This window comes from Candidatus Paceibacterota bacterium, assembly GCA_041666545.1.
In the GTDB taxonomy this organism is placed as follows: Bacteria; Patescibacteriota; Minisyncoccia; order Phycocordibacterales; family JBAYGS01; genus JBAYGS01.
This window is the reverse complement of the sequence record JBAYGS010000002.1, coordinates 1-55976: the sequence shown is the minus strand read 5'-3', so window position 1 is coordinate 55976 and position 55976 is coordinate 1. Positions and strand designations below refer to the sequence as shown.

62 protein-coding genes and 3 tRNA genes (1 of these 65 running past the window's edge) are annotated in these 55976 nt (G+C 45.8%); 8 read left to right on the top strand and 57 right to left on the bottom strand.

Going from position 1 to position 55976, the window contains the following annotated elements; translation table 11 throughout:
- Positions 1-334, top strand: partial view of a hypothetical protein gene (locus WCT25_02155; protein MFA6536216.1) — the 3' portion only. 281 nt of this gene lie to the left of the window's left edge; 334 of the gene's 615 nt are visible here — the last part of the coding sequence; its start codon lies off the left edge, out of view; its stop codon occupies positions 332-334.
- A 40-nt stretch (positions 335-374) separates the two neighbouring features.
- On the opposite strand, the gene WCT25_02150 is transcribed toward WCT25_02155, so the two are convergent.
- The 15 genes from WCT25_02150 to WCT25_02080 all read right to left on the bottom strand — a co-directional run bounded on the left by WCT25_02150 (position 375) and on the right by WCT25_02080 (position 13897).
- On the bottom strand, positions 375-1013 hold the full coding sequence (locus WCT25_02150; protein ID MFA6536215.1) for a hypothetical protein: 639 nt from the start codon (positions 1011-1013) through the stop codon (positions 375-377).
- 5 nt (positions 1014-1018) lie between these two features.
- Positions 1019-2725 carry an FAD-binding oxidoreductase gene (locus WCT25_02145; protein MFA6536214.1) on the bottom strand — a complete coding sequence of 569 codons (1707 nt, stop codon included), beginning with the start codon at positions 2723-2725 and terminating at the stop codon, positions 1019-1021.
- A 49-nt stretch (positions 2726-2774) separates the two neighbouring features.
- Positions 2775-4172 (bottom strand): Nramp family divalent metal transporter, encoded by a 1398-nt coding sequence (locus WCT25_02140; GenBank protein ID MFA6536213.1) that lies wholly within the window; start codon positions 4170-4172, stop codon positions 2775-2777.
- A gap of 80 nt (positions 4173-4252) precedes the next feature.
- Positions 4253-4720, bottom strand: coding sequence for a GTP pyrophosphokinase (locus tag WCT25_02135; protein ID MFA6536212.1), 468 nt, complete (start codon positions 4718-4720; stop codon positions 4253-4255).
- Between the two features lie 247 nt (positions 4721-4967).
- Positions 4968-5300: a hypothetical protein gene (locus tag WCT25_02130; GenBank protein MFA6536211.1), complete on the bottom strand. Its 333-nt coding sequence runs from the start codon at positions 5298-5300 to the stop codon at positions 4968-4970.
- Positions 5301-5426: 126 nt separating this feature from the next.
- Positions 5427-5681, bottom strand: coding sequence for a GIY-YIG nuclease family protein (locus WCT25_02125; protein MFA6536210.1), 255 nt, complete (start codon positions 5679-5681; stop codon positions 5427-5429).
- A 6-nt stretch (positions 5682-5687) separates the two neighbouring features.
- The gene (locus WCT25_02120) at positions 5688-7640 is read right to left on the bottom strand and encodes a hypothetical protein (GenBank protein MFA6536209.1); all 1953 of its coding nucleotides are present in this window, start codon (positions 7638-7640) and stop codon (positions 5688-5690) included.
- A 21-nt stretch (positions 7641-7661) separates the two neighbouring features.
- A complete protein-coding gene (locus WCT25_02115) occupies positions 7662-9548 on the bottom strand; it encodes a hypothetical protein (protein ID MFA6536208.1) in 1887 nt (628 codons plus the stop codon).
- A gap of 9 nt (positions 9549-9557) precedes the next feature.
- A complete protein-coding gene (locus WCT25_02110; GenBank protein MFA6536207.1) occupies positions 9558-9899 on the bottom strand; it encodes a phosphomannose isomerase type II C-terminal cupin domain in 342 nt (113 codons plus the stop codon).
- Positions 9900-9975: 76 nt separating this feature from the next.
- Complete coding sequence (locus WCT25_02105; protein MFA6536206.1) at positions 9976-10728, bottom strand: HAD-IIB family hydrolase; 753 nt, start codon at positions 10726-10728, stop codon at positions 9976-9978.
- 43 nt (positions 10729-10771) lie between these two features.
- The gene (locus WCT25_02100; GenBank protein MFA6536205.1) at positions 10772-11398 is read right to left on the bottom strand and encodes a Type 1 glutamine amidotransferase-like domain-containing protein; all 627 of its coding nucleotides are present in this window, start codon (positions 11396-11398) and stop codon (positions 10772-10774) included.
- Positions 11399-11550: 152 nt separating this feature from the next.
- Positions 11551-11844: a hypothetical protein gene (locus WCT25_02095; GenBank protein ID MFA6536204.1), complete on the bottom strand. Its 294-nt coding sequence runs from the start codon at positions 11842-11844 to the stop codon at positions 11551-11553.
- Positions 11828-12208 (bottom strand): hypothetical protein, encoded by a 381-nt coding sequence (locus WCT25_02090; GenBank protein ID MFA6536203.1) that lies wholly within the window; start codon positions 12206-12208, stop codon positions 11828-11830. Before WCT25_02090 ends, WCT25_02095 begins: the two co-directional genes overlap by 17 nt.
- Before the next feature lie 83 nt (positions 12209-12291).
- On the bottom strand, positions 12292-12822 hold the full coding sequence (locus WCT25_02085) for a histidine phosphatase family protein (protein ID MFA6536202.1): 531 nt from the start codon (positions 12820-12822) through the stop codon (positions 12292-12294).
- A gap of 292 nt (positions 12823-13114) precedes the next feature.
- Entirely contained in the window at positions 13115-13897 is a 783-nt protein-coding gene (locus WCT25_02080; GenBank protein ID MFA6536201.1) for a helix-turn-helix domain-containing protein, read from the bottom strand.
- Positions 13898-14029: 132 nt separating this feature from the next.
- Between WCT25_02080 and WCT25_02075 the strand changes: the two genes are divergently transcribed.
- Positions 14030-14884, top strand: a complete 855-nt coding sequence (locus tag WCT25_02075; protein MFA6536200.1) for an MBL fold metallo-hydrolase — start codon at positions 14030-14032, stop codon at positions 14882-14884.
- 129 nt (positions 14885-15013) lie between these two features.
- Positions 15014-15865 (top strand): hypothetical protein, encoded by an 852-nt coding sequence (locus WCT25_02070; protein MFA6536199.1) that lies wholly within the window; start codon positions 15014-15016, stop codon positions 15863-15865.
- Positions 15866-15880: 15 nt separating this feature from the next.
- Here the strand turns inward: WCT25_02070 and WCT25_02065 are convergent, their stop codons facing one another.
- The 13 genes from WCT25_02065 to WCT25_02005 all read right to left on the bottom strand — a co-directional run bounded on the left by WCT25_02065 (position 15881) and on the right by WCT25_02005 (position 27605).
- Positions 15881-16756: a DMT family transporter gene (locus tag WCT25_02065; protein ID MFA6536198.1), complete on the bottom strand. Its 876-nt coding sequence runs from the start codon at positions 16754-16756 to the stop codon at positions 15881-15883.
- Positions 16757-16807: 51 nt separating this feature from the next.
- The gene (locus WCT25_02060) at positions 16808-18052 is read right to left on the bottom strand and encodes an MFS transporter (protein MFA6536197.1); all 1245 of its coding nucleotides are present in this window, start codon (positions 18050-18052) and stop codon (positions 16808-16810) included.
- 20 nt (positions 18053-18072) lie between these two features.
- Entirely contained in the window at positions 18073-18513 is a 441-nt protein-coding gene (locus WCT25_02055) for a hypothetical protein (protein ID MFA6536196.1), read from the bottom strand.
- A 44-nt stretch (positions 18514-18557) separates the two neighbouring features.
- Positions 18558-20201: a CTP synthase gene (locus WCT25_02050; GenBank protein MFA6536195.1), complete on the bottom strand. Its 1644-nt coding sequence runs from the start codon at positions 20199-20201 to the stop codon at positions 18558-18560.
- A gap of 43 nt (positions 20202-20244) precedes the next feature.
- Positions 20245-20613 (bottom strand): four helix bundle protein, encoded by a 369-nt coding sequence (locus WCT25_02045; protein MFA6536194.1) that lies wholly within the window; start codon positions 20611-20613, stop codon positions 20245-20247.
- 51 nt (positions 20614-20664) lie between these two features.
- The gene (locus WCT25_02040; protein ID MFA6536193.1) at positions 20665-21591 is read right to left on the bottom strand and encodes a permease-like cell division protein FtsX; all 927 of its coding nucleotides are present in this window, start codon (positions 21589-21591) and stop codon (positions 20665-20667) included.
- A 44-nt stretch (positions 21592-21635) separates the two neighbouring features.
- On the bottom strand, positions 21636-22316 hold the full coding sequence (gene ftsE / locus WCT25_02035; GenBank protein MFA6536192.1) for a cell division ATP-binding protein FtsE: 681 nt from the start codon (positions 22314-22316) through the stop codon (positions 21636-21638).
- Positions 22317-22448: 132 nt separating this feature from the next.
- A complete protein-coding gene (locus WCT25_02030; protein MFA6536191.1) occupies positions 22449-23096 on the bottom strand; it encodes a hypothetical protein in 648 nt (215 codons plus the stop codon).
- 145 nt (positions 23097-23241) lie between these two features.
- Entirely contained in the window at positions 23242-24381 is a 1140-nt protein-coding gene (locus WCT25_02025; GenBank protein ID MFA6536190.1) for an AAA family ATPase, read from the bottom strand.
- Positions 24382-24548: 167 nt separating this feature from the next.
- Positions 24549-25061, bottom strand: coding sequence for a dCTP deaminase (gene dcd, locus WCT25_02020; GenBank protein MFA6536189.1), 513 nt, complete (start codon positions 25059-25061; stop codon positions 24549-24551).
- Positions 25062-25134: 73 nt separating this feature from the next.
- Entirely contained in the window at positions 25135-25419 is a 285-nt protein-coding gene (locus WCT25_02015) for a hypothetical protein (protein MFA6536188.1), read from the bottom strand.
- Between the two features lie 665 nt (positions 25420-26084).
- Positions 26085-26678, bottom strand: coding sequence for a Maf family nucleotide pyrophosphatase (locus WCT25_02010; protein ID MFA6536187.1), 594 nt, complete (start codon positions 26676-26678; stop codon positions 26085-26087).
- Between the two features lie 57 nt (positions 26679-26735).
- The gene (locus WCT25_02005; GenBank protein ID MFA6536186.1) at positions 26736-27605 is read right to left on the bottom strand and encodes a PCRF domain-containing protein; all 870 of its coding nucleotides are present in this window, start codon (positions 27603-27605) and stop codon (positions 26736-26738) included.
- 256 nt (positions 27606-27861) lie between these two features.
- On the opposite strand from WCT25_02005, the gene WCT25_02000 reads away from it, so the two are divergent.
- Positions 27862-28449, top strand: coding sequence for a hypothetical protein (locus tag WCT25_02000; protein MFA6536185.1), 588 nt, complete (start codon positions 27862-27864; stop codon positions 28447-28449).
- A gap of 318 nt (positions 28450-28767) precedes the next feature.
- Positions 28768-28843, top strand: a tRNA-Thr gene (locus WCT25_01995).
- Positions 28844-28922: 79 nt separating this feature from the next.
- On the opposite strand, the gene WCT25_01990 is transcribed toward WCT25_01995, so the two are convergent.
- From WCT25_01990 to WCT25_01955, 8 genes are all read right to left on the bottom strand, one after another.
- A complete protein-coding gene (locus WCT25_01990; protein MFA6536184.1) occupies positions 28923-29135 on the bottom strand; it encodes a hypothetical protein in 213 nt (70 codons plus the stop codon).
- Between the two features lie 52 nt (positions 29136-29187).
- Positions 29188-31095: a cation-translocating P-type ATPase gene (locus tag WCT25_01985; protein ID MFA6536183.1), complete on the bottom strand. Its 1908-nt coding sequence runs from the start codon at positions 31093-31095 to the stop codon at positions 29188-29190.
- 140 nt (positions 31096-31235) lie between these two features.
- Positions 31236-31610, bottom strand: a complete 375-nt coding sequence (locus WCT25_01980; GenBank protein ID MFA6536182.1) for a hypothetical protein — start codon at positions 31608-31610, stop codon at positions 31236-31238.
- A gap of 139 nt (positions 31611-31749) precedes the next feature.
- Complete coding sequence (locus WCT25_01975; protein ID MFA6536181.1) at positions 31750-32412, bottom strand: histidine phosphatase family protein; 663 nt, start codon at positions 32410-32412, stop codon at positions 31750-31752.
- A gap of 316 nt (positions 32413-32728) precedes the next feature.
- Entirely contained in the window at positions 32729-32998 is a 270-nt protein-coding gene (locus tag WCT25_01970) for a hypothetical protein (protein MFA6536180.1), read from the bottom strand.
- A gap of 287 nt (positions 32999-33285) precedes the next feature.
- A tRNA-Asp gene (locus tag WCT25_01965) sits at positions 33286-33357 on the bottom strand.
- Positions 33358-33436: 79 nt separating this feature from the next.
- Complete coding sequence (locus tag WCT25_01960) at positions 33437-33910, bottom strand: hypothetical protein (GenBank protein MFA6536179.1); 474 nt, start codon at positions 33908-33910, stop codon at positions 33437-33439.
- A gap of 270 nt (positions 33911-34180) precedes the next feature.
- Positions 34181-34253, bottom strand: a tRNA-Met gene (locus WCT25_01955).
- 438 nt (positions 34254-34691) lie between these two features.
- Between WCT25_01955 and WCT25_01950 the strand changes: the two genes are divergently transcribed.
- The gene (locus WCT25_01950) at positions 34692-35381 is read left to right on the top strand and encodes a hypothetical protein (GenBank protein ID MFA6536178.1); all 690 of its coding nucleotides are present in this window, start codon (positions 34692-34694) and stop codon (positions 35379-35381) included.
- On the opposite strand, the gene WCT25_01945 is transcribed toward WCT25_01950, so the two are convergent.
- The 3 genes from WCT25_01945 to gatC all read right to left on the bottom strand — a co-directional run bounded on the left by WCT25_01945 (position 35382) and on the right by gatC (position 37824).
- On the bottom strand, positions 35382-35951 hold the full coding sequence (locus tag WCT25_01945) for a hypothetical protein (GenBank protein ID MFA6536177.1): 570 nt from the start codon (positions 35949-35951) through the stop codon (positions 35382-35384).
- Between the two features lie 2 nt (positions 35952-35953).
- The gene (gatA, locus tag WCT25_01940; GenBank protein ID MFA6536176.1) at positions 35954-37399 is read right to left on the bottom strand and encodes an Asp-tRNA(Asn)/Glu-tRNA(Gln) amidotransferase subunit GatA; all 1446 of its coding nucleotides are present in this window, start codon (positions 37397-37399) and stop codon (positions 35954-35956) included.
- A gap of 146 nt (positions 37400-37545) precedes the next feature.
- Positions 37546-37824 (bottom strand): Asp-tRNA(Asn)/Glu-tRNA(Gln) amidotransferase subunit GatC, encoded by a 279-nt coding sequence (gene gatC / locus WCT25_01935; protein MFA6536175.1) that lies wholly within the window; start codon positions 37822-37824, stop codon positions 37546-37548.
- A gap of 90 nt (positions 37825-37914) precedes the next feature.
- Between gatC and WCT25_01930 the strand changes: the two genes are divergently transcribed.
- Entirely contained in the window at positions 37915-38436 is a 522-nt protein-coding gene (locus WCT25_01930) for a hypothetical protein (GenBank protein MFA6536174.1), read from the top strand.
- 51 nt (positions 38437-38487) lie between these two features.
- Here the strand turns inward: WCT25_01930 and ligA are convergent, their stop codons facing one another.
- The 17 genes from ligA to pilM form a co-directional block, all read right to left on the bottom strand.
- Positions 38488-40509 carry an NAD-dependent DNA ligase LigA gene (ligA, locus tag WCT25_01925; protein MFA6536173.1) on the bottom strand — a complete coding sequence of 674 codons (2022 nt, stop codon included), beginning with the start codon at positions 40507-40509 and terminating at the stop codon, positions 38488-38490.
- Between the two features lie 45 nt (positions 40510-40554).
- The gene (locus tag WCT25_01920; GenBank protein ID MFA6536172.1) at positions 40555-41127 is read right to left on the bottom strand and encodes a hypothetical protein; all 573 of its coding nucleotides are present in this window, start codon (positions 41125-41127) and stop codon (positions 40555-40557) included.
- 9 nt (positions 41128-41136) lie between these two features.
- Positions 41137-41721: a prepilin-type N-terminal cleavage/methylation domain-containing protein gene (locus WCT25_01915; GenBank protein MFA6536171.1), complete on the bottom strand. Its 585-nt coding sequence runs from the start codon at positions 41719-41721 to the stop codon at positions 41137-41139.
- A 12-nt stretch (positions 41722-41733) separates the two neighbouring features.
- A complete protein-coding gene (locus tag WCT25_01910) occupies positions 41734-42279 on the bottom strand; it encodes a type II secretion system protein (GenBank protein ID MFA6536170.1) in 546 nt (181 codons plus the stop codon).
- Positions 42280-42316: 37 nt separating this feature from the next.
- A complete protein-coding gene (locus tag WCT25_01905) occupies positions 42317-42949 on the bottom strand; it encodes a prepilin-type N-terminal cleavage/methylation domain-containing protein (protein MFA6536169.1) in 633 nt (210 codons plus the stop codon).
- A gap of 9 nt (positions 42950-42958) precedes the next feature.
- Positions 42959-43765 carry a prepilin peptidase gene (locus WCT25_01900; protein ID MFA6536168.1) on the bottom strand — a complete coding sequence of 269 codons (807 nt, stop codon included), beginning with the start codon at positions 43763-43765 and terminating at the stop codon, positions 42959-42961.
- Between the two features lie 8 nt (positions 43766-43773).
- A complete protein-coding gene (locus WCT25_01895; protein ID MFA6536167.1) occupies positions 43774-44598 on the bottom strand; it encodes a prepilin-type N-terminal cleavage/methylation domain-containing protein in 825 nt (274 codons plus the stop codon).
- Between the two features lie 183 nt (positions 44599-44781).
- Positions 44782-45312, bottom strand: coding sequence for a type II secretion system protein (locus tag WCT25_01890; protein MFA6536166.1), 531 nt, complete (start codon positions 45310-45312; stop codon positions 44782-44784).
- Between the two features lie 124 nt (positions 45313-45436).
- A complete protein-coding gene (locus tag WCT25_01885) occupies positions 45437-45850 on the bottom strand; it encodes a type II secretion system protein (GenBank protein ID MFA6536165.1) in 414 nt (137 codons plus the stop codon).
- A gap of 202 nt (positions 45851-46052) precedes the next feature.
- Positions 46053-47267, bottom strand: a complete 1215-nt coding sequence (locus WCT25_01880; GenBank protein ID MFA6536164.1) for a type II secretion system F family protein — start codon at positions 47265-47267, stop codon at positions 46053-46055.
- 108 nt (positions 47268-47375) lie between these two features.
- Positions 47376-48440: a PilT/PilU family type 4a pilus ATPase gene (locus WCT25_01875; GenBank protein ID MFA6536163.1), complete on the bottom strand. Its 1065-nt coding sequence runs from the start codon at positions 48438-48440 to the stop codon at positions 47376-47378.
- 111 nt (positions 48441-48551) lie between these two features.
- Positions 48552-48944, bottom strand: coding sequence for a response regulator (locus WCT25_01870; GenBank protein ID MFA6536162.1), 393 nt, complete (start codon positions 48942-48944; stop codon positions 48552-48554).
- A gap of 35 nt (positions 48945-48979) precedes the next feature.
- A complete protein-coding gene (locus WCT25_01865; GenBank protein MFA6536161.1) occupies positions 48980-50737 on the bottom strand; it encodes an ATPase, T2SS/T4P/T4SS family in 1758 nt (585 codons plus the stop codon).
- A 51-nt stretch (positions 50738-50788) separates the two neighbouring features.
- Positions 50789-51145 (bottom strand): hypothetical protein, encoded by a 357-nt coding sequence (locus tag WCT25_01860; GenBank protein ID MFA6536160.1) that lies wholly within the window; start codon positions 51143-51145, stop codon positions 50789-50791.
- Positions 51146-51685, bottom strand: a complete 540-nt coding sequence (gene pilO / locus WCT25_01855; GenBank protein MFA6536159.1) for a type 4a pilus biogenesis protein PilO — start codon at positions 51683-51685, stop codon at positions 51146-51148.
- Between the two features lie 6 nt (positions 51686-51691).
- Positions 51692-52306, bottom strand: coding sequence for a hypothetical protein (locus WCT25_01850; GenBank protein ID MFA6536158.1), 615 nt, complete (start codon positions 52304-52306; stop codon positions 51692-51694).
- Positions 52307-52465: 159 nt separating this feature from the next.
- Positions 52466-53575: a type IV pilus assembly protein PilM gene (gene pilM / locus WCT25_01845; protein MFA6536157.1), complete on the bottom strand. Its 1110-nt coding sequence runs from the start codon at positions 53573-53575 to the stop codon at positions 52466-52468.
- Positions 53576-53787: 212 nt separating this feature from the next.
- On the opposite strand from pilM, the gene WCT25_01840 reads away from it, so the two are divergent.
- Positions 53788-54444 carry a phosphoribosyltransferase family protein gene (locus WCT25_01840; GenBank protein MFA6536156.1) on the top strand — a complete coding sequence of 219 codons (657 nt, stop codon included), beginning with the start codon at positions 53788-53790 and terminating at the stop codon, positions 54442-54444.
- A gap of 49 nt (positions 54445-54493) precedes the next feature.
- Here the strand turns inward: WCT25_01840 and WCT25_01835 are convergent, their stop codons facing one another.
- Positions 54494-55660, bottom strand: coding sequence for a nucleoside 2-deoxyribosyltransferase domain-containing protein (locus WCT25_01835; GenBank protein ID MFA6536155.1), 1167 nt, complete (start codon positions 55658-55660; stop codon positions 54494-54496).
- Between the last annotated feature and the right edge of the window lie 316 nt (positions 55661-55976).

Below are 55976 nucleotides of genomic sequence, written 5' to 3'. Positions count from 1 at the left end.
CGGCAGTATTCTGCACAGAGACACCTTTGATGGTATCGGTGAGACGATGGGACGCAGAGAAATTCCCATTGAAACTGCCAGACGCTGTCTAGCCGAGGAGCTCAATTTCCGAGATCCGAGCCTCTACCAGCTATCCGAAATCTTCAAGATTGAAACCCGGCCGGTAGTCCCCTCGGAAAAGTGGCCCAATCTCTTCGCAGCCTATCACCGGCACATCTTCGAGTGCTTCATCTCCCCACCTCTCTACAGACGGCGGGGTTATGCCGAAATTAAAGATGGTCGCACAATCCACTTTAGGTGGAAACGGCCGAACCAGATGCTTTTAAGCATCTAAAAAACTCAAACTCCGTCAGGTGACGGAGTTTTTTAATTTATTATTGATTCAATTTAAATGTCCCGACAATTTGAGACATCAGACTATCCGGATCAAAAGCATTTTCTTCATCCAGACATTCCCCTTGTCTAGGCTGGTCATAATTCAAACACTGTGGTTGCCTCATTGTCCAAGTAAAATAGGCCGTGCGATCGCCAAACTCCGTCGCGTACACATACTGGATATACATGGTCCCCGCCGCACCTTCGACTTCTTTGGTGATGCAATATTCTCGTCCGGCAATTAATTTCTTCACCGTCTCTCCGGCCCGAGCGATTTGTGAACCACCCTCGGTACAGGTAAATGGCCCGCTTATAAAATTAACTTTCGGCGGCCAATCAACTGTCGCCACATAATCGGTTGGCCAGTCGGCCGGATATTTAAAAGAATAGGCTCCGGCCGGATCAGTAAAAGTGGTCCAGCCTTTAGTTTCCTTATCCGCCGAAGAAGGACACGGGCTAAATTCACATTTAGGTCCAACCCGACCAACATATGAACCGTCCGGACAAAGCCTAGCCTCCATAGTGCAAGCAATTTGTCCCCTCTCGAAACTTATCTCGTTAAACCAAAGGGCTAGACCACCAGAAATGACAGCGACTACAACCAAGACAACAATAACTGTGTTTTCTTTTTTAAACATAATCATTAGGATGATTTCACGATGTGACTAAAAGCATATTCGAGTGTGCCTCCGACTTTTTTGCCGGGATTAAAAATACCTTTTGGGTCCCAGATTTTCTTGGTTTGTTCAAATAGCCGACAAATTTCTTCGCCGTACTGCATTTTAATGAAAGGGGTACGAATAATGCCGTCATTATGTTCCCCGGTAATAGAGCCACCGAACTCGTGGACCAATTCGTAAATCTTTACCGACAAATCTTTGATAATCTCCCGAGATCTCTCTTGGTTCAAATTCATTAAGGGAATAATATGAAAATTACCATCACCGACATGGCCGGCAATTGTGTAAGTGAGCTCGCCTTTGTAAACATCTAGGGCCTGATAGAGACGGGGCAAAAATTCTGACAACTCAGCCGGAGGCACCACAAAGTCATCAATGAAGGGTGCGGTCCGAACACCGTGAATATGTTTGCGCAACATATTGAAACTTTCGCGCCTAATTACCCAGTATTTGTTTTCGTCAGATGCGGTTTTGGTGACACGCGTCTTTTCGTGAAGCTCACGAATCGAGGCTTGGGCTTTCTGCGCCTTAGCCAAGGCCTCGGCATCAGAATCAGAAGTAAATTCGGCCATCAAAACCAACTTTGGCAGACCGCCGGTAAGGACCGAGAGCATTTCTGGGACAAATTCCAAACCCAGAGTCAGCAAATTACCCCCCATTTGTTTCAGTAATTGGGGCAAAAACTTGAAAGCCACTTTGAGCGTTTGGTCATCATAGGATTCGAAACTCTCCGGGCCCTCGACCAAGATTTTTGAGGCCGTTTGACCTAGCTGTTTTAAATCAGTAAGAAATACCACCAAAAGGTGCGAGTACTTTGGTAACTTCACGAGACCATATTCAATTTCAGTGATCAGACCAAGAGTCCCCTGCGAACCGACAATGAGCTTGGTCAAATCAAAAGTGTCAGCCGTTTTGTCCCGGACATTCCAAAGAAAATAGCCGCAAGAATTTTTAGAGACTGCCGGCTTGGCCGCTTGAAGCTTGGCAAAATTTGAATCAATCAGCTCTGACATTTTTCGATACAACTGACCTTCAAAATTCGATAATGACTTTTTGGCTGTTAATTCGCCAGTATTCAGAGGTTTAAATTCATATTCATTGCCATCGGCGCAAACCATTTTTAAACGACGGACATAGAGTTCTGTCTTGCCATAACGCAAGGTTTTCTCACCACCGGCATTGTTGGCCACCATGCCACCGACGGTACAGAGTTCCCTCGAAGCCGGATAACTCGGCATAATCCGGCCACCGGCCGAGAGAGTGGCTTTCTCGAAGTCACGATAATAGACTCCCGGCTCGGTCACGGCATAACCGGTAATTTCCACTTTGGAATAATCTCCGGAAAGGTGACCTTGAGACTCTTCTTTGACCTCTTTGATTTGATTGAAGTGGCGGAGAAACGACACCACGAGTGACTCCGTAAGCGGACCGCCGGACATGTCCGTGCCGGCCAAACGGCCGGTAAGCGTAAGTGCCGGCGGTCCGCCCGCTTTCGATTTTTCACTTACATAGTGAACCAACTTTTTCACATCCTCAACATCTTTCGGGTAAACCACGGCTTGCGGGCGGACTTCAAAAATACTGGCGTCGTGACTCGCCATTTCAATTTCAGAATCAGAGGTTTCAACTTCCCCCTTAATTAAAGCTTTTAGCTCGTCGACGTTAATCATTTCCAAATTATAGCATGGAGCGCTTGCGCCATTTGTGGTCTTACATCTTTTAGAACAAACTGGAAATAACGTTGTAAACAAAGTACCAATAGAAAATTGCGCTCAAAACTAAAACCAGATTTGTCCCCCAGCTCGGCCGGAGACTTTTGTGAAGTTTGCGGTTATTCAAATAAAGCAAGAGTGGAATATAGAGCGCTGTGACCAAACCTCCCAAAACCGAGGTAATCACTAAGAAAACAAATGGTTGCTGAAACGGCACCAAGATAGCACTCAAAAATACGAACACTACCATAAGACCGTAATATAAATGGTGAATCGAAAATCTTTCGGCTGATTTGAAAATTGCCACCAATTTGCCGGCCCGAGAGTTTGTGTGAATAATATCAGAAACAATTCTGGTCAAGGCATCGAGCACCGTCCACATCACCGAAAAAAGCATCAGGTAAGCCATCACCAGATAAAGCTTTTCCCCGATTGATCCCCAACTGTCAGAGAAAATCCGCGCCTGGGCTGAGACCAAATCGAGACCGGCCGGAACAATTCCTAAAGGCGAAAGCACGGCATAGGCGTTAACCGAAAGTAGAAATAAAGTTAAAAGGCCCAAAAACCAAAAGATTAGACCTTGATCAATCCGCACATAATTCATCCAACCCCTCCACCGAGAAAGATTTTCCTGACTATCGGTAAAATAGTGCCCAGTGACCGAAACCGCTTCCGGCAACCCCGAAATCGGATTAGCGATTCGGCCAATATAATGCGACATCCCAAGTTGCTTATCTCGATACCAAAGCGAAACGCAAAGATTCAACATTCCACCAGCACCAGCAAAAACAATCGCACCCAAAAGTACTGACCAATCAACATTGGCCGGTACATAACCAAAATTAAAGAGACCCCGTACCGCGTCCGAGATGATTTCTGAATTAAGATTTTTGAAGCTGATGATTACCAGCAAAACAAAAAATACCGGCACAGTAATCTTAAGGGACCGTTCAAGAACACGATAGGCGACTTTTCCAGAGAAAGTGATAATTAACACTAAAAGAAGCGAGGCCCAGGCCCAAAACAGATAACCACCGAAACCAAAAAGCTTGGCTAAAATCGTACCCAGAGCAGTCGCCCACGCCGGCCAAATGTAAAGCAAGACCGCCGCACCTAACCAGAAAATCGGCGAATAACGCAAAACTCGCGCTGAAGAGGTGAAGAAACTTTCACCGGTCGCCAATGTGTGCCTAGCCACTTCCTGATTAATAAAATATTGAATCGTGATACCGACGAGCGCAAACCAAAGAATTACCAAACCATAACGAGTGACCAAGTGGGGCCACATAATCAGTTCGCCGGTGCCCATTGCCATTCCAACCACTACAATACCAACACCGATCGCGTGCCTTAAGCCGGGCGGGCGGGGTAATTCTTTTTCCGAAGGAGCAGGAAAATCATTCATACCTTAATGATAGGGCCGGCAGGCTTATTCTGCAATTAAAAACTCGACACCTTTCGGCGTCGAGTTGTTTATTTACATCTTCAGAACTCACCCCTTAAAACGAGCTCGTGCTCCAAGACCTGGATAGCTTGACGGTACTTTTCCATCCTCGCCCGAGTCGCTTCACCATCGACTGTCCGACGATTCGGGTCAGTGTTGTCGGCCAAATCGGCCAACTTCACTTTGATAGCGAGAGTCGGGCCGTTTTTGATTCGACCAATAAAAACCGGATAATCGTCGAGCTCCTCGGGACGTTTGGTCACAAAACTGAGCGCTTCCAAAACCTCCTCGCTGTAGCCGAGCGCGCGGAGTTCTTCGATAGAAACTCCACAATCTTCGACCACATCGTGAAGGGCCGCAACAATACGTTCAGTTTCGGTCTTCATTCGCTGCATCACACTCAAAGGATGCAGGATGTATGGTTCTCCGATTCGATCCTTGGCGCCCTTGTGCTTCAGAGCCGCAAAAGCAATTGCGTCTTCAATGGTAGGAACTAGCTTGGTTTTCATTCTGAAACCAGACTAGCACACAATTAATAATATGTAAAGCACCTGGTGTAAGTACTGCCCGCAGTCCTTCATTTATAGATTAACCACTGTCTACCGAAAATCAGCCCGAAAAGATATTACGCCGAGTAGCATAAAAAGACTCGCCTCTAGCCAATTATTTTCTTGAATTGCTTCAACAAAGGCAACCCCAAAAAAAATTATAAATACCGCAAAATTGGCAAATTTGATTTTGGCCATGATTTCGCTCTTATGTTGTATACTTCCATTCTCCTGTCTCTGAATTAAAGTCGGCAATATTGTGACCACCAACCGCCGTGTCGCCTTCATAAAACACAACGTGAATTACAGTTCCTGTTGACTTATTACCGTCCGGGAAATGCCCTTTTCTACAGTATTCATATCGGGTGATTTCTCCCAATTTCTCACCTTTTACTTCTGCCTCAAGAAAATAGAGACCTTGCTCGTCAGACAACTCACGGACAACCACAGCTTTTTCGGCCTGTCGCATAATGACTCCTAAAACCTCCCCATTTGTGGGAATCTTTTCTTGTGCTTGCTCATGTGGATTGAATATATTCATTACTAAATTATAACAAAATTTGACCTTATCATCTATGACAAGATTTGATTAGCTCCAATTTACTTTTTCTGGGCCAACTTTTAATCTCTGACACGTTCAGCCTGCTGGCCTCAGTATTTAGCTGTATTAGTGATTTCGTTTTGCCAGTTTAGCCAATTCAAGCTTTTTGCTTCTTTTCCATCCCTTGACTTCCAATTCTCTTTTCGAGGCTGACGAACGGTCTTTATAGCTTTCAGTATACACAACTCGCAAGACTTTTCTGGCGCGGGTGTAATGCCCGCCTTGTTTATTTTGATGCTCTTTAAACCGGCGTTTTAGGTCAGTGGTTATCCCGGTGTAGAGAGAATGATCACCACATTCAAGAATATAAAGAAAATACATAGTCCCTTAATACCAGTGTCCGGTAAAAGATAGTTTAGAACCCCGCACCAAAGCATCAAGCAAAATTTTTAATTTCATTGTCGCCACTCCCACAACTTTGTCTCCCCCGCCGTAATAAACATAAAGCGTGCCACCTTTAATCGCCATTCCACAGGTGAAAACCACATTATTGACCAAGCCAAATTTTTCATACATTTCCACCGGCTCAAAAATCGGATCAGTCGAACGAGCCAAAACATCGGTCGGATCCTTCAAATCGAGCAGAACCGCGCCGATTCTATAAGTGTGGTGATTTTTTGAGACTGCATGGTAAAGCAGAAGCCAGCCTTTGGGCGTTTTAATCGGCGGACCGCCGATGCCGACTTTGGCACTATCCCAAGTGCCTACTCGCGGACCAAGGACCCGAATACACTTGTCGACTTTCTCGGTTTTAAAACTTAAAGAGTTTAAATAGTCGCCACAAATGTCACTGCCGACGCGATGCAAAATAAAATATTTACCGTCAACTTTATCCGGGAAAAGACAGGCGTCCTTGTCATCAATGTCTTTAGGGGTAATCAAAACCGGCATCTTCCAGTTCCACTTCTTATCAAGAAAATCCTTTTCGGAAATTGAAGTGACCGCGACCCGTGGCGGGCCGATACCATCGAAAGCGGTGTAGCACATATAGATTTCTTTGCCGATTTTAGTGAGGCGCGGATCTTCACAACCCGAGTTGGCATTCGCAATTTTTTTCATTTCAAAGGCTTCACGAGGCAAATAGGCCGGCGCGCTTAGTCTCTCTCTAATCGTAAATCCATCAACCGTCGAAGCGTAACCAATCGTCGAAGTATTATCATTGGAAAGGGCGCGATACAAAATATGGATTTTACCGTCCAAATCCAAAACTCCCGGATTGAAGACAGCCTTATCTTCCCAGACATTACCAGTATTAGAAGCTAGAATCGGATTATCTTGATAGCGCTTCAATCGCCAATCGTTCGTCGTCTCCGGCCGAATACTAGCCAAAAGATCGGGGAAACTCACCGAAGCTCGGCAAGCGGTTGTATCGGCGGCGCCGTAATAAATATTGAGGGTATCCTTCTCAATCATTGCCCCCGTTGGAAAGATTACATTGGCGACAAAACCCAAAAGCTCATAGGGCTCTTCCGGAACCAAGATTGGTCCGCTGGTGCGCCCAATAATTTTGTGCGGTTCATTGATATCAAGCAAAAGCGCCTCAATACCGAAAGCCCGATCAAAATGATCCGGGTTGGGGAAATAGTTTTGGATGTGAGAATAAATCAAGAGCCAGCCACATTTGGTTTCAAGGGGCGGAGCGCCGATCTCCACATGATCAAATTCATTGCGGCGTGGATCGAGATAATTTATGCCAGTGCTAAGCCTCCACTTCTCCCAAAATTCCGGTGACCAGAACTCCTCTATCGAATCAGCTTGAGCAATCGCTATTTTAGCCGGCGGTGCATCGGTGTTGATGCTGAAAATTACCGTGACCTTGCCGTTAATCCGCTTTGGAAAAAGCGTCATGGCCTTAGCGTTGAAAGGCGTCACCAAATGTCGCTCAGAGACCTTCTTCAAATCAGTCGAGACCGCCACCGCCACCTTAATGCCACTCGCCGAGAAAGGATAGGTTGAAAGGGCCGTATAAAAAATGTAATACTTGCCCTCAAAAAAAGTGACTCGTGGATCTTCACAGCCAAATTTTTCCCATTCAGCTTCCGGGGTGATAAATTGCGCCCGCTTGTCAAAATGATCGCCGTCAGTACTCTCGGCAATGCCAATCGTCGACATCTGGTGCGGCTCAACCAAATTGTCGATGCCGGAAATCGCCCGAAACAGGCCGAGTGTCTTACTGCCACATTTCACCGGACACATATTAAAAGCCGCCGTGGATTCCCAAAAGTGATCTCGGTCAGGAACTAAAATCGGATTGTGGTGCGATCGTTTAGCAACAAACATTGAAGTAGATTATTTTATTGATTACAAACTGATCGGCTTAATCTTAAACTCCGGCATTCGATCTTTCAACAGATCCGAAACCAAATCGGCTGTTTTGATGGTGGCCAGGCAACTAACTTTATCAGCGCCGCCATAATAGACATGGAGCATTCCATTGATCTCGACTGCCCCACCGGGATAAGCGACACCTGGCTTGCCATCATTTTCATACCAAAGATCCGGCGAAAGAATCGGACGACGGCTACGAGCAATAACCTTGGCCGGATTGAGCAAATCCAGAAGCATCGCCCCAATCTTATACTTGGAAGAATCGCGCCGATCAACCGCGTTGTAAATCGCCAGCCAACCTCTCGGAGTCTTGATTGGTGCCGCGCCCATCGATAACTTTTGACTATCCCAAAAAGACTTTCGCGGACGAATAAAATGCTTGCTCTGAAGCCACCTCTTATTGACGCCAAACTCAAGCTCGGGCACGGCATCGACGACAATGTTTGGCCAAACTCGATGAAAGACAATGTAGTTGCCGTTCACCTTCTCCGGCAAAATGACCACACTTTTACTGCCAACATTCGGGGCTGACATCAGCATCGGCCTCACCCAGCGCCAACGCTTGGCTTTGAAATCAGAAACTGAAATCGAAGTCAGCGCGGTTCTCGTCGGCCACGAACCGGTATGCGCCACAAAAGTTAAATAGATTCGATCACCAATCCGTGTGAGCTTCGGATCTTCGCAACCTCCCCAACTGCCCCCCGAGTGAAACAGCCCCTGATCAAAACCTTTCGACCTATCGATATTAAACTGGTCATGTAAATTATAAATCGGCTTTGCCAGACGCTCGGAAAAATTAACGCCGTCTTGGCTCGAAGCATAACCAATTCGCGACCAGCCATCATTGCCAACGGCTCGATATAACAAATAAACTTTATCATCCAAATGCAAAGCTGCCGGGTTAAAGGCGCCTTCGCTTTCCCAATTGTGGGCAGTCGGGCGCAAAATCGGATTTTTATGCGATTTCAAAAGGGCAGTCGGCTTGCGATTCAGGTGGTCACTGATTACATCTTCATCAAACTCGAAAAAGCCAATCTTCCCATCAGCTATAGCTGTATAAAATCGAAAGAAAACCTTGTGCTTGCTTTTAATCGGTACCACACTTATCACCGACATCTTGGCCCCAGACTCAAGTGGCAACTCGATTAAAGGCAGCTCAGTCTGCCACAACAGCTGAACGGGATCATGTTTGGCAAAAATCGCCATCCCAATTTTGAGATAACATTCCTCGCCCACCTTTTCGTCGCGCAAGCTTGAGTCATGAAAAATATCGGCTACGATTTGGGCCTCAAAAAATATGACTGTCCCGTCCTTAGCCGGATAACCGCCAATTATCCGAAAGGGCGCATTCTCAAAGAAATGCCAGCTCGGCACCCGGAAAGGTTCGGTGACCTTCCACTTCTTTTGATTGTCCAGAGTTGCCACCCGAACCCGCTCACTGCCAAAATAAATGGCCGGCAAGCTTTTTTGGATTGACTTCGGCACAAAAAGGGCCGAACTGTGCAAGCCGGAAGTCTCCCCAATTACCCGCCATTTTATAAAATCTTTGGAGGCCGCATAGTACGATTTAATACCTCGGGCATCAGTCTTGGTGTAAGTCAAGAAAGTTTCTGCGCCGTGACAAAACAAACGAAAATTATCACATTTTAGAACATTTACCTTTTGCCTCTTATGGGTGATGGAAACCGGCTTCGCGGCCCCCGAAAAATCAACTCCGTCCTTGCTTGTAATTTTTACCAATTCCGCTTTAGATTTTGAATGTTCGAGAGCCAGCATGAAGAACCCTTTGCCGTGATTGCCGACAACTAATGGCTTCCTTTGGGAATCACCATCAAATTTTTTTAAAATTGTTTTGAACATCGAATCCTCTTATGCCCGGCCATATTTGTCACTCAAGCGGACAATATCGTCCTCTTTGAATTCCCCACTTGAAATCTCCAACAACAAAACTTCGTCTTTAGGTGCCTCAATTTTGTGATTAGTCTTAATCCCCACGGTAAATTCGTCACCAGCTTTGGCTGAAAAGATTTTTTCACCGATAGTCACCTCGGGATGGCCAGAAATTATTTTCCAAAATTCGGTTCTTAGGTGATGGTTCTGCAAACTTAAAGCCTCACCCTTTTTAACCAAAATGGTTTTAACCGTCACCGGCTCATTTAATGTAAACTGTCGAAACTCGCCCCAAGGACGCTTTTCTGTAAAAGGTGTCATTGATAAATTTAGGCTCCTGCAAATCAAGTCTCAGGAGAAAATCCTTACCATTATACCTCTCTTGTTTTGTCAGTGTCTACAAGAGACTGGTGATTAACTGCTTGGTATCCTCAAGACCGGGCTCACCAACCGAAGCCACCTCTACCCCAAGACCTAAAACCGAAGCGTCGTTGCCACCCGGAAACAAGGCATCTCCAACATAAAGCAGATTTTCCGGCTTTAAATGAGCGTACCCGAGGAGTTGTTGTAAGCCGTAGGCCTTATCAATCCCCCTTTTTGTCACATCAATAGAAGTCGCCCCGCCGATACTCACGGCAAAATCCGGCAAGTATTTCTTCAAGGCTTCGGCCAACTTTTTCCGTCTTTCATGAGTTGGGTCCCAAGATGTCTTCAAAGTTAGTGGTGCCTCACTTCCCAAACCGGAGAAAGTCACCTGCGAACCACGATCCTCTACCAAGGCGCCATAAATCTTTTCCGGCATTTCAAAATTGGTGTCCTTGAAAACCTGATCGAAAGCGGAAAAAATCTTTTGCCTTTCTGCTTCGGAAAGATTGTGAGAATAAATTTGCTTCCATTCGCCATCATAGCCATAGAGACTGGCACCACTCGTCGGTAGAATCAGCAAATTTTTCAAATTTAGATCAACACAAGTCAGTCGCCCGATAAATTGCTTTTTGAATTGCTCGAAAGACGCGCCGGAAATCACCGCTACCTTCTTAATTGCCAAAAGCCGACACAAAAGCTCGGCCATCTCTTCATCAAGTGGTGCACGACTCAAGGTTAAGGTGTCATCCAAATCAAAAGCGACAATTTCCAGATTAGGCTTCATACCAGGTATTATAGCCCATCAGGTGACCGCATTGAATACTTGATCAAGCCGACAAAATTTCAACCTTACCGTCTTGGACCCAGGCCACTTGCTTATCATTTAACAAAATGAGAGCTTGAGGATATTCGGGCAAAGCCTTAACCATTTCTGCATTTGATTCGGCAAAACTGGCATTATCGGTATGTGGAATAACCATAAAATCTACAAGCCCCAGACCGGAATAATCCTTAACCCTGTCTAGATATGCCTTCTCATCCGAGTCGAGCTTAGACAAAATTAAATCTTTAGAAACAATCATTGAACCCGCACTGGTGCCAGAGTAAATAATCTTTTCCTTCTTCACTGCGTCGACTAACAAACCAACAAAATCTTTTTCCTTGAGCAAAGAAATCAGATATAAGACACTACCACCACAAAAGTGAATCGCAAAAGAGCCTTTTAGGTGCGCAAGAAAATCATCCCGACTTAGCGAGCGAAAATCTATATCAACGACTTCAGCACCAAGTTTAATAAAAGCTTCCCGATCTGCCCTAACCCACCATTTATCGGTTTTATAGTCATCGGCCGCATTGGCGCTAAACAAAACCTTCTTACCATTCAAGTCCAAATGTAAAACTTTGGGCAAGAGGACTGCACTTTCGTTTAACGATGAGGCGAGAAATAGTTTCATACCAAGTATTATAGCCCATTCTGTGGTGTCCTTAAAACAGCAGTGTAGCGACACAAAAAGCACGCGCTTCTCTATTGCAGTGTTTTGCAAAACACTGCAATAGAGATTAGTTGATATTTAGTAATTATGAGACCTGGCTAAAAGTTAATAATTTAAATTTTAACTATCTTCTTTGTCACCGAATCAACAAAAAGTCTGAAGGCTGGACGCTTTTCCTTGTCATAAATTATCTTTACTCCAAGCAGATGGCCTTTCTGGCAAGATAAATCCTTCCTTGAAAGAGAAACGGCCGGTTCGATTATGCGGTCCAGATACATCCGGCGGAGATTACCCGGCCCATCTTTTTGGTACAAGCAAATGACTTCGCCACATTTCTGGCAACCAATTTGCAAAAGGCGGGAGTACCCGCCCCTGACCTTTTTATATCTATCATTCTTCAGTTTCATTGATCGATTCAGTTTTCGGACGAGCAAAAATTAATCTCATCGGGACTCTCTTCACTTGAGAAAATATGACATAGGGCACCACATCAAGTAGCAGGTGGATCAAACCTAGCGGTAAAAACCGGGCCAGATTGCCGTTATCTCGATGAATAAAAACATGGTCGTCCTGAACAACAGCGTGAAGATGAAAAAATAAACCGCGAGACCGCTGGCTCTTGCCGTAATGCAAGAAATTAATATCTTTAGTGAAATGGTTCTCTACCGAACTGAAATCTTCTTTAGTGACCCAGATAAAATCTCTATCCAAGGGTCGTGAGTGAGAAACTTTTCTGTCCCAACAATATTGCCAAATTTCCTTTTCGCTCATGATTCCACAATGTTATCACTTTTTGTAAAACTCCGCGAGATTTAGGTCCCAGCTCGGCAAGGTTTAATCTCACTATTATAATTTTACCTTAGCACATACTTCCAGCCAGGCTGCCATTTAAAATCGGCGGCCACAAGTTTCTCAAGTGGGACATGGTTTATTAGATTTTCCAAACCATACTGTGTCGCCCTGTGACCGATAATCATGACTCTCTTTCCGGGATAATTCCTTGAGAGATCCTCAAGAAATGATTTCATTCGCGCCGTCGTTTGCTCGTAACTTTCGCCACCAGGGAAAGCAGTTTTAATTCTAAGGGGTTTCTCCTTACCAACCTCTTCACCGGGGTGTTGGGTTAAATCACCATAATTACACTCGCGGAGTCTAGCATCTTTTATAATTTGCCACTTGCTACCAAAACCAATCTCTGCACTTTTGTACGCCCGCTGCAAATCTGAACAAAATATCGCATCAAAATGATCGTCCTTGTACCTTTCCCCCATTTCTTTTGACTGCTGAATACCGAGTGGCGAAAGGGCCACATCATTATGCCCAGAAGCCAAATGGGCTTCATTATCAAAGGTTGTTCCGTGCGCTTCAAAAATTATCGTTGTCATAAATTAATGAGATTAATCACAATTTCCACCCAAAGCTGCGGGACTTGGACTCGAACCAAGATGACAACCTCCAGAGGGTCGCATCCTACCATTAGATGATCCCGCAGCTTTAGGCACAAACCCTTTTCAGATAATAGAAAGATACTTCAAAATTGGCTTTTATTCAACCCCGTTAGAGATAGGTCATCCAAGATGACCGTTGCCTCAAATGTGCTCACGAGCCTAAACAAAAAATAGGTTAGATATATTTGTAAAGTCTTAGCAAAATATCTCTAACGGGGTCAACCCACCCTTACTCTGGCTCGCCAAATTTATTATACGGATTAGGCAAAGTGCCCCAAAGCGCCTCGAAGAGGTTGCGGCGGGTTTCGGCAAAGTTCTCATTTTCGATCACAAAGAGAGTATTGTCCCAGCGCGGTGAGATAAAGGCCACGAAGTCGGCGGCGATGAGCTCGGTAAAGGGCACCTTGATCCGGCTCGGCAAAATCCTTGATTCCCTATTCTCCTGCGTGTCTTTGGCCACAATATCTCGGCCGTAAGGCGAGTCGGTAATAATCTGTCGGCTTTTAATGCCCAGTTTCTTTTTGTTTTTAATTATTTCATCCAAAATGTACTTCTCCTTGACGAAATCCAAAAAGCTATAACCTTCGGTGATAATCCGAAACTCCTTTTCTTCCGATTTAAAAATCATATCCCAGACATGCTTGAAACCGCTGGCGCCGTAGAGAAAATAAATTCTCGGCTTACGATAAATAGCGTGCTTTCTCTCCTCCAACTCTTCCAGACCATCTTCAAAGTCCAAAAGTTTCTCGCGAGTGTTCCGTAAAAGATTGCGTGGCATCTCCGGCAAGAAGAAAACTTTTTTATTACGCTTGGTCTCAAAGATTGCACCGGCTTCTTTGAGCTCTTGAAGCGTGTAATAGGCAGTGGTTCTTTCAACCTTGGCTTGTCTGGCCAAGTCCTGAACTGTGGCTTCGCCCAATTCGAGTGAAGCTAAATAAAGTTTGGCGGCTTTGGGCGAGAAGCCGAGCTTACTGATGAGTTCCACTAGCTCTTTATCAGTTGGTTTTTTCATGTTTACTAGTCTAGCACACCCTAAATTTTCTGTCGAACTTTTCGACAAAACCTATTGTTGGAGTCCAGTCAATCCTCTACACTTGAGCCAGAGACGCAATCCTGCGACTCCACACAAAGAAAGGATAGTTCTATGAAAACCGCATATCTCGCGCCTACGGAAAAGTTGTCCCTCACCAATGACGGTAATCTTGAAGTGTTTTTCATCGGCACCGGCTCGGCCTTTGCCAGAAAGCATTTCCAGACCAACCTCCTACTCATCAAAGGAAAAGAACACCTCATGGTGGACTTCGGGATGACCGGGCCTTTGGCCTTAGCCACGACCGCCCGTCTCGACCACGGGGAGATTAACAACCTCCTCATCAGCCACTCGCACGCCGACCACATCGGCGGTCTCGAGTGCCTCGCCCTCAATCGGCGCTATGTCGGTATCCCCTTCCAGAAGCGACCGAAGCTCAAGATGATAATCACCGAGGCCTATCAAGAAGTCTTGTGGGACCGGAGCCTGCGGGGCGGAATGGAGTGGAACGAGGAAGAAGAGAATTCGCACAAACGGTTGTGCTTCACCGACTTCTTTGATCCGATCCGACCCGGTTGGCTCAAGAAGCAACCGCGCGAAGTTTACGAAGTGAACTTCGGCGGCATGCACATTGAGATGTTCCGGACCAAGCACATTCCTGACAAGGCACCCGATTGGCAAGCCTCGTTCGTGAGCTTCGGACTCTTCATTGACGGTCATGTGTTCATCTCGATGGACACCCGTTTTGACGAAGACCTGATTCACGAATACGCTGACCGTTCGAGCGTCATGTTCCATGATGTGCAATTCTTCCCCGGCGCAGTTCACGCCCCTTTGGCCGAACTACGGACCTTGCCTCCTGAGGTCAAAGCGAAGATGCACTTGATGCACTATGCCGACAACTGGGAAACCCAGGATATCACTGGCTTCGCCGGTTGGGTCGAGCAAGGTGTTCGGTATATCTTCTAGACAAGTGCGGTAGCACACGCCCAGGTTTCGACCGTCGAAACTTGGGCGGTTTTTAATTTCTTCTCAGCCAAGCTTTAAAAGCGCTCGCATGATAGAATACCGTGGGAAAAACTTAAACAGTTCTTTATTATGGAAAAAAATATTCCACCCGAAAGACCATTTTCAGTTTGGCGCTTTGCCATCGTGGTCGGCACGACCCTGACCCTGTTCCTAACAGCCTTCAGTCTCACCTGCCCGACTACTTGGCAAAACCAACTCAGCGCAAGTCGGATTTCGTATTTGGGAATTTTCATTCTTGGACAAGTGACCTGTTGTTTTGCCGAGTGGTTCTTCCACCGGTACATTCTTCACGCCGCCCCGATTGGATTCCTGAAGCGACTTTGTAAACAGCACACTCTGCACCACGCCCTAACTACGGTGCGATTGGTCAACTCGCCAGACGGCAAAAGATGGGTATTCAACCGCTACCCGATTCTCGAGGAACGCCAGCACGAAGCATCGTACTTTCCTTGGTACACACTCTCGGGCTTCTTCCTCTTCTCCTTGCCGTTTATAATCCCGCTCCAAATTGCCTTCCCCACCTCGCCGGTAATCTTGATGGTTTGGGTGGCAATCACTTGGTCGATTATCTTCTACGAAATCGTCCACGCCACTGAGCACCTCTCATACGAGAAATTCTGGCAGAAGAAAATCGAGCACCGATTGTTCGGCTCACTCTGGCAGAAATTTTATGTCTTCCATTTGCGCCACCATGCCGATATCAAGGCCAACGAAGGCATCAGTGGTTTCCTCTGTGGAATCCCGCTTGCCGACTTGATATTGGGCACTTACGCGCCTTGGAGCGAGGTCTTCACTCATCGGAAGGAGACCACCGAAGCGGTGTTTGAAGCGCGGCCGCCGCGGCCGCGCCCAATCGTCCTTTGGCTCGACCGAATCGTCGAAAAAAGAATGGCGAAAGCCAGCAAGCAAACCGCCCCATAATTAGGGGCGGTTTTTTTAAACGGTCACGACGGCGAGAATAATCGCAGAAATCAAAGCAATCACTAAGCCAAATTTTTGATGCAAATCAATACGCTCCCTGTTTACTGCCAAGCCCAAAATCACGGCAACTAAAATATAACTCTCAGAAAGTGCAGTGGCGATCGCAATCGGCGCAAGACTCATTGCAAAAGCAAAAGCAATCCATGCCGCATTATCAAAAATCGACATTGGCAAAAGCACACTTCGATAGGAAATTGCATCTTTAAGAGTCTTGCCAAACTTCTTGGTGGCTACCAGATAGATTGTTGTCGCAACTGTCACAAAGACATTCACGAAAAAATTAATCATCAGAGGATCGGAGACCCGAGCGCCCCAGCCATAGAAAAAGTTAGCTGCACCCATTATAAATGCCGCAAAAAATGCGATTAGAACTCCTTTCTCAAGTAGGAATTTCTTAAGCGAATGCTCGGTGTGAATTGAGACCAAGATCAGACCGATAATTAATGCTGCAATCAGAAAGCCTTGAGTTAAAGTGATACTCTCGTCCAAAATCAGGAATGCTAAGATTGCGGCCGCCGGCACCTCAAGTGACCAGATTGGCTCAACTACCGCCAATTTACCCTTTTTCAACGCTTCAAAATCGAACAACGCCGCGATGAACAGAATTATGCCCGTACCAAGCAAAATCAGGAGTGACCTCCCGTCACCGGATAAAATCGCCGGCAAATCGCGCCAAACAAATGGCAGCAAAATTAATGCGCCGAAACCGCAAATCACAAAGAGAGTTTCCCAGTCCCCGACTTTCCGAGTAGATTTTTGAATCAGAAAGTCACCAAACCCCCAACAAAGCATCGCCACAAAAGCCAAGCCGATTCCTACTGAAACATCCATAATTTTTGATTATTTTATTAAAACCAAACTAATTATAACGTCAACTGCCCACTATCCCCTGTGTCTCGCGCGATGTGGCTTTACAGGAACACCCGAGGCTGTAACCTGAGAATAAACTTTATGCTTATGAATTAAAAGCTGATAAATAATCCAGAGAATGAAAATCGGAATCGCACTCAGAGCCAAGGTCCAGGTCGCCCCAATCGAACTATACAGGAAGCCTGCCATGATCGGGCCAATTGCCCAGCCGAAATCGTTAAACAAATTAATTACACCGGAAATCGCACCGTCGTTATCATGGTTTCTATCGAGGGAATGCAACCATGACCAGAGCGAGATACCGGCCATTTCATCGCCAGCGGTAGCCAAGAAACCGAAGAGCAGAAAGAGCCACCCAAAATTAAAACCAAGAAACATGGCTGCAATTGAAAAAATCATAAGCCCGAAGAAAACCAACGAACGGCGGTTTGCCTTATCGGCCAAATTACCAAGCAGAAATCCGAGCAAAACAATAGAAAAATCAAACATGCCGAGACCGATACCGAGCAACCCGTTATCTGCTTGGCCAGCCATAACCAAAGGCACCGTAAACCAAATAGCCCCGTAAAATATCGAGCCTGTCAGATTAAGCAGGAGTAACAGACCACTCGCTGGATTAAGCCGGCTTATTGCTTTTAAAGATGTAACTAAGGAGTGGCGACGAATATAGTGATGATGGGTCGGGATTTTGATCTCCGAATGCACTGAAACCGTATCCTTCGGACTGAAGAAAAGCATAATCAGCGACACAAACAAAAGGAAAAATAATAAGTAACCCATCCCTTTTGAAGAAATTAAAAGTACTAAAGGTAGCGCCGCGCTCGCCAAAACAATACCGACCGAACCAAACACGTCCCGAAGTGATATGAACCGGCCGGCACTTTCCTTAGGCGCGTGTGACAAAATATAGGCATTGACGCCAGGACCGAAAAAAAGCCAGCCAAACGTGCTGATTACCAGACTCAAAAGATAGGTTGTCTTAGTCAGGCCAAATGTAAAACACAACGCCGCGAACAAAAAGACGAAAGTTGTCAATTTTAAAAGACGGCGGTAACCGTAGCGATCCAAAATGTGTCCAGCGGGAACATCCAAAAGAAGCTGCACGATCGAACCACCACCCATAAGCAAACCGACTAACCACAAAGGAAACAATTTTTCACCAAGAGGAGAGACAAGTGAATAATGAAGGCCGCCGCCAAACTTAAAGAAAACCAGGAAAGCCCAGAACGGCAGAAATCTAAAGAAAATTTTACTCATCTTTGGGTCATGCTCATAGTCTAATTACCTATTGTCAAATCGGTGACTTTCTTTTTGGTGATTAAGACGCAGATTAAAATCAAAATGTAAAAAATTAGACCGAGTACGCAAGTCGGCAAGCCTAAAACATAAGCGGTAAAACCGCCGCTAAGAAGTCGAGGCATTTCAATCAAACTAAAATAACCGGCAAAAATAATTCCCAAGATTGAAACTCCGAGAATGGAATTAAGTCCTTTAGCCACATTCATTTTTCCGGTCCAAACCAAAACGGCCAAAATAGTCATGGCCGAATACATGGCAAAGCCATACCAACAAGCCGGATAGCCTAGAAAATAAGGGCAAGTTTCGTTAAAGGCACAGGTACTGGTAAATAATTTAACTCCGCTTAAATAACCGGCAAAAAGAAGTCCGGCAACCGAGAACATGAGAACCAACCTAAAGGCTACAGGTTTGTTGTTCATAATTTATGATTTAATTCTTGAATCCTAAATCCAGATTCTTGAATCTATCTTTTGTTCTTAGCAGCCTTAATAAATTCAGTGAAAAGCGGATGAGGTTTTAGAGGCTGGGCTAAAAACTCAGGATGGAATTGAGTCCCCAAAAAGAATGGGTGTTTGGATCTCGGCAACTCGGCAATTTCCATCAGCTTGCCGCTTGGCGAGACACCGGAGAAAACCAAACCGGCTTTCTCTAGCGCTTCAACATATTCAAAATTAACTTCAAAACGATGGCGGTGGCGCTCTTTGATTGTGGTCGCGCCATAAGCTTCATAGGCGACTGTCCCCTTTTTAATCGTAGCCGGATAAAGACCCAAGCGCATGGAGCCGCCATAATTACCTTCCGCCAACTTTTGCTTTTGATCAGGCATAATGTCGATTACCGGATTGGCAGTTTTTGGATTAATTTCAGTAGTATTGGCATCGACCAAGCCCAAGACATTTCGCGCGTATTCAACCACCGCAAGTTGCATGCCATAGCAAAGACCGAAGTAAGGAATTTGGTGTTCCCTGGCAAATTGGATAGCCTTAAGTTTGCCTTCAATACCGGACTCACCAAAACCACCCGGTACAATGATGCCTTGATATTTCTTCAGTTCAGAGGCATCGGATTTTTTGCCTTCAAAATTTTTAGCATTCAACCAAGAAATTTCCGCTTTCACCCCAACTTTTCCGGCCGAAAACTTAATCGCCTCGATGACCGAGATATAGGCATCGGAAAGAACGAAATCGCCGGTATCAAAATACTTTCCAACAATGGCAATCTTAACTTTCTCTTTAGCACCTTTTATTTTTGAGACCATTCGTCGCCACTCAACCAGGTCCTTGTGCTTCGGCTTCAAGTCAAAAATGTCCAAAACTCGATTGCCAAGACCGTCCTTCTCAAAATTTATAGGCACATCGTAAATGCTCTCAATATCGGGAGCCGAAATCACGTTGTCCATCGGCACACCGGTCGAAAGTGCAATTTTTTCTTTGCGCTTTTTATCGAGCGGCACTTCGCTTCTCGCAATAATCATGTCGGCGTTGATGCCATAAGAATTGAGCTGACGAACCGCATTTTGAGTCGGTTTAGTTTTCATCTCGCCAATATTGTTCGGCACCGGCAAATAACTTACCAAAACAAACATCACATCTTTGGGATGACGCAGTTTGAGAATTCGAGCGGCCTCCAAGAAAATCGCATTCTGATATTCGCCAACCGTGCCCCCGATTTCAACCACTGTGATATCAGCGTCAGTTTTGTGGACCGAGGTCTTAATCCGGCGCAAGATTTCTTCGGTAATATGATAGACCGGCTCGACACACTTACCTTTATAGCCTAGCGCCCGCTCCTTATCGATTACATATTTGAAAACCATGCCGTTCGTCATATAGTTGTCGGCCGGCATACTTTGACCCAAGAACCGCTCATAATTGCCCATATCCTGGTCAGTCTCAAGGCCCGAATCCAAGACGAAAACTTCCCCGTGTTCAGTCGGATTCATCGTGCCGGCATCCACATTGAGATACGGATCGGCTTTAATTAAACTGACTTTAAAACCTTTGGACTGCAAAATCGTGCCGATTGAAGCCGTCGTGACACCCTTCCCGACTCCAGACATCACCCCGCCCACTACGAACATGAACTTATGGGTTTTTTTATGAGACATAAAAAGTATAAGTATAAAGTATATGTATAAGTATGAAGAAATGTCACTTCCAATCTTGGGCTGATTTTATCAGCCCAGAAGCCAGTCTGTCTACTCTAGACAACTGCACCTCACAATTCTCAAAATCGTTCAGGGAAATGTATCCTAAATCTTTCGCAATCAGTAGTTGACTCTCAACTTCCGACACCGAGCCTTTGGCCGTTGAGTAAAAGTGAGATTTATCTTTTTTTGAATTTCTTGTAAAACCTTCGGCAATGTTCGAAGACACAGAAACCACGGCCCTTCTTAACTGACTGGTCAGCCCGAACATTTCATCCTTTGGAAATAACTTGGTAAGCTGATATACCTTGAGTACTAGCTTATGGGCTTCCTGCCAGGCAACTAAATCCTTAAATCTTTGTATCTTTTCCATCTTTATCTTTGGTCCATACCATATACCATATACCTGATACCATATACCTCTCTAGACCTTCAGGTATTTCGATACCGCGAGAACGCTTGAGATTGCGCCAAGGACAACCCCGACCCCCAAGATAATCAGGCTGACTTGCCAGAAATTACTGATGTAGTAGTTGAAGATATTGATGCCAGCAAAAAAATTCGCACTCACTTTACCGAGCGAATAGGTTAGCGGATAAAAGATTACGAGAGTGACTATTCCGGAAAACAGTCCGTACATAATGCCACTAATCATAAACGGCCCGCGAATATATTTGTTGCTCGCCCCCACCAACTTCATCACAGAAATTTCCTCTCGGGAAATATAAATGATGAGCCTGATGGTATTGAAAGTGATTAAAATTGATAGAATCGCTAAAATAACCGTGACGGCAACACCCAATCTTTCGGCCGAATCGATAATCTGGGTCAACTTGTCGATGGCAATCTTGTTTTGGTAGTAGTTAACCTTATCAATAATCGAGGCACCGTCTTTCGAGAGAACGGTCTTGCTTTCCAAAAACTTGGCAATACCCTCATACTGGGAAGTCTCTTTGGCCTTAACATTTAACACGGCGCCGAGAGGGTTATCGCCAAGTTCGGCAATCGCCTGTAGGGTTAAGGTGTCATTCTCGTGGCGCTTCTTGAAATTTTCGAGCGCCCGGTCTTTGGAAACATACTCCACGCCCAAAACCTCCGGCAGAGCCTCGAGCGACTTCTTGATGGTCAGAATACCGTCCTCGGGCGCGGAAGTGACAAAATAAACATTAACATCAACTTTCTGTTTCAGTTCGGTAAGTGAAGACCGCAAAATAACGCTCAAAAAAATAACTGAACCGATTACAAACAAAGTGACAGTCATAACCAGAACGGTCGAGAGCGAGATGAAGCCGTTGCGCCAAAAATTAACGAAACCGGTTTTGACTATTCTTTTGAGGTTGATCCAGAGCATTTTAATTAGTGAGTAGTTAGTAGTGGGTAGTGAGTAGTTTAAGACTAGAGGGCGTACTTTCCCTTTTTATCGTCACGGATAATTTTACCACGCTCCATGGTAATCACGCGGTGCCCTAGAGAATCAATAACGCCTTTATTGTGAGTAGTCAAAAGCACGGTTGTCCCCAGGTCATTGATTTTTTTTAAGATTTGGACAATCTCAAAGGTGTTGACCGGATCAAGATTTCCGGTCGGTTCATCGGCGATAATAATATCCGGCTGGTTTACAATCGCCCGCGCAATCGCCACTCGTTGCTTCTCGCCACCGGAGAGCTGGTGAGGGAAATTCCACATCTTAGGACCAAGATCAACGAGCTCCAGAACATGCGGAACATCGGACTCGATTTCTTCATCGGTCTTGCCGGCCGCTTCCATAGCGAATGCCACATTTTCATAAGCAGTTTTGTGAGGTAAGAGGCGAAAATCTTGAAAAACCGCCCCAACTCTCCGACGGTAGGTGTTCATATCGGCCTTGCGGAGATTGTGAATGTTCGTTGATTCAAAAAAAACGGAACCCTCGGTCGGCCGATCTTCAGCCAAAAGCATCTTGAGCAAAGTAGTTTTGCCGGCACCGGAATGGCCAACAATTGAGACAAATTCCTTCGGCTCGACCGAAAAAGAAACCTCGGAAAGGGCAATCGACTCGTCTGGATAAATTTTTGAAACTTTGTCGAAGTAAATCATGGGGAAGTATATGGTATTAAGTATATAGTATATGGTATAGGGAGCTGAGAAAATGCAAAAATTAGCGACTGATAGGAAAATTATAGCATAAAAATAAGAGACCCAGCGCATCTAATGCGTTGGGTCCAAAACTCAATCAGCTTGAAGAGGAGAAAAGAGGTAACTAGTCTGATGAAGGGTGTGAACACCCTTTAACTCTTTGGATTCGTGATCGGGGGCACTGAGAAGACCTTCCCCCACTTGGCCGTCAGAGATACCGAAAACTTTGGTAAGGTGAATCCTCCCTTTCAACCTATGCCGTGTACTCAAGACCGGGGACAGAGACTTCCCTGACGCGACTGGAATTTCTCTGCCGGAAAAAAGCTTCTCGTACCTTTCCAATTCCTCCCACGGAATACCGACCGGGGTTGCAAAGATATCTCCCTGACGAACGGTTTTTGTCCCGAAAAGTTTTTCCGCCAAGCGGGCTTGATCCGGGAACAGACTTTCAAAAAAGGCTTCCTCGCCGTCCTCAATAAAAACATCCATCGGCCGACGACTCAACTGAACCAAAAAAGGTTCTTCATCTGTGCCCCCGAAAAACACCACGTCGTTCGGGGCCCGATAAATAAATTGTCGTCCATCGAGTAAGGGATAAAACTCATCTTGAGCTCTTCCGACCAATCGGATTGTTTTCCCGTCTCGAAAGGCTACGAAATCAGCGTGGGTAGGATTTCCGAATCTCAACTCGGCTTTGCCGGCACGAGCTGGTAACTTACCTCGGAATTCAAACAACTTCATAATCTGCCTTTCTTTGGTTGTTAAAAGGAACTAGCTTGGCTTCATTTGTAGAATACTGCTGTGTAGCAATTTGTCAAGTGCCTGATGGCAAATTAAAACCGCCCGAGTTTGCTCTTGCAAACTTGGGCGGATGTAGTGAATTTGGTCAGTTCACGGAGCCGGCAGCAATCCGCTTGTTGGAATACCGCTTGTCCCCCGTGACGTTCTTGACCACCTTGATGAAGGGTGGCAGCTTCAATTCCGGCGCCCGGTCGGTTCTTTCGGCCTCCATCAAATAGAGACCCCTAGCCGACCCTTCGAAGATGTCGACTTCGAAGAATTGGTTTTTCCAGAAGAAACAGATCCGCCGTTTCCGAATCGTCTGCATCTTCGGGTCCTTGAGAGTAAGCAGAGATTGGTACTCCCGCTCGGTGATCATTTTCTCCTGTTCAACTCGCTCACCAGGCCGAAGCTCGCGCTTGACCGTGTAGTAGTAGGAGAAGTTTTTACCATCACCACGGGCCCGAACTCGTCTTTCCTCACCCTCGGCCGGAGACACCAAGTAATCTTGGACAATCTGACTCTCGGTCCAAGAGACTTTGAACTTCTTGAGGTCGACCGGTTTAATTAGGAATTTGTCTTCCTTTTCAATCGGTACCGGGTCGCCAAGCACTCCGCAGACTTCCGCGAGCAATCTTTTCATTTTGCCCTCGAAATCCGTGCTGTTATCAATCACCCGTGGATGAGCATGCCCTTGCCAGGCCTGAAGCGTCTTTGCGTCCAGCTTTCTCGCCTGCGCCGGAGTTTCGATCCTTGCGGCATTGTTTTCGAGGGTGTAGAACTGCTCGGCCCCGATTGCTGCCGTCTGCAAGTGCATCACCGCGTGATAGCGACCGTCGCGAACCGCGAGCCGATCCAGACTGAATCGTTCAAGCATCTGCCCAAAAGTTTTCTCGCCGACATAAGCCTCGCCATCCATCATCCCTCGGTCACAGAGCACCACCACTTTCTTGCCTTGCCTGAGATAGGAACTGGCAATCTGGAAGAATCGTGCCTCCTGATCCATCGTGTCCAAGAGGATGTGCTCCTGAAATTCCGGCCAGGATAACTCACCCGGGGTCATACCGCCACTGATTAATTTTGTCGCCGTCTCCGGAACAACCAGAACTTTGTAACCCCGGTCAGTAAGCTTCTGTTTGAGGTATGACAGGCCGGTGGTCTTGCCACTGCAGGGACCACCGGTAATCACAATCACCGTGATACCTTCCTCGAGTCCAAGAATCGACTGCGCTAGGTTTATCGTCATACTTTCGGATTTCCTTTCTTCAGGTTTAGGTTCAGGGACAAAAAAGACCGGCTTGTTGCCGATCCGAATTCACCATTTCAAGGTGCTTTCGATTTTACAAGCCGGTTTGCCGGTATTGCCTGGTTCCGACTTGACTGGCAGAAGTATAGCAAATTAACGACCACTTGTCAAGGAGTCGTTTGTCCGGAAAATTTCCCTTTATATTCTGCCCCGCCTTCGCAATATTCAAAAATAAATTGGCAAATTTTGGTGCCGGGAAAAATCGTAAGCGGAGTCGGTCCCAAGTTAGCAATCTCTAAAACCTGATGACTATCAATCCCAGGTTGCATAAATGGTGAAGAAATATGAACCATAAGACCTACTCGGGCAAAACGACTTCGCCCTTCCAGCCAGCCGGCAATGTTGGGTGCCAGAGTAATTTTCTCCTCAGTCACCCCGAGCACCGCTTCCCCAGGTTGCATCGTATAACCAGCTTCAGTCATCTCAATCAATTCTGTAATGTGAGCGAAATCGGCATCGTCGTGAACCGGATAAGCTTCTTTTTGTTTAGTAAAAATTCTCAAGCTTTTCCCCAAAGCCAAATCATAAGAGGCTGGTCCCAAAAGTTTTTCCTCAAAAGCTGAAATTTTAATATTTCCTTTTTCAATCTCTTTTAAAATTATGTCGCGGGTTAAAATCATATTTTAAATTATACCCCACTATCTGCCCAAAAGATAAGACTGGCAAACTTTCGTTTGCCAGTGTGACTAGATTTTAGTAAGGCCTCCAGTCTGGGTCATCCCGCGGGTCCCATTCGCGGCCGTGCTTAAACTTAAAATGCTCCTCCTCGTGTGCTCGCTGTACCTGTTCCATTCGAAGTTCTGCTTGCCATTTTTCTTCAGCTACTTCTTTAACTTTGAGTTCCGGCAGACAAGCCTCTAGCTGTTCACGTATTGTGGTACTATCCTTGGGTAAAATTTTAAGAAGATCCTCGAGAAGTTGTCGTGCTTTGGAACAGGCCGAGGTGTGATTAATCAATACTGTTATGATTTGGTTCATCAGTTTTTCCCTTCATTTTATTTTGTTGTCGAAGAACTTCTGTTTCGCTCTTTTGAGCTCATCAGCCGAGACACTCATCTCGGGACAGAAAGGGGTTCGGGATCGAACCGAACCCCTATTTTCTATTCCTCCCTTTCAGCCCTCTTGCGCTGCTTAGGCGTCTTCTCAAACCAGCGCCAACCGTTCGAATCCTGCCAAGGTAGTTGTCCGTGGATATTCAGACCGCCACGTGGACCTATTATCACCTGATAGGTACGCGCGTAGAACATTCCGACTGCACTATCCCCGGGATTAGCAAGTCCGTTTTGTTCGGCGAAACTCCGAGCCCAATTCTTTCTTTGCCCAAAGTATTGCTTCTTCATTTCCAACTGATCACACCAACGGTCTAGTCTTTCGAGGCCCATATGTTTTTTCGGTTATGCTCGTTGCCGAGCGGGTTTGGGTTTTAGGTTTGGGTACACAAAAGGCCTGAGCGGGGTGCTCAGGCCTCATTAAAGTCTTGAAGATTGGATGCGCACCCTTTTTCAAGGTGCTGGAGATTTTACAAGCCGATTCGCCGGTGTTTTTTGGCTCCGACTTGTCTAAAGCCCTATGATAGCATATTCAATTAGAAAGTCAAGCCCAAAAACGATTTCTTTCTGCTCGATACCAAAAAAATGGCCCCGTTAGGCCACTTTTACAGATGCGACCTGGGCCATGTCGAGAAGACGCTTTGTCAGTTGTTTAGGTAGACCGAACACGCTTTCAGGTTCACCTTGGACTTCCTTGATGTATTTTTGTAATAAAGGCTCGTCAATCATAAAGGCGCCCGACATTTCCATGATTTCCCCTTTCTCGATAAGTCGGTCAACAAGCTCATCTGGAATCCGGTCAAAAAATACTTTCGCGATATCCAACCCTTCGAATCTCTTGCCAGATTTCGTATCAGTCACGACCACGGTAGCAGTCGTCTCGGCCGGATGGTCTACATAACGACTTAGGAAATCCTTAGCCTGGGCGGGGCTTTCTGGTTTTTCTAAAATCTGACCATTACAGACAACCACCTGATCTGAGGTGATGAGGATTGCCGGACTTTTTATCCTTTCCAGCAAGGCGTCGGCCTTGGCATTGGCGAGTAGCGAAGTCAGCTTCTTGGGATCATCGTGGCGAATCGCCTTTTCATCTATACCCGGGCTCATTACAGAAAACTTGTACCCCAAATCCGCAAGGACTTTTTTCCTACCGGATGAGCTCGAGCCTAAAATAATATCCTGTTTCATTGTGGTATATGGTTTATAAAAGCTTTAGTTACCAAACTGTTTCTGCTCGGCCTCAGCCTATAACTGCTGTTCGGCTAAAATAAACTCGTCGAGCTCCCCGTTTAACACCTTATCAATCTGCGCGGTTTCGACATTAGTGCGGTGGTCTTTAACCATTTTGTAGGGATGAAATACGTAGGAGCGAATTTGGTTCCCCCACTCAATCGAAGTGGTTTTAGACAGATACATTCCCTTTTCTTTGGCCAACCTTTCGTCCTCGCGCATTTTGTAAATCTTACCCTTCAAAATATCCATAGCTTTTTCGCGATTCTGGTGTTGCGAACGCTCACTTGAGACATGGGCCGAGAGATTGGTTGGGATATGCACGATCCGAACAGCCGTCTCTCGTTTATTCACATTTTGACCACCTGCCCCGCCGGCGCGCGCAAATTCAATTCTCAACTCATCGTCAGGTATTACCACATCGGCAGTCTTTTCAAATTTTGGGATTATCTCAACCATTGAAAAAGAGGTGTGCCGAAGTTGTTTGGCGTTAAATGGCGAAATCCTCACTAAGCGATGAACGCCTGATTCGCCTTTCAGAGTACCGTAGACATTCTTACCTGAAACTTCGACGGTTAGATTACGATAACCACCATGGTCATTTTCATTATCATGAAGTAGTCGACAACTGAAACCCTGCTTAGCAAAATATTTCTGATACATTTCAAAAAGAATCCTGGAGAAGTCCTCAGCGTCATCACCACCGGCGCCGGAAAGAATCGTCATAATCGCGTCACCCTTGTCATACTTCCCTTCACCAGCCAAGTCAGCTTTTAAATCGGCAATTTCCTTGATGACTGACTGCGCCCGATTTTTGTCCGCCCAAAAATCGGGCGCCTGCATTTCCGCCACCAATTCCACCAATTTTTGATTTTTAGCTTCCATAGGCATTAGTCTATCAGAATTTTAATAATATAAAACGCCTGGCCCCCGAAAGGGTGGCCAGGCGCAACGGGAGAGGATGCGAACAAAACGCCTTTAAGTGCTCAAATGGCAAAGCGAGCTGTTCGGAGTAAAGACTCTCACACGACTCTCCACTCCAGAAATGGTATTACGAGACAAACAAAATGGCAAGGCAGTAAACCCACTTCCTCGATACACTTAATCATGATAGACTAAGTACATATGTATCTTATCTACCATGATTAAAAGAAGCGAATTAACTGAACTGTATCAGAATAGCAAACTCTCTGCAGCACAGATTGCTGAAAAGATTAATTGCTCAGAAGGTAAGGTGAATTACTGGCTGAGCAAATACGAAATAAGCAAAAGATCAATTTCTGAAGCTATATACCAAAAACATAATCCGCTTGGTGATCCTTTTATGGTGACATTCCCAAAAAATGTAGACGAGGGAGTTCTTTACGGATTAGGTCTTGGCCTTTATTGGGGAGAGGGAGCAAAGCGTGGCAACGGCGGAGTGCGACTTGGAAACACCGATGCCAATCTTATTAGAAAATTTATTGATTTTTTGGAAGTGTTTTATTCTATCAACAAAAAGAGCCTACACTTTGGGCTTCAAATTTTTGGCGATATTTCACCAGAGAAGGCACTGAGTTTTTGGACCAAAACTTTGAAAGTTAGCAAAAAACAATTTTATAAGATAATAATTTCTAAAGTCAGAGGAAGTGGAACCTATAAATATAAATCTGAGAATGGTGTGCTGATGGTATACTTCAACAATATCAAACTTAAAAGGCTACTGTGCGACAAGATTGATAATATCTAGAAAATATAATAGTCTATGTGGGTGCTAAGCCGTTGTAGCTCAGTCGGTAGAGCACGTCATTGGTGGGTCGTAACCCCCCTGCCCATTTGGAGAGTAATCTCCTTATGAATCCCGAATAACGGTTAAAGTCCCTCTGGGATAAGACCGTGGCGATAAAGTCGCCCGAACGACTGACAAGGGTTTCCGTCTATGATACGGAAAAAGATACAGTCTAGTCCTCCTGCAAAGAGAGGTGCAAACGAATGACGAGGTCTCCAGTTCAATCCTGGACAACGGCTCAAGACAAATGCCCGCCCCGTGGGCGGGCATTTGCAATAAGCCGAAGTAGCTCAGTTGGTAGAGCACCACTTTCGTAAAGTGGGGGCCGCCAGTTCAATCCTGGCCTTCGGCTCCAAATTTAGCCTAAATCTTTAAAAGATATCGAACAGTTTTGCAAAATTAAAAGCCGCTCCACTCGGAACGGCTGACACAAATCAAAGACCGGCGGCCCTGGCGTTTTTCATAAATTGGCGGACATTCGATGGTCGCCAGACCATAAAACCGCCTTGCGCATTCCATACAACTACGAGACAAAAGACCATGCCAATCATACACAGGTCGTAATTGGCATTATAGATGTTCCAAGCGGAAACGCCGATAAGAAACAGGTCAAACAGATTCAGAAAAATCTGGAGAACATAACGCATAATCGCCTTTCTTTTTCTACCAACAATATACTGCAAAAAATTTCTCTGTCAACTATAAAGGCTTTTTACCGGAAAAGAAGATTCTGACCGAATTGGCCAACGGGAAAAAGTCGGAAATAAAATTGTAGGCCGCGGCGCCAGCCGGTCCGATAAAACTACCGAAAACCAGAAACAAACCGAGAGCATTGCTTAATCCCCAAATCCAAAAATCCTGTTTAATCACGCTGCGGACTTTCCGTGACAGCTCCATCGTCTCAACCAGTTTTGACAAATCGTCATGCATTAAGACAATATCGGCCGACTCGATGGCAACATCAAAGCCGGTGTGCCCCATCGCAATCCCGACATCAGCCAAACTCAAGGCGGCGGCATCGTTAACGCCATCCCCCACCATCACAGTCGTGTAATCCTTCGAAAGATGTTTTTTAACTTCTGCCAATTTGTCCTCCGGCGAAACTTTGGCGCGGAAATCTTTGAGGCCGGCTGCTTTGGCAATTTTGAGCGCCACCCGTTCACTGTCGCCGGTAATCATAATCATTGTACTGACCCCCGCTAGACGCAAACGCTCGGTCGACTCTTTGGCATTGGCTTTGACTTCATCGGAGACTGCGAACAGAGTGGCCAACTGACCGTCGTAAGTAAAAAAGACTGCCGATTGACCGAGCTCTTCGATTTCTACAACCCGCTTCTCGACAGCTTCACTAATTTTAACTTCCAAATCACGCAAAAAGGCACGATTGCCGATTGCTATCGATTTACCTTCAAAAACACCCCGGGTCCCTTTGCCACTAGTTTCAGTAATGTCGCTAACATCAATCGGCTTGGCGCCATTTTTGTCGGCAAACTTATGGATTGCTTTGGAAACCGGGTGCGACGACTCACTCGCCAAATCGCCGACCGCCGAAATAATATTTTGCCGGTCAATTCCATCTAAGACCTCGAATGAATCGACTTTCAAAACGCCTTTAGTCAAAGTCCCGGTCTTGTCGAACAAAAATACTTTCGCACGACCCATCGACTCAAGATAAGTACTACCTTTGATAATAATTCCAACTCGTGAGGCCTTGCCGGCGGCAATAAGATATGCAAGTGGCACGGCCACCGCCACATCGTCGGCACAGACAACCAAAATTACCGACAACACCAGATTGAAATTGTGAGTGAAGTAGTAAATCACTACCGAGACCAGCATCACGGAAATAATATAAATCTTGCCAAATTTCTCCGCCAAAGTGGTCATACGGGACTTTTGAGCCTGAGCACCCTCTACCAACTTAACAATCTTTTCAAGGGTAGTATCCCGACCAACTTTTTCTGCTCTAATTTTCAAATGCCCTTCAGCGACTAGGGTCGAACTAAAAACTCGCGAATTCACCTCCTTTCGGACCGGCAAAGACTCGCCCGTAAGTGAAGACTCGTCCACTGCCGCCGCCCCATCAATGACCAGACCGTCAACGGCAATCCGTTTGCCGGACTCGGCAATCACGATGTCACCCGGCCTCAACTCGTGGACCGGCTTTTCAAAAATCTCATCTCTAATTTCAACCTTCACACTATGCGGACGCAGACGCAGCAGACTACGGACTCCTCGCCTGACCAAACGATCACTCCAATCCCCCAACATCCTTGAAGCCGTGAGCATCATGGCGATAAAAATTGCCGACACCAATTGTCCGGCAAGAATGGACGCCACCAGGGCCAGACCGGAAAGCAAATCCATTGAGAGTCGCCTTTGCAACGCTTCGCGAACCGCACTAATAATCACCGGTAAAGAACCGACTAAACAGGCCAAGTACAGCAGAATTTTTTTCGAGGACCAGGCAACTGGTTCAAAAGGATTCAAAATCAAGACAGCAATCAAAATCACCATAATGGCAATATCCCAAACCACCGCCCGATATGAGTAATCGAGGGTTTCTCTTTGTAAATTTATTTCTGGCCGGCCTTCGCTTTGAGTCATTGAAAGAGATTAGATATAGAGAAAGTATACCAAGTAGGTCAGGAAAAATCTCTTAGCTGATATTATCAGATGACGATACAAAAGGCCCCGCTTAATCGGGGCCGAGATAGGGAGACAAATCGGTATTATTAAATACAGATTCAAGTAGCCACTTCCAACCAATCGTGAAGTCGCGCCACAGCAGCGAGATGTGTCCAAAACAGCTGTATTTCCGCCCCATTAACTCTATGGACATCGCATTTGGCATAGGCTACCCGATGAGACCCAGTAAAGCGGAGGTACGGACTGCCGTCAGATAGATTTAACTTATATTCAGGAAGAAAAGACGGATCGACAAATGTTGACAGCATGGTGGTAAGACTGACAAAAACTTTGGCCTTGGCCATATACAACCCAACAAAGTCTTCGGGAACTGACCCACCAATCTCAATTTTAGCCAGATCTTGCCAATCTTCCTTCTGATCTCTTGATCTGATAGGTAAACGGCTAATTCTAACGGCAAATGATTTTTTCATAGCAACCTTTCTTCTATTTATTAAAATAGCACAATCTAAAATACTTTCAAGAAAAAAGTACACAAACCCAAGACACACCGACATCCATCTCTCACGAAATAATTAAAAGCCGCCCGAAAATCAGGCGGCTGACCGATGACTATTTACCGGCCCAAGGAACAACATTCTGACCAACGAGAATCAATCGAGACTGACCTCTGATGATTCGACTTTCGTACCAAGTGACAGAAGCGTTATCGAAGGTGGCATTCTTATATCTCCTAACAGCCTCCTTGATTGAGAAATGGTGAATCAGGCGCTGAAAAAGAATGAGCCAGTTGCCGTGAACCACCATGATCACTTTCTTATCGTCGCAATCGCGATTTAAAGTCCCGAGAAAGCTGTGAATTCTCAACTCCACATCCGGCCAGTTCTCACCACCGGGTGGCCGGTAATGATAGAGGCCTTCCAGTTTCTTGCGTCGAACCTCCTCCGGGTACCTCTGTGCCACTTCTTCGTTTGTCAGAGTGTGAAAAATTCCTCTCTGCGCTTCGGCCAAGCGGGGGTCCTCATAGACTTTGCCGTGGGGAAACATGATCCGCATCGTCTGCCTTGACCGTTCGTAGTAGGAAACATACCGAACATCAAATTGGCCGAACTCCCTCTTAACAAAGTCACCGGCCCAACCAGACTGCCACTCGCCATGAGGCGTAAGCGGATACTCCCAAGTACTCACTGGGTACTTGGCCCGCTCGGCTGAAGTTCTCACATTACCTTCCGACTCTGCGTGTCTCACCAAAACTAACAATTTCGGCCATGCCATAACACACTACCTTTCTGTTTAGGTTTTCTCTACTTTGATATTACTCACTTCGAGGCAAAAATCAAACGGACGTCCTCCCCGCGCTTCCTCGAAGACTCGGTCATGCGGGGTTTCCTTTGGGTCGCGCTTCGCGTTTAGACCGATGCATTCACCCCGCCCTCCGCGGGGCGGAGGGAGTCGGGCGGGGTTCTCTGCAAAAAAGAACAGCAAAAACGCCCGGAGGCGTTTTTGTTTGCGCGGACTAGTGGACGAGATAGGAACTACTATTCAAGACCACAACGAGTATGCCTATAATAATACCCAATTTGGGATAAAATTATCCTCGGATTGCTTGTCTTACTGCAGTTACTTGATCCTGCACTCTAGTCAAGTCTACCCCCTTATCATTCAGTTCTTGTACTAATAAGTCTAAGGAGGCATTGGCTTTCGGTCTGTCTGAGGAACTTGGATCACGCATTGCCAGACGAACATCATTAATAGCTAATTCAAGACCTGGTAGATTGGCCCCACTTGAAGCTAGACTGGAGACAATAACATCCAAGCCTTGATTTCCTTCAATTTTAGGATCTTTTTTAATTTGTTCCATATGACTATTTGTATGTAATTAATAATGAATGAATAAGGAAATTATAACATGGTCCAAGTCCATTGCACCCATGAATTCTTCGTGGCTTAAAATAGCAACGAAATCAGTGCGCGGTTGACGGGTGCTGGTTCCAACTAAAGTTTTGCCGTCGCAAAACTTTGTTTAACCGCCAGCTCGCGCCCGGCTCTGGTGAGCCGGTGCCCGCTCCGCTGGTCAGCACCCGACGAAATGTCTCCCAGACATTTCTTCAACCGCGCAAGCAAAAACCCCTTGCGGGGTTTTGTTTGCGCGGTTGACGGGTGCTGACCCCGCGACCTCTCCCGTGACAGGGGAGTGCTCTACCGTTGAGCTACAACCGCATTTCTAACTACCAAAATCTAACAGATTTTTCATTTTAGGGCAACAAAAAGCGACCCGGTTGGGTCGCTTTGAATGAAACTAGAACTTGAGATTAAGCAGGAAAAAGGCACCGTCATTGCCGCCTCGGCTCGAAGATTCGAAGATCAAGGTCGGATAGCAAACGGAAACTCGGGGCGAAAGATTTGACTCGAAGACATCAACCCGGTCGTAAAAAGTCTCGGCATTGCCGCGACCAAAGCTCACCGTCTCGATGTTGATCATCTCAGGGCCCTCACCTTCAGGCAGATCGAGGTCAATACCATTCAAAATCTTCTGAAAACTGCCGGCTGGCTCAGGTTTCTGCTGAAGCTGGGGCAAGCCGAGTTTGGCAACGCGTTTTTCAAAAGCGGACTGGTCAAGCTTTTTGATCCTGGCCTCAATAATCCGGCCTTCCGGAGATACGAGTGGTAAACTCGGCTTGTCGGAAAGTTTAGCAAAGGCAAATGGTGCGTTAGTCTGGGCCTGCGCCGTAATTGAGACAAACAAAACAACCGCGAACTTAATAACTTTCATAACCGAATCCTTTGGTTGAGGTTCTGACAATAATGATACTCCTAGTCGGAAATTTAAGTAGTCAGTCTGTGGATACAGCAAAACAACTCGCTTTTTATAAGCAAGCCGGTTGTGCACAGAGAAAAATTTGTGTCGAGGGTGGGGGTCGAAGCTTGCAGCTTCAGTACAGCTTTCCCGTTTTTTCAGATTAGGAAATCCTCAAAAATATGGGAGAAGCTTTTCGACCCCATCCCCCGCCGACACTACTCGTGTCGGCCTAACCACTTCGTGTGTCGGGGGTGGGGATCGAACCCACGACCCCAGGCTTATGAGTCCTGTGCTCTACCAACTGAGCTACCCCGACAATGAAATTAAGATAACATAAAATTTTTACAAAGAAAAATCGCCACCGTTCTGGGCGATTTTTCTTAAATTGTTGCGGGGGTTGGATTTGAACCAACGACCTTCAGGTTATGCTTACCACTACAACTTTCGTTGCCTTTTCGGTTTGTGGTCTGGACTATACCTTCACCCTTTATCCTAAAGGGGTCTACCGTCTAGTCTCTACACCTTCCCTGATATTTCAGGGCTTGGCTCGGTATTGCTAGCTGCCACAGGCAGGTAAAGTTTCACCGAGTTTGATAGATATTCCACATAGCATTACTACATATGTGAGCCCAATTGAGCCTGACGAGCTACCGCTGCTCTACCCCGCGATATTCTCTGCAAGGTAAAGGATAACCCAAAAGACGGCCGCTAGCAAGCACTGTAATTACGAGTACGGTACAATTGCCTAAGCACCATGGCACAAATTAAGAAAAAAGAAGAAGCAAGATCTCTAAGAAAAGCTGGAAAAACAATAACCGAGATATCATTATTGCTATCGGCAAACAAGACGACGGTCAGTTATTGGTGTAGAGATATTACACTTACACAAAAACAAAAAACCGAGATAAAGAACAGGCTTAAAATAAGTGGCTTAAGAGGCCTGTCCGCCCACACTGAAAGACTTAGAAGAAATCGGCTGCAAAAAATTGCCAGTCTTACGAAAACTGGGTTCAACAAGATCGGTCAGATAACTAAGCGTGACTTAAACATGATAGGTTTGGCACTATATTGGGCGGAAGGATATAAAAAAGGCAACGAGGAATTTGGGATCACCAACAGCGATCCCGACATAATTAAAATTATACTCGTTTGGCTACAGACGACACACTCAATCGACAAGCACAGACTGATATTGCGTATCAGCATAAACAGAGTACACGAAAAAAGGCTCGAGCAGATAACTTCGAAATGGTCGAGGATTTTAGGCATACCAGAAACACAATTTACCAAGCCGAGCCTAATTAAAACCCCCATAAAAAAGGTATATGGAAACAACGAAAACTACCTTGGGACTTTGAGAGTCAAAGTCAGACTGGGCACAGATTTAAGAAGAGAAGTGTTGGGTTCTATCTCGGCCTTTCGGAAACATGTTGAAAAATTTTAGCTACACAAACTTAAACTCTTTGAAGACTGCTTCGAAAAGACTGACTACCCTCTTGGCCTCGCGTTCACTCAACTGGAATTCCGAGCCTTCGTGCGCAATCTGATTCCTGACCTTATGTGCCTCCCAAGCCTGATCAATTGAGGTAAAATCACTCTTCTCAACACTCTTTAATTTCTCGCCAATCCCATCACCTTGATAGCCCAATTTTTCCAAAAGTTCATCAAGCATAATGTCAGCTTCCATAATCGCCAAACGCCAATCCCCCGGATTGGCCGAACCGATGTGTTCCAAAACTCTTTGCCATTTCTTATTGACCATTTCCGACTTGGCCTCAGCCGCCGCCTCCTTGTTTTGAGCAAACTGTTCTTCCTCGGCCTCACGCAACTGTTTGATTCGCATTAAGCAGTAAACAATCCCGACCAGAAGCAGGACTGAAATCATAATCGAGTAAGGTGTAATAATCGCCAAAATATTCGAGAGGTAATCCAAAATTCCGGTAAAAGTCAGATGGCGCAGAGCGTCATAAATGGCCCGGAAAAAATATTCAAGATTTAAAAATCTGGCGTCCATAATTATTTTTCACTCAAGAACTCCCTACTTGCTTTAAATATTACTCCCTCACCGCCCTTTGGAGCAATGAGCTGAATCCCCACCGGCAACTTTTTGCCATCTGCCTCCGCGAAACCGGCCGGAATGGAAATCGCCGGTAGACCAACCAGATTGGCTGGAACCGTGAAGACATCCTCCAGATAAAGCTCTAGAGGATTGGCAGCCTTCTCCCCGATTTTGAAGGCTGGTGATGGGGCCGTTGGCATCAAAATCAAATCGACATCCTTAAAGGCGTTGGCAAAATCATCCGCGATAAAACCACGAACCACATTGGCTTTGTGATAATAAGCGTCATAATAGCCGGAAGAAAGCACATAGGTGCCGATAATAATTCGCCTTCGAACTTCCGGACCCAAAAGCTCTCCCCGAGTTTTAAGATAGTCCTCCAGAAGATCAGCGCCCGGGACTTTGGCTCCGTATTTCACGCCGTCAAAACGCGCCATGTTGGAAGAAACTTCGGCCGGCACAATAATGTAATAGGCCGAAAGCGAATATTTTATTTTTGGCAAAGAAACCGGTTTGATTTTGAAACCCAGTGACTCGAATTTAGCTTTGGCAGAATCAAGAACTTCTCTCACAGACTGAGACAAACCCTCAATTTTTAAAATCTCTTCCGGAATCCCGATAGTTAGTTTAGAAGTTGAGAAGTTAGGAAGTTGAGAAGTTGAGAAATTAGAAGAAGTGCTGTCGAGCGGATCTTTTCCTTTGATAACATTAAAAATTATTTCCGCATCCTCGGCGGTTTTGGCAACCGGACCGATGACATCAAGCGATGAGGCCATGGCCATGAGTCCTGATCGAGAAACTGAGCCGTAGGTGGGTTTCAAACCCACTACCCCGCAGAAGCTTGCTGGCTGTCGTACCGAGCCACCCGTGTCAGATCCAAGCGCGCCAAGGGCCAGATTGGCCGCTACCGCCGCCGCTGAACCACCGGAAGAGCCACCGGCCACCCTTCCCGAATCGTGAGGATTTCTGGTCGGACCGTAAGCTGAATTTTCAGTCGAACCACCCATGGCAAACTCGTCCATGTTTACTCGGCCTAAGAAAATCGCTCCCGCCTCTTTCAATTTTTTAATTGCAGTCGCGTCATAGGTTGCGACATAACCTTCAAGAATCTTTGAAGCTGAACCGGCCTTTCTGCCTTTGATTAAAATATTATCCTTAATCGCAAGAGGAATACCGAGCAGAGCCGGAGTTTCAAGTTTTGAAGTTTTGAAGTTTTGAAGTTGTCGGTCAGCTTCTGTGGCTTGCTCCAAAACATCAGAAAACACTTCCAAGTAAACATTGAGCTCTTTGTTTTTAGCTTCAATTTCTTTCAAATAAGCTTTGGCCAAATCAACCGCAGTGAAATCACCATCGTCTAAATGCTTTCTAGCCTTCTTGATTGTTAGTTCTTTTAGGTTAATCATGTTCAAACCGACAGTTATTTAAAATTTCAAATTCTAATATTCAAGTTCCAAATAATAATCAAATTATAAATTCAAAATTACAAGGTAACTTATTATTGATTTGATGCTTGGAATTTATTTGGAACTTGTAATTTGTCATTTGGTGCTTAGAGAATTTTTTTCACTTTAATGTACTGCCCTTCTCTCTCCGGCGCTGAATTAAGCAGGTCTTCGGTATGAATTCCGCTTTCGTGAGATGCATCATCGGCCCTCATGACATTTCTCAAATCAGGAATTTTCCTTTCGGCCGTTTCTGCCCCAGCCTCCTTGATCTGGCCGACATATTCCAAAATCGCGCCAATTTCCTTGGCGAATTTCTTCTTCTCTTCGGTCGAAAGCTTCAACCGGGCCAATTTGGCCAATTTCTCTATTCCCGCTTCATCCATAGGCTTAAATAATACCCTAAAATCAGCCTTTTTTGAAGCGATTTACTTTGTAAGTGAAGATGATAGCATTAGCATTAAATAATCAATCAAATGAAAGAAGCAGACAAAGAAAATTATTTAGCAAAAATTAATGAGTTCCTCGGTAAATGGGGACCATTTATTGCCGCATTTGGAGTTATGATTGCCGTAATGCAATATTACAACCAAGATTTATCTGCCAATAAAACTGTTAAGATTACTTCCTGCTTAAACTGGAGAACCGCAAAACACTTTTCACTTGGACCGGCAGAAAATGAGAATGTACTGGCAAGATACTTGACTGAAGTATATACAAACGATATGGATAGGGCTGTAAATTATTTATCAAGACACGGGGACAAAAGTTCCGTTCTAACAATGATACACAATATGTCCTTTGTGAATAAACAACTAGACCAGGGCCAATTTTATAAACCATTTGTAGTAACCATCAGCGGCAACAGTGAAGCTACTCGTTACGAAAAAGAATACCTTGCAAACATAGCCTCAACTTCAAGGACAATATTTTCAAACTTAGAACAATTTGGAATCAATAAATACAGTTGTACAGACTTAACACCGATTAATTTCTGACTTATGCTTTCGGTGCGCCCTACAAACTATCTCCTTATACAATTTGAGAAATTATTTTAAAAGAGTCAAAAATTCCGACTCAGAGAGTATTTTTATACCCAATTCGTTGGCCTTATCGAGTTTCGAACCGGCATTCTCCCCCGCGACGACATAATCAGTCGCTTTGGAGACGGAGCTTGAGACATCGCCACCTGCCCGGCGGATTCGTGAGGAAGCTTCATCACGGGAAAGGTTTGGCATGGTACCGGTGAGCACGAAAGTTTTGCCGGCGAGAGGGCGGGCGGTGGCAGAAACGGTCTCGACTTTTTTAATTTTCACTTGTTTGAGCAGACGGTCAAGCAGTTTCAAATTGTCTTTATCCTGAAACCAATCAAAAAGCGCCTTGGCGACAACCGGGCCAACTCCGTCGAGATTATCAAAATCTTCAAACTTGGCATTACGAATTTTTTCAATCGTTTTAAAATGCTCAGCCACGTCATAAGCTGTTTCTTCACCGACCTGAGGGATTGAGAGTGAGACGAGGAAACGCGCGAGCTCCGGCGAGCGCGCTTTTTCAATGGCAGAAATAAGATTATCAGCCGACTTTTCAGCAAAACGAGGCAAAGCCAACAAATCGCCTCTCGTCACAGTAAAAATGTCATCAAAAGTTGAAATCAAATTATTCTCCAGAAGCAAGTCGATAATCTTCGGACCCAAATCTGCCACATCAAAAGCTTTTTTAGAAACAAAATGATAAAACCTGCGCTTCTCTTGAGCAAAAGAATTTTTATTAACACAACGCCAAGCGGCCTGCCCCGGGATTCGCTCAATCTTACCATCTCCTCCACAGGCCGAAATTTGAGTCGGCCATTTGAAAGGTTTTTCTTTACCTGTCCTCAATTCAGTCAGAACTTTCACAATATCGGGAATTACATCACCAGCCTTTTGCAAAATAACGGTATCCCCAATCCTGATATCCAAGCGTTTGATTTCATCTTCGTTGTGAAGTGTGGCCCGGGAGACCGTTGAGCCTGCGACCAGTACCGGCTTCAAATGAGCGACCGGAGTCACCACACCGGTCCTGCCAACTTGGAAGACAATATCCTCGACGATTGTGGTCACCTGCTCAGCCGGAAATTTGAAGGCGATGGCGAAACGGGGCGACTTGCCGGTATAACCGAGCTTTTCTTGATATTCTCTTTCACTGACTTTGACCACGATGCCGTCAACCAAGTGATTCTCTTTTGGCGCTTTCTTTTGCCATTCCTGCCAATAGGCCACAACTTCTTCGATGGTCGCGCACTTTCGAAAATTCTTATTAACTTTGAATCCTAGGTCTTGAAGCAATTTTAATTCTTCAATCTGAGTTTTGGGTAAATCTACGCTGATTCGGTCAATATCGTAAACAAAAGTATCAAGTCTGCGAGAAGCGGCAATCTTGGGATCAAGCTGACGGATTGAACCGGCAGTGACATTGCGTGGGTTGGCGAAAAGTTCTTCGCCGGCCTTCTTGCGGGCTTCGTTTAGCTTCTTAAAATTAGTTTTACTCATCCAGACCTCACCTTCGACTATCAAATCAATCGGTCGGTGAAGTTTCAGAGGCAATGACTCAATCGTCCTCACATTCTGCGTCACATCTTCGCCCACTACCCCGTCGCCCCGAGTCACACCGCGGACCAAACTGCCATTTTCGTAATGGAAAACCACTTTCAGTCCATCGATCTTCAGTTCACAGGTATAGCCAGGAATTATCTCTTTGCCATATTCGGCCTTCAAAAATCTTTTGACTCGCGCGTCAAAATCTTTAATATCCTCAATCGTAAAAGCATCGCCCAAAGACCACTGCGGTACGATATGAGTAAACTTTTTAAATTCTGGCAAGGGCTTGCCGGCCACTCTTTGCGAAGGTGAATCGGGAGTCAAAAGTTCCGGATATTTGGCCTCAAGCTCAACCAATTCACGCTTTAAAGAATCCAAAGCGGCCTCGGAAATCTCTTCCTTGTCCAGGACATGATAATTGTAGCGATGTCTCTCAATCGCCTCTTTAAGCTTATTTAAGCGGTCTTTTATCTCCTTAGGAATTTTGTCTGCCATTAGCTTCTATCATAACCGAAAAAAATCTGGTTGGCACCCGGTCGACTACTGGGAATAATTGGCTTCTGTGCCTCGCTCGATTATTACCGGATTGGTCAAATCACAGGTGTTGTGGCCTTGGGCGGAGATATTGGTATCAAAAGTGTCAGTATCATAATTTTTGACCTTAGTGACGGCCACATCAGCACAGTAAGGCAGATCGAAATCACCCCCAAGCTGAATTGTAAATTTGGTGGTCGCCTTATCACTGGTCCGAACAGTAATCTGAAAATCTTTAATTTGGCCACCGCAACTAAACTGGTCCGCAGAAATAATCGCCACGCTATTGTCGGTGGAAGTGGCAAAACCGTAGGCGTCAGTGCCGTTCAGTTTCTTCTTGGCGGCCATATCCCAGTAAATAGCGCACTCTCGGCCAGTGTCAGAAGCGTAAAAAGCCAGATTGGAATCGCGCGCCGTCGACGACAAGCGAACTTCTTTGATTGAGATATTGAAAATTGAAATTCCGATCGCCATCAAAACACCTGAAATCAAAACAGCAAAGAGCATGGTAAAACCGGAACGACGCGAGGCGCGTGTTATTAGTTTTGAAGTTTGGAAGTTTGAAAGTTTGGAGGTCATAAGACAAATTTAAATTTCCTTGAACAGGTTGAAAAGGCTGGTGCGTAAAATGATACTCCTTCTGGTAATACCCTGATCCCACAAGACCTTCACAAGTATTTGGGCTTCCCGATCGTTAATCGAAGATAAGGCAAAAGTTCGGACGAAAGACGACTTGTTAATGCCGTTACCCGGCATCGACAAGTCGTGACCATAAGTGCCACTCGTCGAGCTGAAAGTCAGACGGCAACTTTCAAAATCCGGCGCTGAGCACTGGACCATACCTTGAGAATTGCCACTGACATCAAAACCTTTAAGAGTGTCGAGACCACAGGGGTCAGCTTCGGTACACTGACTCAAATTGCCCAACCAGGCCGTGTCGGATTTTCCGGCATTAGCACCCCGCCCAGCCACCACATACTCGGCCAAGTCTTGGGCCAGAAGCGAAGCTGTCAATTGTTGCTTAGCAAAGATTGATGAGCTAAGGGAGCGATTGGCCAGAGTTAGCGGACCGGCGACCGCAATCATCAAAATCGACACGGCCGCCAAGGTCTCAATCAGAGTGAAGCCTGTAGAGTGCGTAGTGAGTAGTGAGTAGTGAGTAGTTTTTAGCATGTTTAGTTTATGTTAAATAGTGCGGTGAGTGACCGTCGTTTGAATATCAAAAGATGACAGGACCACCCCTTTACTTACCACTTCCCCTTTGCCGACAAATAGAACTCTGGGGATCAAGCCGGTCGCATCGGTCAGATAGAAATCCATCCTCTCCAGAAGAACCTCCTTGGCCGTCACCACAGAAGTATTGACCGCACCGGAGACTGTGGTTTTTTTAAAAAGTTGCTTATTATCCGAATAATAAGAAGTCTCCGCACCGTCTTTGTTGACGAATCGAATCTCCTGACAAATCGAATCGACACAGCGGTTGCCGACATATTCGGTACCGAATCTGATATCGCGAGACATCGTATCAATCGCCAAATTCAGATTATTGATTACCGAGCTTAGCGACTGGGCTTTCCGACTGACACTGATGATATTCAGGATCGCGCCGGCCGCCACAGTCATCACAATTGTAAAAATGAAAACTGCCACGATAGTTTCGACGAGGGTAAACCCGGAAGAGTGATTAGTGGGTAGTGAGTAGTGAGTAGTTTTTGATTTTGGAAGTTTCATTTTCTTTTTTCTATACCATATACCTTATACTCTATACCTATTCAATGGATATTTGGCCGGTTGATTCAATTTTTAAAACTCTGGTTCCCAAGCCATCAGCCGAGGTTAGATAAATCGAGGCGTTTTGATAAGTACCTAGACCATTTTTAATAACCGCATCCGGATTGGGTCTTTTGAAAGTAATGCTCAAATCATTGAATGAGCCGTTAGTGTCGCTACAAAATTCGGTGGCCGAAACGCCGGTTGAAATGGCACAAATCTTGCCGAGATGATTACCGCGACTCATTTTAAGAATATCCAAGCATTCACTACTTCCTCCGCCACAGGCATTGTCGCCAGAATCGTAGACTTGATTATCATTCCGGTCCGCAAACGAGGTAATCGACTTATCATCAAGAGTGTTGAGATACACTCCGTAGGCATGCTGGAACGCCAGTGCTGAAGCGCTGGTTTCACCCTTAACACTGATACCGTACACTTGGGCCTCACGGACAGTAAGCGCCGTCTCGTAAGCCAAATTAGTTAACAAAATCGAGCTATCAAAACGGTTGCCTTGTACCAACACCACGGCAGTAATGACAGAAAAAATGGCCAAGACCACTAAAAGCTCGATGAGACTGAACCCGGAAGAGTGATTAGTGGGTAGTGAGTAGTGAGTAGTTTTTCGCATATCCATATTTCAAAGTCCGATTGCAAATAGGTTAAATCCGGTTAGAAAGACAATCAAAATTCCAAGAATTAGAAAGGGCGCAAACGGGACTTCACTTTTAATTGTAAGCGGTTTACCACCCAAAGACAAACCGAGTTTGGAGAGAATGAGCAAAATGATGCTTACTACTGCTCCAACCCAAAAACCCAAAATAATTGCTGTGCCACCCTTGGCAAGTCCCAGCATCCAGCCGATACCCAAGGCCAATTTACCATCTCCCAAACCCATCAGTCGGCCACGCGACAGCGACCAAACCAAAAAGAAAGGCAGGAACAAAATCGGACCGGCCAAAAGCTCCCAAAGTCCGGAAGACTGTGATAGCTGTTCAAATGGTGTAATGGCCAGAAAATTAACCAACGCCAAAATCGCAAAAGTGTAAACGAAACCGTCGGGAATAATTTTATGCCTTAGATCGTAGACCAAAATTACAATCAACAGGCTCCAAATGATTAGGTAATAAATCAGATAGAACAGCGACTCCAAACCAAACCTAAGACCAACCTGCCAAAACACTGCCAAAAAAATTAAGCCGGTCAGGAACTCGACTAGTGGATACTGGATTGAAATTTTGCTACCGCAACTTCGACACTTACCCCCAATTGCTAAAAAACTGAAAACCGGAACCAGATCTTGCCAAATGAGAGTCGTCCCACAGGAGAAACAGGCGGACCGACCAAGCACGGTCCGGCCGGTGCGATATCGCAAAATCAGGACATTGAGAAAACTGCCAATGATTAGACCAAGCAGGAAAAAAGCTGTGCCAACTAGATAATTCATTGTGTCGGTTAATTATTACTACTGTAATTATCACTGCCGAAAGGCGGATCGCCTTGAGGGTAACTGTTCGGATCAAGCGGATCGGTGCCGAAAGTTAAGACCTCGACCCCGTCATAAAAACCGTCGCCGTCGGTATCCATGAGAGTAGGGTCGGTGTGATAAGTATTCACCTCGGCGCCATCGGACAGATTGTCGCCGTCGGTATCGCTCAAATTTGGGTTAGTGTTATGGATAGTGGTTTCGGCGGTATTGGTGAGACCGTCGCCATCAGAATCAGTGGTATCACCTCCACCGCCCGGATCGGTCGCCACACATTTGATTGCCGTTGAGGTTGTGTCAGCATAACCCTGACCGGCAAAACCCGCGGAATCGGTACACCAGGACTTGGTAGCATCGGTCGCAAGTGGCACAGACGCGACCCACTTACTGCGGTCAGAAGCACAAATTGCTGACCCGCCAGAAGCGTTTTGGACTGAGGCCAAGAGCTCCGCGATCTTCGTGCTCACAAATACCGACCCGGAAGCGGAACAACTGGCGCCACCTCCGGTGTTATTGGCCGTGCCATAATTGCCATTATCAATTTGATAAAGAGAGACCTGGGTTCGAACACTGTGAAATTGTTCCTTAATGGCCGAGTCGCGCCCCTTCAGACGCGCTGAATTGATAGTACCCAGAACGATAGTCGAAAAAATTCCAATGATGGTAATCGAAATCAAAAGTTCAATAAAAGTAAAACCTCCACCCTGTTTTTCGTGAACATGGGCATCAAAGCGGGCGACATGGCTTCTGATCTTCGCTCGCTCTCTTTCCAATTGGAGTAAATACACCGACATAAGGTTGAAATAATTTTAACCTTTTTAAGCTCAAAAACCTAATCGAACAAGAACAAAGCCCGAGGTCGCGCCGCGCGACCTCGGGCTCTTAAATCTTATCTTTAACTACTCACTACCCCATCCCGACGCCAGAAGTCGGGACCCCAACCTTTGTGAGACAAAGCGTCGGGGCTACTAACTTCTTCAGGGTGTCACATCATAACAATTCTCCGGATTAGCCTCTGCCGCCCCAGCGACACATTTGTTGGAATTACCGGCAAAATCAGTCTTGGTTGAATCACAACTACTCCTGGAAGTGGCGTCTCGGTCAACTTTTAAGTAGCTACTACCGGCCTTCTCTAAGTAAGTGCCGAGATGATACGAACCGCATTGTGGAGTAATGCCGGCAGAGCTACCAATCGGCACATAAATATAACTTTGTTTATCAGGATCAACTGGGACTTCAGGCAAGAAACTGTTATTTGGTGGGATCAATTTGTCCAAAGTCACCGGATAAGTTCGATAAACATCGTGATAGAGCTCCAAAGCGAGTTGAATCTGCTTGAGGTCAGCCAGCCTTTTCCCGTCGCGCGCTTTAATCTTAGAATCGCCAAGAAATCCCATCGCGACCGACGAAAGAATTCCGATAATAGCGATGACCACGATAAGCTCGATGAGCGTAAAGCCAGAATAGTGGGTAGTGGGTAGTGGGTAGTGGGTGGTTTTGTTTTTCATAGGTCCATCTTAGCGCATATCTAGAATGAGACCAAACAACTTGTCCCCAAATCAAAAACCACCCTGGCCGAACTTTTCAGTTTTAGGCCGGGTGGTTTTTGATTGTTTTCCTTAAATTAGAAAACTAGTCACACAACGGAGTGGCAGCTGCGAGTCCTGATGTTGCGGCGGTAGTGGTACTCTTACCGGTGCTATCCACGCAATAAAAGTTGGTACTGGCCTTCAACTGAGCTTCAGCTCCCCAGCTATTACCATCAGTAGCAACGACGCAGGTCGCATCGTTACCTCCAGAGGTTCTGGCGGCATTAATTGCGCCCAAAATCGGATCGGCCTCACACATCCCCGTATAGCTGTTGGTGTGATCATCGTACCACAATTCAGCTTGGGTTCGGACGGTGGTCAAGTTTGATTTGACCGCAGCATCATTACCCTTATCTCGAGCGGTGTTAAGAGAAGCCAAGACAACCGACGAAAGAATACCGATAATCGCAATAACAACCAAAAGTTCAATCAATGTAAAACCTTTATTTTTCTTCATAATTTAAATTAATTAATAACTAACTATTTTTAATAATTACTTTCCCTGACAACTGCGAAAATCTGAAATTCGCGCAGATTTCAGGGAACTTCGACCTGTTTAGCCTCGCAATCGAGGTTTTATTCCACATTCAGTATTATAGCAAGCTTGTCAGCTAGAGAGAACACCCTTGTGGATAACGCGACGAACCGCAGACGGTGGCCTAGAAGCTGGAAGAAATATTGTAGATTGGAATCAAAACGGAGGATAGCAATACGCCGACCCCAAGACCGAGCGCCACCACCATAGTCGGCTCAATGAGCCCTACTAAAGTATCCACCGCGTTATTGACTTCGCGAATGTAGAAAGTGGCCAAAGTCTTCAAGATTGAACCTAATTCGCCGGTTTCCTCGCCAATTTTAATCATCGCCACCATAATACCCGGGATTTCCTCATGTTTGCTCAACGCATCTGAAACCGAACTGCCACCTTTCACCGCGACCGAGGCCTCATTTAAAATTTGCCGATAAACTTCATTATCGACAACCGCCCCAGTCAATTCGAGGGCGCGAATCATGGAAATACCGCTGGTAAGCATAGTGTTCATGTTGTCGGCAATCCTGGAGAGATACAGCTTGATGTAAAGATTTTTTAAAGCCGGAATGGAAATTTTTACGCTGGCAAAAGCCAGCTTGCCGGCCGGAGTTCGGCCGTAACGCCATAAGAAAATACCGCCGATAGCCAACAGAATGAGAAGTAAAAAGCCATAGTCAACAAAGAAATTGCTGATGCCAAGAACGATTTGAGTATAAATCGGCAAAGCTTGGCCGGATTCTTTCAAAATCGCGCTTACCTTCGGAATCACCATCGTGAGCATCAAAATCATAACAACAATAAAGGTCACCACGACGAAGGCCGGGTAAATCAGGGCGTTCCGAGCCTTGGAGCTGATCTCATAACTGCGATCCAAGTATTCGGCCAAGTATAAAAAGGTCTGATCGAGTTTGCCCGACTCTTCACCCGACTTGACCATGTTCACATAAAATTCAGAGAAAATTTTTGGGTGTTTTCCCAAGGCCCGAGAGATAGTGCTACCACCTTGAATATCGTTGGCCACATCAGAAAGCGCTTCTGACAAAACATGATTTTCAACTTCAGCCGACAAAAGTTTAAAAACTCGGAGGGCTGAAATCTGGGCGCCGAAAAGTGTGGCAATTTGTCTGGAGAGAATGACTATGTCGCGATTATTGACCCGCTCGAAAAACTTCATACTCCCCATGGCCAATAGCGAGCCTTTTTCCTCGGCTGGATGGATTTCGGAAATGGTTAGGCCACGATTTTGGAGCGAAGAAATGGCAACATCCACGGTCACGGCGTCGATTCCACCAGTCGATTCCTGCCCCGTCTTATTGTCTAAAGCTTTGTAATTAAATAACATAGTATTTTAATACTAATCTACAAATCTCATTCCAATCTACAGATAACAAATAATTAGGACTTTCATTCGGATATTAGTTGATTGGTGTAAAATTCGTAGATTGGTATTTTATGAAACAAGCTTACTCAAAATCTTAGGATTCGGCGAATATTGATAAGCATTCTCAACAGTAATCTCGCCGGCTCTCACCAATTCCATGAGCGAGCGGTTCATGTCAATCATTCCCTCCCCTAAACTGGTCTCAATGACAGTATTGATTTCGTGGACTCGAGACTCACGGATTAAGTTGGCAATCGCGCTGTTGTTGATGAGCAATTCATAGGCCGGAATCAACCCGCCAGAAATTCTTGGAATTAGGCGCTGGGAAAAGATACCAATCAAACTACCGGCCAGTTGGTTTTTGATTTGATTTTGTTGCTCGGCCGGAAAAGAGTCGATGATGCGGTCAACAGTCTGCGCAGCGGTATTGGTGTGCAAGGTTGAAAGCACCAAGTGGCCGGTCTCGGCCGCCGTCACAGCCGTGGAAATTGTCTCGGCATTGCGCATTTCTCCAATCAAAAGCACATTCACATCTTCGCGGAAAACGCTTCGGAGTGCCGTGCCAAAGTCGGCCGTATCACTACGCACTTCTCGTTGGTCAACGATTGATTTCTTCGGCTCATAAACATATTCAATGGGGTCTTCAATGGTGATGATGTGCTCGGCTCGGTCTTGATTAATCTTTTCAATCAAAGCGGCTAGCGTGGTTGATTTACCTTGACCAACCGGGCCAACTACTAAGAAAAAGCCTTGTTGCTTTTGAGAAAATGTCTCGAGAATTGGCGGCAAATTCAATTCTTGAAAAGTCCTGATTTGCTTTGGGATTAGACGCAGAACGATACTCACCGCGCCCTGCTGAAAAAAGCAGTTGCCACGAAAACGGGCTTTGCCTTCAAAGTCATAGGAGAAGTCAATTTCCTTCTCGGCAAAAAATTTCTCGAAATTTTCCGGCAACAAAAGCTCTTTAACCAAACCCTTCACATCGGCTTTGGCTAGCTTTTCTTTACGCAGAAGCGGAATTAGAGCACCAGAAACACGAATTGTTGGCTGGCGATTTTCCGACAAATGCAAATCCGACCCGCCTTCCGACATTACTGTCCCCAAAAGTTCTGCCAATTCTTTTTTGTAATCCATATGACAATGCGACACTAATCCACGAATGCATGCGAATTACACGAATGGAACTTGGAATCTGTTTTCTTCATTAGTGTCATTCGAGCTAATTCGTAATTCGTGTCGTGTTAATTACCCCCGATTCGCCTTATAAATCTTGAGCGCCTCGTCCAAAACTTCTGAAGGAATCGTGGTGGCTTTAACGATGTATCCCTCGATGCCCAAGTCTTGAGCCTTCTTGATGTCGGTTGGTTGACCCTGATTGGTAAGCATGATGATCACAGCGTTCGGCGCCAATTTCTGCTCTTTGATATTTTTCAACAGCTCCAAACCATCCATCACCGGCATCACGATGTCCAAAAGAATAATATCCGGCATGAAGCCGTCTTTAATTATCCGCATAGCCTCATTGCCACCGGTCGCCACATTAACTTCAAGCCCCGATTTCTTGAATTTCAGGGCATACATATTAAGGAGAAACTTGTCGTCGTCGATGATTAAAACTTTTAAGCTACGGTTGGTCATAGGGAAATTATAGCACTTATAGTTAAGTAAAAAAACTAGAGGTCGAGATTATCAATAGTAAGTGAATTGATCTCGGAAAATGGCACTTCCCGTTTAAAGGCCTTTAGAATGGCGTCGCCTCGCATTGTCACCATGCCTTTGGCCCTAACAGCTTTAAAAATCTCCGATTCTACCGGGCTTTTTAGAATCATGTTTTCCACCTCCTTGCTCATTTCGAAAGCCTCAAAGACTGCGGTCCGGCCACGAGTGCCGTTTGGACACTCTGGAGACGGTTCCATCTCGTAGACTTTGTCCCCAATCGGCAGTTTGGCCCTGAATTCTGGTGGCAAATCGGCAAACTCCTTATCGACAATCATTCTCACACTACCCTCAACCGGAATCGGCTTACCCGAACCTGGACAGAGAGTGCGGACCAATCTTTGGGCCATACCCAAAATCAAAGTCGGGGGGATGAGGTACGGGTCCACTCCCATATCAATGAGGCGCGGAACAATGCCGGTCGCATTGTTGGCATGAATTGTTGAGAGCACCAAGTGACCAGTAAGTGCGGCCTGGACTGCAAGTTGGGCGGTTTCACTATCACGAATTTCACCCACCATGATTACATCTGGATCTTGACGCAGAGTGGTACGCAAGCCGTTAGCAAAAGTGTAGCCGATATCCGGTCTGACCTGTGATTGACTGACCCCCGAGATATTGTATTCAACCGGGTCTTCGAGTGAGAGGACATTTTTCTCCTCGCGATTGATTTCATTTAGCATCGAATAAAGTGTAGTCGATTTACCGGATCCGGTCGGACCGGAGATTAAAATAATCCCATAAGGTTTTTTCAGGGCGCGCTTCAGCATCGCCAAGTTGGTTTCGGTCAGGCCCATTTCATCGAGCTTCTGAACACCTTTTTGCTGGTCTAGAATTCGCATCACCAATTTCTCGCCGTAATAAGTCGGAAAGGTTGAAACACGAAAATCAATCTTCCGCCCATCGATTCGCGCCTCGAAACTACCGTCCTGTGGCTTTCGCTTTTCATCGAGCTTCATCGTCTTGGTCAAAACTTTGATGCGCGCCACCACAGCATTATGAACTTTAATCGGCAAAACCAAGCTGGTATTTAAGACGCCATCGACTCGGAAACGCACTCTCACCCGCTCGCCTTCCGGCTCGATGTGAATATCAGAAGCGTTGCCCTCGGTTGCATAACGCAAAATTGTAGCCACAATCTTGGTCACCGGCGCATCCTCGATAATCCTAGTCTCGGCTTTCGGCGCATCTGAAATATCCTCGGGTTTTTTGGAATTAAGCAGTTCTTCAAGATCATCGCCGGAAAGCTCGGTCTCGAGTTCCGAAAGAGCTTTGGTCACCTCACCGGAAAGACCTTTGTACATCGAAACCACCGACTTAAAATCGTCTTCGGAAATCAAGAAAACTTTGTATGGCAAGTTGGCCTTAGATGAAATGAAATTCAAAGCATCGCGCGCCTCAATATTGTCCGGGTCAACTACGCCAATTTCCAAAACATTATCCTTGATTCCAAGTGGCGCCAAACGATAGTGAATAGCGGATTCTTCCGGCACCACCTTGAGCACAGCGAATGGCACAGTAGCACCGGCCAGATCGCGAATCGGAACATTATAGTATTCACCCTTGGCTTCCAAAATCCTCTCGGCGCTCACCCCGCGCTTCAAAAGCACGCGATCCAGATTTTCTCCGGATAGCCTGATTTCCTCTTTAATCGAAGCGGCATCACTCGCTTTAATAACTCCCTTTTTTTCCAAGATATCGATTATCCCGCCCATAAAAATTTATTTGAATTATTTGGCGCCAAACCAAAGGTCCGCCATTTAACCTTAGCGTCTTGTCGTCGTTGCGCTTTGTCTCCCAGCTGAATCGATTGGTAAGAACGGATTGACTCGCCCGGTAATCTCCGGCTGCAACTCAACATTAAAGCTCTGCAAGCTTTTAAACGAAGCCTCGTTAAAAATTGAGGTATCTAAAATAAGCGATCGAAGCTGGTTTAAACTGGCCAAAAGTTCCCGACCGACAATATTCTGCTGGCTGGCCGAATTCTGTAAGGCCACGCTCGAAACCAAGGCTGTGCCACTCGTCGTACCTGAACTTCCTTTAAAAAAGAATCCGTAAATGAAAATCACCAGGATAACCAGAAGCACCACCAAGATAATAACTTTTTTATTAATGCCTTTCATTTATTTTAACCAATAGGTTTTAACACCGATATTAAAGTCGTAATTCGGCGAGCCGTCAGAGGCCGAGAAGGAAATGGAACTTACATCAACGATGCGCAAACTTTTTTCCAAATCGCCCAAAAAGGCTTGGAAGGTCGAGTAAGGCGCGCTTACGGAAAAATTGAGCGTAGCCGAGCCGATACCACTACTGTCGGTCGTAATCTCTCCTTTGGCCGCCTCACTTGACTGGATGTTTTTGATATTGGTGAGAGTCAGACCATATCTTGAGGCAATACTGCTTAAGTCCATAATCAAGCGGACGTTGTCGACATGATCCGGCAACAATTCTTCCAGCCGACTGATGTTGCTACCCGGAATCGTGTTGTAGGTCGACACCAATTCGTCTCGCTTGGCCATCAGCGCCCGCGAGTTGGTCAAGGCTTCTTGATAACCGGCCCGCTCGCCCATCAGAGCCTTAACTGTTTGATACTGCGGATTAATATAGCCCAAGAAAGCGCCGATTGAAGCCAAAATTAAAATTGTCGGAAAAATAAATTTCATACGATTTTAAGGCTGGTTAAAAATATTCACCATGCCCAGAGTCTTGGACGCGCCGGTATAGGCCAAAATGGCCGGGTCAAGCGAGCTTGTGAAATTGAATGATACCGTACCGTCTCTTTCAAGGGTTAAGTCAGTCAAGACCGGATTTTTCACGAAACGATTCTTGCCGAAGACATCGGCTTGAAAGGCAATCGCGTTGAAACCTTCGGCCTGACCGCGCATCGCCAATTTGGCGCCAGATTCGTTGGAGAATGAAAAATCAAAGCTCTTAAAGCGAATGCTCTGAATGGTGAGCTTTTCCAAAAGACTAAAAATGGAGGACGGCGCAATGTGATTACCCAAAATTCCCTTGGCCACAATCAGTCGATTCGACAACTTGATGAGCTGGCGAACCGTGTTTGGGTCAAAAGCTTCCTCGTCGTGCGCCAAAACTTTTTTGTCATTGTCCAGTTGTTGCGATAAGTAGCGATTACCAAGAAAGACTCCGGCCGAGCCGGCTGCCGCCAAAACAAAGATTGCCAAGGCGATTATCAAAAAAAGATTGACGCCACTCTTCCCCCTCGCTCCTTCCGAGGTCAGAGGCTTTTTCGGTATAAAAGATGATTGAAACTGTGGTTCCATTTAAAAAATACCAATCTACAAATCCAATCCAAATCTACCAATCACTAATCTACGAATAATCTGATTCGCATATTTGTAGATTGGTATACCATTTGTAGATTTGTATTATGCTTATTATAACCCAGAAAAAGCTAACTGTCGGCCAATTCTTATCCACTTTTAGCCTAACTCCTGCAATTTGCGGATGGCCAGACCAATAGCTGTCGCAAACTCCGGCCCGGCAGTCCGCAAAACATCATTTAGAAAAGCCGGCGCTTCCACTTTGCCAAAAGGGTTCGCCAACTCCACTTCAGTTTGGAAATTGGCCGAGGCCACTTCTCGCAAACCTTTGAGCAAAGCGCCACCGCCGGAAAGTACGATTCGCCCGATATTTTTATTGTGCCTTTTTTGGAAATTCAAAATCACTCGGCCGACTTCGGCGAAAATATAATCGAGAGTCAGCCTGGTCGCCTCGCCAATATTTCGGCTATTACCGGTGTGGAGCAGCCCATACTCTCTTTTCAAATTTTCCGCCTCATCCATACTGATGCCTAAAGACTTTGAGATGGCGATGGTGATATCTTGAGCCCCGCGATTGATGGTGTGCGAATTGCGCAAAAGTCCGCGCTCAACAATGTAAAGTTTGGTCGAGGCCGCACCCAAATCACAAATCAAAACCGGCGCAATCCCCTGATCAAGCGAGGCGCGAATCGTGCTGAAAGTCTCGATTTCAGAAAAAGTGGCCGAGAGTGACAAGTTGCTGACAATTTCCTTGTTGCGGGCAATCGCCTCATTATGAATAACAACCAAAAGCACCTCTACCCGTTCGCCTTTGGCAGTTTGAGAGTAGCCAGGCATTGAGGCGTCTTCATCTTCAGAAATAATCCGGTCTTCTTGTGGCACGGTCAGCCAATCAAGCGAAACTTCGGAAATCGGCACCGGAATATATTTGCGAGCTTCAATGGGAATCATTTGGGCCAACTGTTTCTCACCAACGGCCGGCATCGTGATAAAAGTAATCAAGCTGGCCGAGACTGGGATTGAAAGCGCCGCTGTTTTGGTACTGGTTTTGGATTCTTTAAGTAAATCACCCAGAGCTTCTGCCAACTTACCAGCCTGGAGATTGGTGGCTCGGCCGATTTCCACTCCACCATAGGGACCGAGCGAGAGCTCGCCGTAAGTTTCGAGGATTGCTCGACCGCCCTTCTTTTTCAACTGCACAACTTTTAAAGCCGAGGAACCAATGTCAATTCCCAAAACACTGCCACTCGACGGGGTGGCGCTACTCATAATTTTGCCAAAGATACTAGAAAAGGGATTCGCCATGTATTTTGCGATTTAGGTAAAGTATATCATGAAACATGAATCACCAAATAACAAACACCGATAACCAAACAGACTGAAAATTCTTTATTGATTATTGGTTATTTGCTCTCATTATTCTCTACTTGTTTGATTATTGTTTCTTGGTTATTGATTATTTATACTCTACACTATTAGATATGGAAAAATTACTTGCGATTGGACGACAAATAATTTCCTTTATATTTCCACCGGAACCCTTGGTAGCCGAGTTGGAAGCAACCAGTCCAATCGAACTCCGAAAGATTGCTTCAAGAGTCCTCTTGCCACCAGCTGATTTCATTAATTCTTGTTTTGATTATCACACTCCGCTTATACGCCAAGCAATCTGGGAGCTAAAATACCGCGGCAACCCCAAAGTCGCCTCGCTTTTGGGGAAAATTCTGTCTGAAGAAATAACTGCCGAACTGGCCGAAAAATCAATTTTTGAAAAATTCAATAGTCCCCTTTTGATACCGATTCCGCTGTCAAAGAAACGCCGGCAGGAGCGCGGTTTTAATCAGTCGGAGCTTTTGGCAGAAGAAATTATAAAAAATGATTCGCAAAAAATACTGATGCTTGATACCAAAAGTTTTATAAAAACCAAAGACACTTCGCCACAAACCAAAATCTCGCGCGAGCAGAGACTCAAAAATTTGGCGGACTGTTTTGAAGTGGCCAGGCCGGAAGCGGTTCGTGGCCGAAATATAATTTTGATTGATGATGTCTCAACGACTGGCGCCACCCTGAAAGAAGCCCGCCGTACCCTCCTTGCCTCCGGCGCTAAGTCCATCATCGCTTTCACCCTCGCGCATTAAAAATTAAAAAAGCGCCGTACCTGAAGGTCGTGCGCTTGCGAAACTTTCACTATCCAAGCAGGGCTCCAAAGATCATGCCCAGGGTACCCCAATCGATAGCTTTCGAATCACAGTCGATTAAGTCACAGAGCCGATGAACTTCGACATAGGTCCGTTCGGTTTCCGACTCGACACCGTGAACCACCTTGCCACTTTCCTGTCTCTTCAGAAACTCCAACTCCTCATCGTTGAGTTTGACCGCAAAGACATGGGCACGGTGCGTAAGCAGTGTTCCATAGATTTGTCGCGCTCCAATCTTCATAATTCGAGTCGGGTCATCGATGATGAGACCAGTCTCTTCCTTAAGTTCGTGAACCATGGTCTCAAGAGGGTCGACTCCCGGTTTGAGCGAAGAGCCACCGGGAACTTCCCGAACATAACCGTCTTCGGTGCAAACCGGCGATCTAAACTCCTTAACGATGACCACTTCCGTGGCGAGTAAATTCGCCCGTGGATGGTAGGCCACGACAGTCGCAATGTCAGGTCGCGAGATGATAAACTCGTTCACCTTGTTCCTTTGCTCCGCCGCAACATAGACATTCACTTGCAGAACATAGGCAAAGGCGAAACCTTTGTTGGGACCGACTCGGAATGACCACAATAATTTGGCACCGTCCAAACGATTTCCGGCCACTTTCAACTGCTGATACCAATTTTGGAAATGAGGCAACTTCCAAATGTGGAGCGGAACTTCTCGCTCGCCGTCAATTCGCTCGGCACCGGCGCCCAATCTAGAAACGGCCTCTTTGAGGGTGTCGCCGAGGCTATCGTAAATCGGCACTTGTTGAGCTTTGGCGTGATGCTCGAGATAACGCATCTTCGGCGCATCTTTGGGAAAACCAAGAATTGCCTTGCCAGAATCAAACCAGATCCCCCATTCCACATTAGTGGTAAAAGCCGGCAAGGTCTCCAAATCTCTCGGAACCCAAAAAACAATTTGATCGGCCAAGTTGAGGGTCGTAGTCTCCCAATCGATCTGGTCGACATAGCTGTGTTTCCACAATCCGTCTCCAGTGATTGGCAAAAAAACTGTCCCGTCGAAACCCAGCTCCTCGAGAATTTCGAGAGCTTCGCGTCGCCAGTTCAGATGATTCTGTTCTCGCGGACTGGGTCCGGCCAAGAAAATGCTTTTGGTGATGGCCCTTGGGATGTCTTGAAGGGCATAGACGACTTGCATTGTTATCCTTTCAGTCTTGAGTTTTAGAGGTGCAAATGGGGCACAGGCAGAAGCATGGCCCTCGTTGGTCTGTATCAATATAAGCATGCTTTATAGATATAGTCAAGCGCGCGCAAAATTCAAGAGCTTGTGGCCCTCCAACGGCTCAAATGGTGGAAATGAGCTACGGGTACCGGACACAAATGCTTGACTACCGTTAACTAATCAAGACCTTCGCAACACCTCCAGAGGTGTTTGGTAACTGATTCCCATGTGGGTTCTCTCTGAATTGTAGTACGGTAAAAAAGTTTTGAGAGCTTTGCGAAAATGGTAAATT

Excerpts from the sequence above, each read along its gene's own strand:
- WCT25_01990 (MFA6536184.1), bottom strand. The coding sequence starts at position 29,135 with ATGCGTTATGTTCTCCAGATTTTTCTGAATCTGTTTGACCTGTTTCTT.
- WCT25_01910 (MFA6536170.1), bottom strand. The coding sequence starts at position 42,279 with ATGAAACTTCCAAAATCAAAAACTACTCACTACTCACTACCCACTAAT.
- WCT25_01895 (MFA6536167.1), bottom strand. The coding sequence starts at position 44,598 with ATGTCGGTGTATTTACTCCAATTGGAAAGAGAGCGAGCGAAGATCAGA.
- WCT25_01980 (MFA6536182.1), bottom strand. The coding sequence starts at position 31,610 with ATGAAAAAATCATTTGCCGTTAGAATTAGCCGTTTACCTATCAGATCA.
- WCT25_01840 (MFA6536156.1), top strand. The coding sequence starts at position 53,788 with ATGGAAAAATTACTTGCGATTGGACGACAAATAATTTCCTTTATATTT.
- WCT25_01920 (MFA6536172.1), bottom strand. The coding sequence starts at position 41,127 with ATGACCTCCAAACTTTCAAACTTCCAAACTTCAAAACTAATAACACGC.
- WCT25_02125 (MFA6536210.1), bottom strand. The coding sequence starts at position 5,681 with ATGTATTTTCTTTATATTCTTGAATGTGGTGATCATTCTCTCTACACC.
- WCT25_01905 (MFA6536169.1), bottom strand. The coding sequence starts at position 42,949 with ATGCGAAAAACTACTCACTACTCACTACCCACTAATCACTCTTCCGGG.
- WCT25_02030 (MFA6536191.1), bottom strand. The coding sequence starts at position 23,096 with ATGAAGTTGTTTGAATTCCGAGGTAAGTTACCAGCTCGTGCCGGCAAA.
- WCT25_02135 (MFA6536212.1), bottom strand. The coding sequence starts at position 4,720 with ATGAAAACCAAGCTAGTTCCTACCATTGAAGACGCAATTGCTTTTGCG.
- WCT25_02145 (MFA6536214.1), bottom strand. The coding sequence starts at position 2,725 with ATGATTAACGTCGACGAGCTAAAAGCTTTAATTAAGGGGGAAGTTGAA.
- WCT25_02080 (MFA6536201.1), bottom strand. The coding sequence starts at position 13,897 with ATGAAAAAACCAACTGATAAAGAGCTAGTGGAACTCATCAGTAAGCTC.
- WCT25_02045 (MFA6536194.1), bottom strand. The coding sequence starts at position 20,613 with ATGGAAAAGATACAAAGATTTAAGGATTTAGTTGCCTGGCAGGAAGCC.
- WCT25_02075 (MFA6536200.1), top strand. The coding sequence starts at position 14,030 with ATGAAAACCGCATATCTCGCGCCTACGGAAAAGTTGTCCCTCACCAAT.
- WCT25_02100 (MFA6536205.1), bottom strand. The coding sequence starts at position 11,398 with ATGAAACTATTTCTCGCCTCATCGTTAAACGAAAGTGCAGTCCTCTTG.
- WCT25_01875 (MFA6536163.1), bottom strand. The coding sequence starts at position 48,440 with ATGGATTACAAAAAAGAATTGGCAGAACTTTTGGGGACAGTAATGTCG.
- gatC (MFA6536175.1), bottom strand. The coding sequence starts at position 37,824 with ATGGATGAAGCGGGAATAGAGAAATTGGCCAAATTGGCCCGGTTGAAG.
- WCT25_01885 (MFA6536165.1), bottom strand. The coding sequence starts at position 45,850 with ATGAAGAAAAATAAAGGTTTTACATTGATTGAACTTTTGGTTGTTATT.
- WCT25_01915 (MFA6536171.1), bottom strand. The coding sequence starts at position 41,721 with ATGCTAAAAACTACTCACTACTCACTACTCACTACGCACTCTACAGGC.
- ftsE (MFA6536192.1), bottom strand. The coding sequence starts at position 22,316 with ATGATTTACTTCGACAAAGTTTCAAAAATTTATCCAGACGAGTCGATT.
- WCT25_02000 (MFA6536185.1), top strand. The coding sequence starts at position 27,862 with ATGATTAAAAGAAGCGAATTAACTGAACTGTATCAGAATAGCAAACTC.
- WCT25_01975 (MFA6536181.1), bottom strand. The coding sequence starts at position 32,412 with ATGGCATGGCCGAAATTGTTAGTTTTGGTGAGACACGCAGAGTCGGAA.
- WCT25_02150 (MFA6536215.1), bottom strand. The coding sequence starts at position 1,013 with ATGTTTAAAAAAGAAAACACAGTTATTGTTGTCTTGGTTGTAGTCGCT.
- WCT25_02115 (MFA6536208.1), bottom strand. The coding sequence starts at position 9,548 with ATGTTCAAAACAATTTTAAAAAAATTTGATGGTGATTCCCAAAGGAAG.
- WCT25_02010 (MFA6536187.1), bottom strand. The coding sequence starts at position 26,678 with ATGAAACAGGATATTATTTTAGGCTCGAGCTCATCCGGTAGGAAAAAA.
- WCT25_02015 (MFA6536188.1), bottom strand. The coding sequence starts at position 25,419 with ATGAACCAAATCATAACAGTATTGATTAATCACACCTCGGCCTGTTCC.
- WCT25_01850 (MFA6536158.1), bottom strand. The coding sequence starts at position 52,306 with ATGGAACCACAGTTTCAATCATCTTTTATACCGAAAAAGCCTCTGACC.
- pilO (MFA6536159.1), bottom strand. The coding sequence starts at position 51,685 with ATGAAATTTATTTTTCCGACAATTTTAATTTTGGCTTCAATCGGCGCT.
- WCT25_01950 (MFA6536178.1), top strand. The coding sequence starts at position 34,692 with ATGGCACAAATTAAGAAAAAAGAAGAAGCAAGATCTCTAAGAAAAGCT.
- WCT25_01835 (MFA6536155.1), bottom strand. The coding sequence starts at position 55,660 with ATGCAAGTCGTCTATGCCCTTCAAGACATCCCAAGGGCCATCACCAAA.
- WCT25_02065 (MFA6536198.1), bottom strand. The coding sequence starts at position 16,756 with ATGGATGTTTCAGTAGGAATCGGCTTGGCTTTTGTGGCGATGCTTTGT.
- gatA (MFA6536176.1), bottom strand. The coding sequence starts at position 37,399 with ATGATTAACCTAAAAGAACTAACAATCAAGAAGGCTAGAAAGCATTTA.
- WCT25_01945 (MFA6536177.1), bottom strand. The coding sequence starts at position 35,951 with ATGGACGCCAGATTTTTAAATCTTGAATATTTTTTCCGGGCCATTTAT.
- WCT25_02130 (MFA6536211.1), bottom strand. The coding sequence starts at position 5,300 with ATGAATATATTCAATCCACATGAGCAAGCACAAGAAAAGATTCCCACA.
- WCT25_01900 (MFA6536168.1), bottom strand. The coding sequence starts at position 43,765 with ATGAATTATCTAGTTGGCACAGCTTTTTTCCTGCTTGGTCTAATCATT.
- WCT25_02110 (MFA6536207.1), bottom strand. The coding sequence starts at position 9,899 with ATGACACCTTTTACAGAAAAGCGTCCTTGGGGCGAGTTTCGACAGTTT.
- WCT25_02060 (MFA6536197.1), bottom strand. The coding sequence starts at position 18,052 with ATGAGTAAAATTTTCTTTAGATTTCTGCCGTTCTGGGCTTTCCTGGTT.
- WCT25_01970 (MFA6536180.1), bottom strand. The coding sequence starts at position 32,998 with ATGGAACAAATTAAAAAAGATCCTAAAATTGAAGGAAATCAAGGCTTG.
- WCT25_02005 (MFA6536186.1), bottom strand. The coding sequence starts at position 27,605 with ATGGAAGCTAAAAATCAAAAATTGGTGGAATTGGTGGCGGAAATGCAG.
- WCT25_01890 (MFA6536166.1), bottom strand. The coding sequence starts at position 45,312 with ATGAAAAACAAAACCACCCACTACCCACTACCCACTACCCACTATTCT.
- WCT25_02055 (MFA6536196.1), bottom strand. The coding sequence starts at position 18,513 with ATGAACAACAAACCTGTAGCCTTTAGGTTGGTTCTCATGTTCTCGGTT.
- WCT25_02070 (MFA6536199.1), top strand. The coding sequence starts at position 15,014 with ATGGAAAAAAATATTCCACCCGAAAGACCATTTTCAGTTTGGCGCTTT.
- WCT25_01960 (MFA6536179.1), bottom strand. The coding sequence starts at position 33,910 with ATGAAAGTTATTAAGTTCGCGGTTGTTTTGTTTGTCTCAATTACGGCG.
- WCT25_02040 (MFA6536193.1), bottom strand. The coding sequence starts at position 21,591 with ATGCTCTGGATCAACCTCAAAAGAATAGTCAAAACCGGTTTCGTTAAT.
- WCT25_02050 (MFA6536195.1), bottom strand. The coding sequence starts at position 20,201 with ATGTCTCATAAAAAAACCCATAAGTTCATGTTCGTAGTGGGCGGGGTG.
- WCT25_02095 (MFA6536204.1), bottom strand. The coding sequence starts at position 11,844 with ATGAAACTGAAGAATGATAGATATAAAAAGGTCAGGGGCGGGTACTCC.
- WCT25_01865 (MFA6536161.1), bottom strand. The coding sequence starts at position 50,737 with ATGGGCGGGATAATCGATATCTTGGAAAAAAAGGGAGTTATTAAAGCG.
- dcd (MFA6536189.1), bottom strand. The coding sequence starts at position 25,061 with ATGATTTTAACCCGCGACATAATTTTAAAAGAGATTGAAAAAGGAAAT.
- WCT25_01985 (MFA6536183.1), bottom strand. The coding sequence starts at position 31,095 with ATGACTCAAAGCGAAGGCCGGCCAGAAATAAATTTACAAAGAGAAACC.
- WCT25_01930 (MFA6536174.1), top strand. The coding sequence starts at position 37,915 with ATGAAAGAAGCAGACAAAGAAAATTATTTAGCAAAAATTAATGAGTTC.
- WCT25_02090 (MFA6536203.1), bottom strand. The coding sequence starts at position 12,208 with ATGAGCGAAAAGGAAATTTGGCAATATTGTTGGGACAGAAAAGTTTCT.
- WCT25_02025 (MFA6536190.1), bottom strand. The coding sequence starts at position 24,381 with ATGACGATAAACCTAGCGCAGTCGATTCTTGGACTCGAGGAAGGTATC.
- WCT25_02140 (MFA6536213.1), bottom strand. The coding sequence starts at position 4,172 with ATGAATGATTTTCCTGCTCCTTCGGAAAAAGAATTACCCCGCCCGCCC.
- WCT25_02120 (MFA6536209.1), bottom strand. The coding sequence starts at position 7,640 with ATGTTTGTTGCTAAACGATCGCACCACAATCCGATTTTAGTTCCTGAC.
- WCT25_01870 (MFA6536162.1), bottom strand. The coding sequence starts at position 48,944 with ATGACCAACCGTAGCTTAAAAGTTTTAATCATCGACGACGACAAGTTT.
- ligA (MFA6536173.1), bottom strand. The coding sequence starts at position 40,509 with ATGGCAGACAAAATTCCTAAGGAGATAAAAGACCGCTTAAATAAGCTT.
- WCT25_02085 (MFA6536202.1), bottom strand. The coding sequence starts at position 12,822 with ATGACAACGATAATTTTTGAAGCGCACGGAACAACCTTTGATAATGAA.
- WCT25_02105 (MFA6536206.1), bottom strand. The coding sequence starts at position 10,728 with ATGAAGCCTAATCTGGAAATTGTCGCTTTTGATTTGGATGACACCTTA.
- pilM (MFA6536157.1), bottom strand. The coding sequence starts at position 53,575 with ATGAGTAGCGCCACCCCGTCGAGTGGCAGTGTTTTGGGAATTGACATT.
- WCT25_01880 (MFA6536164.1), bottom strand. The coding sequence starts at position 47,267 with ATGTTATTTAATTACAAAGCTTTAGACAATAAGACGGGGCAGGAATCG.
- WCT25_01860 (MFA6536160.1), bottom strand. The coding sequence starts at position 51,145 with ATGAAAGGCATTAATAAAAAAGTTATTATCTTGGTGGTGCTTCTGGTT.